The following is a 43,142-nucleotide window of genomic DNA, read 5'->3' on the forward strand; positions in this document are numbered from 1 at the left end:
CCCAGGCCGGAAAGACGCTTCAACGTGTCAACCGATGCCGACACACGCGGCTCGTGGGTAGGCTCGGAAAATACCGCTATTCGCATGCGCCTTCCTCCCCGAAAGGTCGTTTGTTGGTCTTCTGCCGTCCGGCGCGGGACGACCCGCGGCACGGCCAGCAACGGCAAGGCGCGAAAGCCGGCCGATACGCGGTCGTTGGCGTCGACCGTCCGGCCCGGACCTTCGAAAGGTCCGCCACCCTCTCGCCGGCGCCGCACCCGGCTGCGACGCGACACCACACCCGGAGGCCGGTTCCGCATCGCCCGCGTCGCACGCCGCGCCTTTCGACGCGGATCGCAGGACGAGAGATGGCCTTGTATTGGTATACAGAATTACGAATACCAGCAAGGAGATTCCGTGGTTTCCCGTCGAGGAAATCGCCTGACGATAGGTCAATCCTACAGCACAGCTTCTACCGCGTCGCGCAAACGACACGTTGCACTGCAATATAAGCAAGACAAGACAGCTTCCGGCTTTTGGTACATATGAAGAGCCCCCGGCTTCTGGTGCCGGAACAAGTGTTTAAACGGAGGAATCCATGTACAGCAGGCGGGAACGCGCGACGAAGATCGTGGCGACCCTCGGCCCGGCCTCGTCGAGCGCGGAGAAGATCAAGGCCCTGTACGAGGCCGGTGTGGACGTGTTCCGGCTGAACTTCAGCCACGGAACCCAGGCCGATCACGGCCGCGTGCTCGGCATCGTCCGCGATCTCGAGCGCGAGGTGAAGCGGCCGATCGGCGTGCTCGCCGACCTGCAGGGGCCCAAGCTCCGCGTCGGCCGGTTCCAGGACAACGCCATCACCCTCGTCGCCGGCACCTCGATCCGCTTCGACACCGACCCGACGCCGGGCGACGACAAGCGGGTGCCGATCCCGCATCCGGAAATCATCGAGGCGCTGCATGTCGGCTCCACCGTGCTGCTCGACGACGGCAAGGTGCGGGTGAAGGTGGTGCACAAGGGTGCCGGCTTCATCGAGGCCGAGGTGATCGCCGGCAGCCGGCTCTCCAACAATAAGGGCTTCAACGTCCCCGACGTGCTGCTGCCGGTGTCGCCGCTGACCGAGAAGGACCGTGCCGACCTGTTCTTCGCCCTCGACCTCGGCGTCGAATGGATCGCGCTGTCCTTCGTGCAGCGGCCGGAGGACGTGATCGAGGCGCGCGAACTGATCCAGGACCGCGCCCGCATCAACCTCAAGCTGGAGAAGCCGGCGGCGATCGAGCACCTCACCCGCCTCACCGAGCTCTCGGACAGCATCATGGTGGCGCGCGGCGACCTCGGCGTCGAGCTGTCGCTGCCGGAGATTCCGGCACTGCAGAAGAGCATCATCCGCGAATCCCGCCGCTTCGGCCGCCCGGTGATCGTCGCCACCCAGATGCTGGAATCGATGATCAACGCCCCGGTGCCGACCCGCGCCGAGGTCTCCGACGTCGCCACCGCGGTCTATGACGGCGCCGACGCGGTAATGCTCTCGGCCGAAAGCGCCGCCGGCCAGTACCCGGTCGAGGCGGTGGCGATGATGGACCAGATCATCAAGCACGTCGAACGCGACCCCGGCTATCGCAAGATCATCGATTCGCAGCGGCCGGAGGAAGGCACCAGCGTCGCCGACGCGGTGACGCAGGCCGCCTACAACGCCGCCAACGCGGTCGATGCCGCCGCCATCGTCACCTACACGCTGTCGGGCACCACCACGCTGCACGCCGCCCGCGAGCGCCCGCGCATCCCGGTGCTCGGCATCGCCTCCAAGCTCTCCACCGCCCGCCAGCTGGTGCTGAGCTACGGCGTGCATGTGGTCCATGCGCCGGAGGAGATCCACACCTTCGCCGAGATGGCCACCAAGGCGACGCAGATCGCCATCGACTATGGCTTCGCCGGCGAGGGCGATCGCATCGCCATCACCGCCGGCGTGCCGTTCGCCACGCCGGGCACCACCAACGTGCTGCGCCTCGTCACCATCGACAAGGGCATGGTGGACCGCAAGCCGGGCAGTCCGCAGCCGGCCCCGCGCCCGCGCGCCAAGGGGCTGGAGACCGGCGGCGCCGCCGGCGCGGCGTCCGCGGCGACCCGCAAGAGCGCCGAGCTCAAGCCGGGACCGCGCAAGCCGGCCGCCGGTCGTCCGGCGGCTCGGTAGGCCGGGCGGACATGTCGCCGGCCCCGTGATTGGCAAGGCCCGCCGCTGCAAAGCGGCGGGCCTTTTCATCTGAGGCGGCAGGCGCGCTCAGGCCGCCGCGGCGAGGACGGTCGCTTCGACGGCCTCGCCACGCATCTCGGCCCGCGCGGCGAGGCGGGCGCGGATCGCCGACGGCAGCTGGCGCGCGGACTTCACCCGCGGCCGGTCGATCTCGCCGAGCGCCGCCGGCCGCATGCCGTAAAGCGCCTCGTATTCCGCATAATTGTCGAAGCGGCGGCGGCTGACATTGTCGACGAAGGTTTCCGCCGGCGCGCCCTCGGCGCGAATGAGCGCGTGGTCTTCCAGCTCGATGTGGAAATAGGTGAAGCGCGCCTCGGGCGTCTCGATACGGACGATCGTCGTGCCATTGACCAGCGCGCTGGACTGCACCAGCAGGCCATCGAGCATCAGCGCATGGTCGGGAGAGACGTAGAGGTCGCGGGCGGGCACGTTTTCATCCAGCGCGCCGGCGGCGATGCGGATGGGATAGGAGGTCAGCGGATCGGCAAACATGGCCATGACGCTTTGCCGGCCGATCCATCGCACCGGCCGCGTCTCGCCGGAGGCGGTGAGCACGAGGTCACCGATGGCGAGGGACTCGACCGGCCGCTCGCCGCCCGGCGTCGCGATCCGCGTGCCTTCGAGGAAGCAGACGACGAAGGCAGCCGTGGTGTTGACTTCGACCGGGCTGAGCGGGTTGGGACCGGTGGCAAAATAATAATAGATACCGAACCTTACGGCGACCCAGCCGTCCGCAGCCGTGCCGACCAGCTGATAATAATTGTCGGTGGAGCTGTAGACGCCGTTATTGTAGCGCATGACGGCGACAGTGCTGCCGATGGTGTAGCTGCCATCCGCCACCACATAGGTCGCGCCGCCCGGCGACGATCCGCCATCGGGGGTGAAGACCCCCGCACTGTAAGTGCCGCCGAATAGCCGGCTTTCAAATCCCGCCACGTTTCCCCCTGTGCCGCCCGGCACCTGACAAATGGAGGAGGCTCACAGGCGAGGCTCAGCTCCGTCAGGAAGGATAGCGGAGGTAAAATCGTCGCTCATGTCCTCTAGATAGAGGATGCGGCGGAGCCGGACGGCAGCGTCACCCGCCCCGCTTCAGCCACAGGCTCATCAGCTCGGCGCGGCTGCGCACGCCGAACTTGCGGAAGATGCGGGTGACATGCTGGTGCGTCGTCGACGGGGCGGTATCGATCTGGCGGGCGATCCCCTTTTCCGACGCCTTGGTGAGCAGCAATTGCAGCACCCGGCGTTCGGTCGGCGTCAGCGGCGAGGACGCCAGCAGCAAGCCGCTGCCCAGCATCAGATGGCGGTGGAACCATTTGATGCCGCGCAACGCATAGGCGAGCTGGGCGATCTCGGCGTCGGTGAAGCTCTGCGCGGAATAGAAGCCGAAATGCGATTCGCAGTCCCGGTTGAGCGGGAAGGCGACGAAGACGGCATCCTGCGTGCCCACCGAGCCGTAATGACGATGGAAGAACGGCGTGTCGAACCATGCCGGCGGCAGTCCCCGGCGGAGGGAATAGGTTCTGAAACTGCCGACCTCCTTGAGCGGCAACAGGAAGGAGGGGTCGATCTCCCGCCGGTCCCAGACCTTCAGGATTTCCTTGAAATGCCCCTCGTCCGGATGCGGCGCGACCGGCCGCAGCGCCTGCACCGCCCCGACGCGCCAGCCCTGCAACGGATCGTCGCCCACGCCGGCATCGACACGGATCGCCCCGGCCCAGGTGGCGTTCCACGCCTGCGCCATCCCGGCGAGGGCCGCCAGCAGATGCGACGTCGCCTGCATCCACTGGCCGGCCTCGACATCCGACAGCTCGTCCCACAGGCGATGAATGCTTTCCTGATCTTCGGGACTCATGGCACCTGGCAGCGGACGCGGGAAAGACGGCCATATTCATCGGGATACCGCCCGACCGCAATCGCTGGCCGCGCCGATTTTCCCGCCCGCAACGCGACGCTCCGCCGCTTATCGGAGGCGTCGGCGCAACAGGCGCCGGCCTGATCCCTGCAAGGCGCGCAGCGTCTGATCCCCGCCGCGCGCCGCGGGTACCTCAGTGCTCGCCGCCCGTCGGCGCGGCGATGCCATCGAGCACCGCCCGCTCCTGCGCCGGAAGCGCCAGGGCGGCGGCCGCGAGATTCTCCCGCAGATGCGTCACCGAGGAGGTGCCGGGGATCAGCAGGATGTTCGGCGCCCGGTGCAGCAGCCACGCCAGCGCCACCTGCATCGGCGTGGCGTCGAGCCGGGCCGCGACCTCCGACAGCGCCGAGGATTGCAGCGGCGAGAAGCCGCCGAGCGGGAAGAACGGCACATAGGCAATGCCCACCGCCGCCAACTCGTCGATCAGCTGGTCGTCGGCGCGATGCGCGAGATTGTAGTAGTTCTGCACGCAGACCACCGGCGCAATGGTCCGCGCCTGCGCGATCTGCCGCGCGGTGACGTTGCTGAGGCCGAGATGCCGGATCAGCCCCTGCTGCTGCAGCGCGGCCAGCGCCGAAAAGGACTCCTCGATCGACGCCTCGGCCGGCGCGTGCAGGCCGCCGACGCGCAGATTGACCACGTCCAGCGCCTCGACGCCGAGATTGCGCAGATTGTCGTGCACGCCCTGCACGAGATCGGCCGGCTTGAGCGCCGGTATCCACGACGCGTCGCCGCCGCGCACCGCGCCGAGCTTGGTGACGAGGGTGAGGTCGCCCGGATAGGGATGCAGCGCCTCGCGGATGAGCTGGTTGGTGACGTGCGGGCCATAGAAATCGCTGGTGTCGATATGGTTCACGCCTTGCGCCACCGCCTCGCGCAGCACGGCCAGCGCCGCGGCGCGGTCCTTCGGCGGACCGAAGACGCCGGGGCCGGCGAGTTGCATCGCCCCATAGCCCATGCGGTTCACCCGGCGGTCACCGAGAAGATAGGTGGATATGATGTCGGTCCCGGTCATGACGGTCTCTCCCGATTGCGGTCCCGATGATATGGACCTGCCGGCCTCATCCGATAATCTGCCGCAATCGACACAACCCGTACGACTGAGCGTACAATGGCCCGCGACCTCGACGACCTCTCGATCTTCGTTGCCGTGGTGCGCGCCGGCGGCTTCCGCGACGCGGCTCGAGCCGGAAGCGCCTCGGCGTCGAGCCTGAGCGATGCCATGCGACGGCTGGAGACGCGGCTCGGCGTCCGCCTGCTTCACCGCAACACCCGCAGCGTCACCCCGACCGAGGCCGGACGACGGCTGTTCGACCGGCTGGCACCGGCGCTGATCGAGGTCGAGGCCTCGCTCGACGAGGTAAACGCCTTTCGCGACCGCCCGGCCGGAACGCTGAAGCTCAATGTGCCGGCCAATGTCGCGCGCGGCGTGCTGCCGTCCATCGTCACGCCCTTCCTCAAGGCCTATCCCGACATCAGGCTGGAAGTGACGGTCGAGGACGGCTTCATCGACGTGGTGGCGCGCGGGTTCGATGCCGGCATCCGCTACGATGAGCGGCTGGCGCAGGACATGATCGCGCTGCCGATCGGTCCGCGCGTGCAGCGGATGATCACCGCCGCCGCGCCAGCCTATCTCAATGCGCGCGGGCGGCCATCCCATCCACTCGACCTGCTCGCCCATGCCTGCCTGCGCGGAAGGTTTGCCGGCGGCGCGGCGCCGCACTGGGAGTTCGAGCGCGACGGGGAGACGGTGCAACTCGACCCGCCCGGCCCGCTATCGGCCCAGCCGGGCCTCGCCATTGAGCTGGTCGTCGATGCCGCCGTGGCCGGGCTCGGCATCGTCTATCTGTTCGAGGACTGGCTGGCCCCGCATCTGGCGAGCGGGGCGCTGGAGCCGATCCTGCAGCCATGGTCGCCGAGCTTTCCCGGTCCATTCCTGTATTATCCCGGCCGGCGACATCTGCCGGCGCCGCTGCGGGCCTTCGTCGACTTCGTCCGGAAGGCCGGCACGTGGGACTGAACCCTCACCCTCGCAGGCCCGGTGCCTCCTGGCCGGTGCGGGCGACATATTCGGTGTAGCCGCCGCCATATTGATGCACGCCGTCCGGCGTCAGCTCCAGCACACGGTTCGACAGCGCCGCCAGGAAGTGGCGGTCATGCGAGACGAACAGCATCGTGCCCTCATAGGAGGCGAGCGCGGCGATCAGCATCTCCTTGGTGGCGATGTCGAGATGGTTGGTCGGCTCGTCGAGCACCAGGAAGTTCGGCGGGTCGTAGAGCATCTTCGCCATGACGAGCCGCGCCTTCTCGCCGCCCGACAGCACCCGGCACTTCTTCTCGACGTCGTCGCCGGAAAAGCCGAAGCAGCCGGCGAGCGAGCGCAATGAGCCTTGCGCCGCCTGCGGGAAGGCATCCTCCAGCGCCTCGAACACCGTGCGCTCGCCCTCCAGCAGTTCCATGGCGTGCTGGGCGAAATAGCCGAGCTTGACGCTGCCGCCGACATTCACCGTGCCGGCATCGGGCTCGGCGGTGCCGGTGATCAGCTTGAGCAGCGTCGACTTGCCGGCGCCGTTCACCCCCATCACGCACCAGCGTTCGCGGCGGCGGATGGAAAAATCGAGCCCCTCATAGATGCTCTTCGAGCCGTAGCTCTTATGGACGCTCTTGAGGCTGGCGACGTCCTCACCCGAGCGCGGCGCCGGGGCGAACTCGAACGCCACCGTCTGGCGCCGGCGCGGCGGCTCGACGCGCTCGATCTTGTCGAGCTTCTTCACCCGGCTCTGCACCTGCGCCGCATGCGAGGCGCGCGCCTTGAAGCGCTCGATGAAGGCGATCTCCTTGGCCAGCATCGCCTGCTGGCGCTCGAACTGCGCCTGCTGCTGCTTGTCGGCCAAGGCCCGCTGCTGGGCGTAGAACTCGTAGTCGCCGGAATAGGAGGTGAGCGAGCCGGCGTCGATCTCGACGATCTTGTTGACGATCCGGTTCATGAAGGCCCGGTCGTGCGAGGTCATCATCAGGGCGCCGTCATAGCCCTTGAGGAAGCTCTCCAGCCAGATCAGGCTCTCGATGTCGAGATGGTTCGACGGCTCGTCGAGCAGCATCACATCCGGGCGCATCAACAGGATGCGGGCGAGCGCGACGCGCATCTTCCAGCCGCCCGACAGCGCGCCGACGTCGCCGGCGATCATCTCCTGCGAGAAGCCGAGCCCGGCCAGCACCTCGGCGGCGCGGCCCTCCAGCGAATAGCCGTCGAGATCCTGGAAGCGGGCCTGCACCTCGCCATAGCGCTCGATGATGGCGTCCATCTCGTCCATGCGATCGGGATCGCCCATGGCGGCTTCGAGCGCGGCGAGCTCGGCGGCAATCACGCTCACCGGCCCGGCGCCGTCCATCACCTCGGCGAGCACCGAGCGGCCGGAGGCCTCGCCGACATCCTGGCTGAAATAGCCGATGGTGATGCCGCGATCGACGGAGACCTGACCTTCGTCGGGCGCCTCTTCGCCGGTGATCAGCCGGAACAGCGTGGTCTTGCCGGCGCCGTTGGGGCCGACAAGGCCGATCTTCTCGCCCTTGAGCAGGGTGGCCGAAGCCTCGATGAAGACGATCTGCCGGCCGTTCTGCTTGCCGATGGCGTCGAGGCGTATCATGGAAATCCGCGCGTGATGAATGTTTGGCGCGGGTTTAAGCCATCATGTACGGCGGTGGAAGGGCCGGCGGGGCGCCGCGCCGCGTTTACTGGCCGGCGCCGGGCGCCGGATAGGCGGGAGCGCCCGGCAGCACCTGGCGGACCGCGCCGCCGGAGGCGCTGCCGGCGGACGGCATCGGCGCCGGCGCATAGCCCTGCGACGGTGCCGCGCTGCCGGCGGCGGAAGGCAGCGGCGGCTGGGTGCCGGAAGACGGGCTCGCCGCGCCGCCCTGCGCCGGGCGCGCCGGTACCGGACCCGAACGGGCCGACGTATCCGGGCTCGGCACCACCGGATAGCCGGCCGCCGGGGTGTAGCCGTCGGTGGTGGGATCGGCATAGCCGGGCTCGACCACCGGCTCGGGCGACTCCACCCGGCTGCCATAGCGGCGAGGTGCCGGACGCGCCGGCGCCGCCGCCGGCTCCGGTCCCATCCAGCCGTCCAATACCGTGCCGTCGCCCTTCACGCCCGAAGGATAGGCGAGCGGGCCGCCTATGCGGCCTATGCCTTCCGGCTCGCCCATCGGCCGGCCATAGGGCTGCCAGCCGCGCGGCAGGAAATAGCCGTTGATCGAATAGCGATACATCACACGCAGCAGGTCCTGCTCGGTGGCGCCCTTCTGGCACAGCCGCAACCGTACCGACAGCACGCCGCGATCACGCGCGATGAAACGATAGACCGGCGTCCGCGACTGGATGCGCTGCCAGGCATACATGCAGATCTCACCCGCGCCGCCGCGGCCCATCGCGTAGTTGAACGGGCCGTACCGGTTCTGCACGAAATAGTTGGAGGTGTGCATCGCCACGCCGGGCAGCCGCTCCTCCATCTCCGTCTCCAGCGCCTCCTCGTTGAGGAAGTCGTCGCTGCGGGAATAGCTGCCGGCGCGCACATGCTCGACCGGGCCGAAGAAGGTGACGTAGAAGGCGTTCTGGCCGCGCGCGGAGGAATTCGTCTCCAGGGCGATTTCCTGCACGATGGCGTTGGAATACGCCGTCTGCAGCACGGCGAGCACCCGCGGCGCCGCCCCGGGCTCGGGCAGCACCAGCGCCTGGCTGGTATCGACCTCGACGGTCTGTCCCGCCACGCGCACGCCGCGCTCGAAATAGGACGGATAAGGTGACGCGCAGGCTCCCAGCAGAAGCGCGAGGGAGGCAGCCATCGCCCCGAGGGCAGCGCGGTTCATGGTCCGTCCGTTCATGAGGCCTTCATGGGCTGGAGACGCCGTCCACGCGACCGCTTACGGGCGCATCCCAGGAACACCACGCTGGAAGCCGCCGAATCACCTGATACGCTGACTTTAACTCGTGAGGGGATTCGGTGGAATCGACCAGCGGGTTCCCGAGGCAAGCGGATAGACTTCCTCAACTTCTGAACGTTAAGACAGCATGTCCATCGCCCTGCGGCACGGGGTTTCAGCGAGGCACGAGAGACGATGCGTAGGGCCTTGATCGCCGTCCTCTGGATGCTCGCGTCAGTGGTGATCGTATTTCTGATCACCTTGCCGATCAGCCTGCAGGCGCATCTGATCGCCGGTTCGATCGTGGTTCTCGCCATGATCCTTTTGAAGACCTTCGGCCCGCCCACCGGGGTGTTCCGCGTGATCGCGCTGGCGCTCGGCACCGCCATCGTGCTGCGCTACGTCTATTGGCGCACCACCTCGACGCTGCCGCCGATCAACCAGATCGAGGACTTCATTCCCGGCTTCATGCTCTACATCGCCGAGATGTACAGCGTGTTCATGCTGTTCCTCAGCCTGTTCGTGGTCTCCTCGCCGGTGCCGCCGCGCCCGACGCCGCCGCTTCCCGCCAACGTGCCCACAGTCGACGTCTTCATCCCGACCTATAATGAGGACATGGCGCTGCTCGCCAACACCGTGGCGGCGGCCAAGGGGATGGACTACCCGGCGGACAAGCTGACGGTCTGGCTGCTCGACGACGGCGGCACCGACCAGAAGTGCAACCAGGACAACGCCGCCAAGGCGCTGGAGGCACAGCAGCGCCGGCGCGAGCTGAGCGCGCTCTGCGAGGGCCTCGGCGCCCGTTACCTCACCCGCGCGCGCAACGAGCACGCCAAGGCCGGCAACATGAATAACGGCCTCGAACACTCCACCGGCGACCTCGTCGTGGTGTTCGATGCCGACCACGCCCCCGCCCGGACCTTCCTGAAGGAGACGGTGGGCCACTTCGCCCAGGACGAGAACCTGTTCCTCGTCCAGACCCCACACTTCTTCATTAATCCCGACCCGCTCGAGCGCAACCTCGACACCTTCGACGTGATGCCCTCCGAGAACGAGATGTTCTACGGCATCATCCAGCGCGGCCTCGACAAATGGGACGCCTCGTTCTTCTGCGGCTCGGCGGCGGTGCTGCGCCGCGCGGCGCTGAAGGAGACCAACGGTTTCTCCGGCGTCACCATCACCGAGGATTGCGAGACCGCGCTCGGGCTGCACTCGCGCGGCTGGCGCTCGATCTATGTCGAGAAGCCGCTGATCGCCGGCCTGCAGCCGGAAAGCTTCGCCAGCTTCATCGGCCAGCGCTCGCGCTGGGCGCAGGGGATGATGCAGATCCTCATCTTCCACGTACCGTTCTTCAAGCGCGGCCTCAGCCTGCCGCAGCGGCTCTGCTACATGTCGAGCATGCTGTTCTGGCTGTTCCCCTACCCACGGCTGATGTTCCTCGTTTCGCCGCTGTTCTACCTGTTCTTCTCGCTGGAGGTATTCAACGCCTCCGGCGCCGAGTTCCTCGCCTATACCTCCACCTACATGCTCGTGAACCTCTTGATGCAGAACTACCTCTATGGCCGCTACCGCTGGCCGTGGATCTCCGAGCTCTACGAATACATCCAGTCGATCTACCTGCTGCCGGCCATCCTCTCGGTGATCGCCAACCCGCGCAAGCCGACCTTCAACGTCACCTCGAAGGGCGAGAACATCCATGAGGGCCATGTCTCGGAGATCGGCCGGCCGTTCTTCATCATCTTCGCGGTGCTGGTGGCGGCCCTCATCGTCTCGATCTACCGGGCGCTGACCGAGCCGTTCAACGCCGACGTCATCATCGTGGTCGGCGGCTGGAACGTGCTCAACCTCTTGATCGCCGGCTGCGCGCTCGGCGTGGTGTCGGAGCGGCGCAACCGCCGCCGCACCCACCGCGTCAACCTGCAGCGCCGCTGCGAGATCATCATCGACGCCATCACCTATGCGGCGATGGTGGAGGACGGCTCCACCGGCGGCGCCCGCATCCGCCTCGCCGAGGGGGTGAAGGGGCCGGACTTCGAGCGCGGGCAGCAGGCGCAGCTGCGCTTCACGCCGCATGCCGATATCGGCCCGGACGTGCTGCCGCTCTCCATCCGCAACATCGAGCACGACAAGGACGGCGTGGTGTTCGGCTGCCAGTTCGAGCCGCAGACGCCGACGCATTACCGCCTCGTCGCCGACCTGATCTTCGCCAATGCCGACGAATGGCGGAAATTCCAGGAATCGCGCCGGAAAAATCCCGGCGTGCTGCTCGGCACGCTGCGCTTCATCCGGCAGGCGCTCTACCATACCGGCCGCGGCCTCTCCTATCTCGTGCACCTGCAAAGGCTCTGGCGGGAACGCCGCCGGAACCCGCTCTTCGCCGCCGCCAAGCGGGAGTCGTGACCATGCGTCCCCGCCGTTCCCTCCGCGTCGTGGCCGGGGCGCCGATCCTCACCACTCTGCTCGGCACCGCGCTGCTCGGCATGCTGGCCGCTGGTCCGGCCGCCGCCCAGCCATCGCCCGGCAGCGGCGCCGGACAGGGCACCGGCCTGTTCCAGATGACGCCGCCGCTCGGCGGCGCCGGGCGCGCGCCAGGCGCCGCCTCGCCGCCGGTTTCCGTGCCGATGATCGCACCGGGTGCGGGCGCGCCCGGCACCCCCTCCGCCGTGGCCCAGCCCCGGCCCCCGGCCGCCGCGCAGGCGCCTTTCTCGCCCACTCCCGCCGCGCCGGCGCCCGCTCCGCAAGCTCCTGCCGCCCAGCCTCCGGCGCCGGCCGTCGGCGGCGCCCCGCCGGCAGCCGCCCCGTTCCAGATGATTCCCGGCCAGCCGGCCGCCCCCGCCGCGACGGCGGCGGCGCGCCAGCCCGCGGCGCCGCTGCGGCCGGACCGCTACATCATCCCGCAGCAGCGGATGGTGTTCGCCGGCGAGGTCGCCTCCCGCGCCTTCGTGATCTACGCCACGCAGGAGGAGGCGGCGCGCCAGGCCACCTTCCTGCTGAGCTATCTCAACGCCGTGGTGGTGATGCCGGAGAGCTCGCGCATCCGCGTCACCATCAACGGCCAGGCCGTCGTCGAAACGCCGATCTCCTCCTCGCAGGAACCATCGCGGATCGCCGCGCCGATACCGCGCGGCACGCTGCGCGCCGGCGCCAACCTCATCCGCATCGAGGTGACGCAGCGCCACCGTACCGACTGCGCGGTCACCGCCAGCTACGAGCTGTGGACCGAGATCAACAATGAGGGCACCGGCATCGCCTATGCCGGCGGACGGCCGAAGATCCTCGGCGGCCTCGACGATCTCGCCGCCATCGGCTTCGACGCACGGGGCACCACCAATATCCGCATCATCACCCCCGGCTCGGTCGAGAGCAGTTCGCCGCGGGTGCTGCGCGCCGTCCAGGGCCTCGCCCTGCGCGGCCTGTTCCCCAATCCGGCGGTGACCATCGCCGACGGTGCCGCCGGCCCGGCCCCTGCCGGCACGCTCAACCTGGTGATCGGCGCGGCGGCCGAGCTGCCGCGGCTGATGGCCAACCCGATGGCGGAGGCGCGCCAGCGCCCGGTCGCCAACCTGGTCGAGGACAGCCGGCTGGGCGCGCCGACGCTGGTGCTCTCCGGCCCGACGGCCGCCGATGTCGACCGCGCCATCGACCGGCTCAACGACTTCGTGCTCAACCAGAGCGATGCCATCCAGACCGCGACCAGCTTCGCGCCCAATGCGCCGCTGTTCAACGGCGCCCGCACGCTACGGCTCGCCGAGCTCGGCGTGACGACGCAGGAATTCTCCGGCCGGCGCCTGCGCGTCGAGTTCCAGATCGCCCTGCCGGCGGATTTCTTCGCCGAGTTCTACGGCAACGCCACCCTGCTGCTCGACGTCGCCTTCACCGCCGCGGTGCGGCCGGGCAGCCATGTCGACGTCTATGTGAACCAGCAGATCGCCTCCAACCTGCCGATCACCACCCGCGGCGGCGGGCTGATGCAGCATCAGCCCATGCAGGTCCCGCTGCGCAATTTCCGGCCCGGCATCAACCATCTGTGGCTGGAAGTGGTGCTCGATACCGAATCCGATGCCCGCTGCCTGCCCGGCGCGACGCTGCCGGGCGACAGCCGATTCGTGCTGTTCGATTCCACCGAGTTCTCGATGGCGAATTTCGCGCGCATCGGCACCGTGCCCAATCTCGCCGCCTTCACCGCCGATGGCTTCCCCTACGGCCTCGGCGGCACCCCGACGGCCGTGGTGCTGGCCCGGCAGAATGCGGCGACGCTGGGGACTGCGGCGACGCTGCTGGCCCGGCTGGCGCGCTCGCATGGCCGGCCGCTGCCGCTCGACGTCTCCCCGGCCGCGGCGACGCTCGGCGAGCGCAACGCCCTGTTCATCGGCGACATCGACCACATTCCGGCAAGCGTGCTCGACCAGGTCGGCATCTCCGAATCCACCCGCTCCAACTGGGTGGTCTCGGCCGGCGACGACGCCGCTGCCGGCACGGAAAACGCCGACAATTACGACGGCGTGCTGGAGCGCTTTCGCGCCCGCCAGAACGCCAGCGCCGGCAGCGCCGCGACGGCGGCCGGCGCCACCGACGATGCCAACACGCCCCAGGTCTATGAACGCTGGCGCCATGCGGTGCAGAACACCGGCGCACTGCGCGCCCTCGCCGACAGCTTCGAGGGATGGCTGAAGCGCACCTTCTCCATCAGCTTCGAATCGCTGCGGATCAACCAGGGACAGCGCGCGCTCTACGAGCCGCCGCCGCGCACCTCGGTGCTGATGGCGCAGGGCAACAGCCCCAACGAGGCGGCGGTGTGGACCCTGGTGACCGGCCGCACCTCCGAGACGCTGGCGGGCGGCATGACGCGGCTGGTCGCCGACAGCGCCTGGAACCACATCGGCGGCCAAGCGGTCGCCCTGCAATCCGCCTCCGGCGAGGTCGAGCGGCACGAGGTGAACAGCCACCGCTTCATCGTCACCACGCCGCTCAGCATCGCCAATATCCGCATGATCAGCGCCAACTGGCTGTCGACCAACATCGTGCCCTACGCGCTGATGCTGATGATCGTGTCGCTGGTGCTCGGCATCACCACCTTCCTGATGCTGCGCCGGCTGGGGCGGCCTTCATGAGGCGGGCGCTCCTCGCCCGCCTCGGGGCCAGCCTCATTGCCTTCGCCACCCTTCTCGCCCTCGGGGCCGGCGGCGCCACGCCGCTGAAGGCGCAGACCATGGCCAATACGGTGCCGATCGAGGCGTGGAACGCCTATATGCAACACTTCGTCGCCGAGAACGGGCGGGTGGTCGACACCGCCAATGGCGACATCAGCCACAGCGAGGGCCAGGGCTACGGCATGCTGCTGGCCTTCCTCGCCGGCGACCGCAGCAATTTCGAGCGCATCTGGAGCTTCACCCGCACCGAGCTGATGATCCGCGACGACGGGCTGGCGGCCTGGCGCTGGGACCCCAACGCCACCCCGCATGTCACCGACGTCAATGCCGCCAGCGACGGCGATATATTAATCGCCTACGCCCTCGCCCGCGCCGGCATCAGCTGGAGCAACCCGGCCTATACCGACGCCGCCCGCAAGATCGCCCGCGCGCTCGGCGCCAAGCTGGTGGTGAAGTCGGGCGACCGGCTGGTGCTGCTGCCGGGTGTCCAGGGCTTCTCGGTCGAGGACCGCAAGGACGGGCCGATCCTCAATCTATCCTATTGGATCTTTGAGGCTTTCCCTTTGTTCGTCCAGCTGGCGCCGGAAACCGACTGGGCCAGGCTCGGTGTCAGCGGCCTCGAACTCCTCTCCATCGCCCGGCTCGGGCCGGCGCAGCTGCCGCCGGATTGGATCGCCGCCCCGGCGCGCGGGCCGGTAACCGTCGCCGATGGCTTCCCACCCGTGTTTGGTTACAATTCGTTAAGGATATTTCTTTACCTGTTGAGGGCAGGAATCGAGGATTCGCAGATACTGGAGAGCTTCCGGCGCAGCTGGCTGGCCGAAAATGGCGGAGTTCCCGCCATCGTCGACATCCCTACCGGCCGGGTGGTGAACCAGTTGACCGAGCCGGGCTATCGCATGCTGGGCGCCCTGCTCGCCTGCGCACTGGACCGAACCGCGATTCCACAGGACCTTCGGCGGTTCGAGCCAACGCTCTACTACCCGTCGACCCTGTTTCTGCTGAGTTGGGCCGTGCTGGTGGAGAAATATCCGCGATGTCTCTGAAGCGAGCGGCTCTGCTGTTGCTCTTGGGGGGGGCCGTGATCCCCGCCATCGCCCAGCAGATCGAGCTCCCGGTCGGCAACGCCCCGGCCGCCGACAGGACGCCGCCGGCCGACGGCGCCGCTCGCCCCAGCATCGACGAGAGCGCACTGCGCTATTTCGCCTCCCAGGGCGACACCCGCCGCCTCGAAGCCGAGATCGCCCGCCTGCGCGCGCTTTATCCCGACTGGTCGCCGCCTGCCGACCTGTTCGGTCCGCAGTCCGATCCCGATCTCGAGCGCATGTGGAAGCTCTATGCCGAGGGCAAGCTCTCCGACGTGCGCAGCGCCATCGCCGCCCGCCAGGCCAGCGATCCCTCCTGGCAGCCGCCGGCCGAGCTCCTCGCCCGCCTCGACGAGAGCGAGAACCGCCGCCGGCTGATCAACGCCTCCGACGCCCAGCAATGGAGCACGGTGCTGCGCATGGCGACGGAGACGCCGGGCCTGCTCACCTGCTCCAATGTCGACATTCTCTGGCGGGTCGGCGAGGCGTTCGCCAAGACCAACCAGATGCAGCGGTCGCTCGACGCCTACACCTACCTGCTGACCAACTGCAACGACGCTGCCGAGCGCCTCGCCACCATCCAGAAGGCGCTGCCGCTGCTCGACGACGAGCAGGTGAAGCAGCTGCTGGCGCTGGAACGCAAGGACGCCCAGGGCCAGCCGGAATTCACCTCGATCCGCGACGAGCTGATCCGCCGGCGCGTCGGACGCGCGGCGGAAAACCCGGAATTCGTCGCCTCCAGCGACGACATCGCCCGCCTGGAAACCCTCGCCCGCGCCGGCAATACGCCGGGCGACCCGCTGCTGCTCGGCTGGTACCTGTTCCGCCACGACGAAGCCTCGCGCGCGCTCGACTGGTTCAAGCTGGCGCTCGACCGCCAGGGCGGCGCCAAGGCGGCGGAGGGCTATGTGCTGGCGCTGAACTCGCTCGGACGGGCGCTGGAGGGCGAGCCGATCGCCTTCCAATGGCGCGACGCCGCGCCGGAGAACGGAAAGGCCTATCTCGACGTCGTCATCAGCCTGCTCACCGCCGCGCCGCCACCGGTGCTCTCCGAAACGGTGCTGACCCGCTTCAGCCCGGTGGTGATGCGCGACAAATACGTGCCCGGCGCGCAGGCGCTCGGCTGGTACGCCTACAATACCGGGCAGCTGGTGGTGGCGCAGGCCTGGTTCCAGACCGCGCTGTCCTGGGATCCCAATGACGAGCCCTCTTCCTACGGCCTCGCCCTCACCTATTGGCGGCTGAACGACGCCGCGCGGCTCAACGCGCTGGTGCAGAGCTGGCGCGGCCGCTCCGAGCGCATCGTCGCGCTGGTCGATGCGAATCTCCGCGCCCAGCTCGAAGCCCGCAATCTGCAGGGCCAGATCAACCGCACCACCAATCCGCTGGTCGCTGCTGCGCTGCGCGTCACCCCGCCGCCGGCCAATGCCGGGGCGCCGGGCACCGGCCTCGCCTACACCGCCGGGCAGCCGCCGACCGGCTTCCAGCCGGTCCCGACGCAGCAATTCCAGCCGGTCCCGGCGCAGCTTGCCCCGGCGCAGACGGCGCAGGCCGCCCCTGTCCGGCGCGCCTATGCGCAACCGGCCACCTATCGGCAACCCGCCCCGGCCGCGGCGAACCGGCCCCGCTCCGCCTCCGGCGACACCGCCCGTGGCAGCGGCGGCGGTGCCGCCGCGCTCTCCCGCGGCTGGCGGCTGATGGAGCTCAACCGGCCGATCGAGGCGGTCACCGCCTTCGACGAGGCGATCCGCACCGGCAGCGGCCGGATCGCCGAAGAGGCCGCTTACGGCAAGTCGCTGGCCTATATGCGCAAGGGCATGACCAACCAGGCGCAGGTGGCCGCCATCGAGGCGCCGCAGTCGCCGCGCCGCGCCATGCAGCTGACCGCCGACCTGCTCGCCCAGCGCGCTTACGAGTTCTACAAGGACCAGCGCTATGTCGAGGCGATCATTTCGCTCGACGAGCGCGCCCGCATCTCGCCGGAACAGCAGGACCTGATGATGATGCGCGGCTGGAGCTACTTCAACATCCGCGACTACCAGTCCGCCGAGCGCATCTTCCGGGCGCTGGCGGCGCAGGGCAACACCGACGCCATGAACGGCGTCTCCGAAATCGAGTTCGCCCGCCGGCTGTACAAGCGGGAGTAGCCGCTCCGGCACGGCCCGAAACCCGAAAGGCGTGCCTCCGGCAGGAGCGCGCCTTTTTCTTTTGCAAACACGGAGCGAGGAATGGCGGAAGAGAGTGGGAGTCGAACCCACCAAGGACCGGCGAGCGGCCCCTTCTGGTTTTGAAGACCAGCTACCTCACCGGAGATAACTCTCTTCCCCATTGGCCTCCCGGGCGGAGGCCGAAACATCTGCCCCGCCGCCACCCTGGACGGCAAGAAGCGCGGCGGGCGGCTCGTCGACGGCACCGAACAGATCGAGCCGGTGCCGGTTGATCCGGCGCAGATCGCCGCGCCGGAGCGTCACCCCGTGGCGGTCGAAGAACTCCAGGATCTGGATCGCCACCTTGCGGCCGACCGCATGCTCGCCATGCTCGATGCGGTCGCGAAAGGCGGCGGCGCTGAACTCCCCGTCCGAGGCCAAGGTTCTGGCATGGCCGACCATAACCGATACCACCGGGCGGAGGAAGAAGTGGTCATGCGCCACCTCGTCGACTTTCCCCAGCCGCGACAGCAGCTTGAACAGCCGGCGGATATCGGCCTCCGGCTCGCCGAGCCGGCCGGCAATGTCGCGCACCCGCGGCGGCCGGAAGCGCTCGGGACCGGCGAGCATCGGCGCGATCGCCTCCCACAACAGTTCGTCGCCACGGGTGAGCCGCACCTCATGGCCGGCGAGCCGGGCCCAGCCGCCCTCGACCGCCAGCATGCCCTCCGCCGCGAGACGGGCGAGCGCGACCAGAAAGGCCGGCTTGGGCAGCCGTACGCCGAGCTCCATACGCAGCTTCTCGACGCCGATGCCGGCAAGGTCGGGATTGGCGGCGTGGTAGGCGGCGAGCGCTGTCCCGATCTCTTCGCCCAGCGCCGTCCAGCGCGCGGCGGAGAGGGCGAGCGTCGTGCCCCCGACGGCGAGCGTCGCCAGCTTCAGCTCGGCCGCCAGCGCCGCCGGGGCATCGGCGGCGAGCGCGCGGTCGCGGGCGAAGGCATCGAGATCGAGATAATAAGGCGGCAACTCGACGAGACGAGCGAGCGCGGTGGCGGGATCGGCCACGCCACCGGCCGCGAGCAGGGCGAGCCGTTCCGGCGTGCGCCGCTTGCGGGCGGGCGCGCGCAGATCGATGAAGCGGCCGCCGCCGATGGTGCGCTGGGCCGAGGTGTCGCGCAGCACAAAGCGGTCGCGCACCGCCGCCGCAATGGGGCGCTCCAGCACCAGTTGCACCAGCCCATACGAGCCCGGTGCCAGCGCCTCGGTCTCGAGCGGCACCACGCGGGCGCCGACCTCCACCGCGCCGTGATGCAGCCGCGCCGGAAACCAGGTGCCGAGCGGCTTCGGCTCCGAGCCGAGGACGCGGAGCGAGGCATCCATGCGGTCGGTCGGCGAGAGCAGCGAGGGATCAAGCACCACGTCGCCGCGCGCAATTGCCTGTGCGGTGATGCTGTCACCAGCGAGGTTGAGCGCGCAGCGGTCGCCGGTGACGCCGCGCGCGGCCGGGCGGTTCTGCGCATGGATGGAGCGCACCCGTGCCGGCAGGCCGGTGGGACTTACCGTGACCCGATCCCCCACCGCTACCACGCCGGACACCACGGTACCCGTCACCACGGTGCCGGCGCCGGACAGCGCGAAGGAGCGATCGACCGACAGGCGGAAGCGCGCGCCAAAGTCCGCGTGCTGTCTCTCCGCCGAAAAGCTCGCCGCCGCCGCGACGAGGGCGGCGCGCAGTTCGGCGATGCCCTCGCCGGTCTGGGCCGAGACCGCCAGCACCGGCGCGCCATCGAGCGCAGTGCCCTTGAGCACCTCGGCGATCTCGACCGACACCGCCGCGCGGCGGGCATCGTCGGCGAGGTCGGCCTTGGTCAGCGCCACCAGCCCGCGGGAGACGCCGAGCAGATCGAGGATGGCGAGATGCTCGCGGGTCTGCAGCATCACCCCGTCATCGGCGGCAACCACCAGCAGCGCGAAATCGATGCCGCTGGCCCCGGCCAGCATGGTGTGGATGAAGCGCTCATGGCCGGGCACGTCGATGAAGCCGAGAATGCCGGCCTCGCTCGGCAGATAGGCGAAGCCGAGATCGATGGAGATGCCGCGCGCCTTCTCCTCCTTCAGCCGGTCGGTATCGACGCCGGTGAGCGCGCCGATCAGCGCGGTCTTGCCATGGTCGATATGGCCGGCGGTGCCGATGATCATGCCGGCAACGGGGCGAGCGGCAGCCCGGCGAGGCTGTCGAGCAGGCCGCGGGGGTCTTCAAGGCAGCGCAGGTCGAGCAGCAGCGCGCCCTCGGCAATGCGGCCGACCACCGGCCGCTCCAGCCGGCGCAGCGCGCTCGCCAGCGCCGCCAGCGCCCGGCCGGAACCGTCGACGGGGCGCAGGGCGAGGCCGGCGCTCGGCAATGTCTCCTGCGGCAGCGCGCCGGAGCCGATCTGGCTGGCGCAGTCCACCACCGCCACGGCATAGCCGTCCCCCAGCAGGGCGGCGACCGGCATGGCCAGCGCCTCGGCCAGCGTGCGGATCTCCTCCATCGGGCGCGCCAGCAGGCGCAGCGTCGGCAGGCGGTCCTTCAGCGTGTCGGGATCGCGGTAGAGCTTGAGCGTCGCTTCCAGCGCCGCGAGGCGGATCTTGTCGACCCGCAGCGCCCGCTTCATCGGGTTGCGGTTGAGCGCGGCGATCAGATCGGCACGGCCGACGATGAAGCCGGTCTGCGGCCCGCCGAGCAGCTTGTCGCCGGAGAAGGTGACGATGTCGGCGCCTTCCGCCACGCAGTCGCGCACCGTGGGCTCGCGGCCGATGCCGAGGCGGGCGAGATCGGCCAGGGTGCCGGAGCCGAGATCGTTCACCAGCGGCACGCCATGGGCGCGGGCGATGGCGGACAGCTCGCGCGCGCCGACTTCCTTGGTGAAGCCCTCGATGCGGTAATTCGAGGTGTGCACCTTGAGGATCAGCCCGGTATCGGCGTCGAGGGCACCGAGATAGTCTTTGGCATGGGTGCGGTTGGTGGTGCCGACCTCGACGAGGCGGACGCCGGCGCGGGCCATGATGTCCGGCATGCGGAAGGCGCCGCCGATCTCGATCAGTTCGCCGCGCGATACGATGGCGCCCTTGCCCGCCCCGAGCGTGTTCAGCACCAGCAGCACCGCGGCGGCGTTGTTGTTGACGACGGTGGCGTCCTCCGCGCCGGTCAGCTCGATGAGCATGTCGCGGACATGGTCGTCGCGCTCGCCGCGCGTGCCGGTGCCGAGATCGTATTCGAGCGCCACTGCCGAGCGCATGGCGGCGCTCGCCGCCTCCACCGCCGCCTCCGCCAGCACGGCGCGGCCGAGATTGGTGTGCAGCACCGTGCCGGTGAGATTGAACACCGGGCGCAGCGAGGCGCGGGAGCCGAGCTCCAGCTGCTCGGCCGCCGCCAGCGCCACATGGTCGGGTGTGGGCATCGCGGCGAGCTGGCCGGCGAGCACGCAGGCACGCACCTCCTCGATCGCGGCGCGGATCGCGACAGTGAGCGGGGCGCGGCCGAAGCGCTCGGCGGCTTCGAGCGCGGCCTCTGATTTCAGCACCTGGTCGACCGAGGGCAGATCGCGCAGGGACGGGCGGGCTTCCGCATCCATGAGGGCCTCCGTCAGTAGCCGATCAGGAACGGGTTGTAGGCGGCGCGGCGATAGGGCCCCTCGCGCATCATCATGTCGAGCGGCAGCGAGCCGATATCGTCGGCCAGCGCCTCCATCGACGGGTCCTTGTGCTGGTGCAGCACCTTCACATAGGTGCGGCACTCGTCGCAGGTCTCGGCCTTCACCGTGCCGGGACCGCCCTCGACCTCCTGATAGCCGATGCCCTTGGTGGAGCCGCAGGACACGCATTTGATGCGCACATAGTTCCACAGCGTGCCGCACAGCTCGCAGGCGCAGAAGCGGTTGCCATGGGCGGTCGGCCATTCGACGACCAGCGAAGCGACCGGCGGGCCGCCGCAGGCCGGGCATATCGCGGTCTCGCCGACCGGCTTCAGCGCCTTGGCATCGAGGGTGGCGGCGAGCCGGGCCGCGAGCACCTCCAGCCCGGCGGCGAGAAAGGCGTGCTCGGCAAGCGCCTCCATGGGAATGGCATGGGCGAGCACATTGCCGGCGATCTCGGCGCGCGCGCCGGCATCGGCCTGCCGCAGACGGGACAGCGCCGCGGCGGCCGGCTCCGGCATCGGCCGCCTGGCCACCGCGTCGAACAGCGCGTCAAGTGTCGGCATGAAGGCGGGATCGTCGGCCAGCGTCGAACGGTCGAGCGGCGGCATGCCGAACTCGCTCGCCCGCGCCACCTGCTCGGCCGGGATCGGCGCCGGTGCCGGCGCCAGCGCCACCGTCTCGGCCTGGGCATCGACGATGCCGGCGACGAAATCGAGATAGGGCCTGGCCGGGCTCACCGCCGCATAGGCCCGCAGCCGCCGGGCGCGAACGGGAAACAGAGAGGACGGATCGGGAACCACCGCGAAGGGCGGCGTCGAGACGGCGCCGATGACGGTGGGATCGGGCTGGATATCGGTGGACATATTGCTCCTCACGAACCGCACGGGCCACGTGGACAGGCTGGACCCGGACCAGGACCGGGCGACGCAAACCGGACGCATCGATCACACTGCGTGGAACACGCACATATAACGCATGCACCCGCGAAACAGCTTCACGGGGTTTCCAAAACGCCCGCCGGCGCCAGAGAACCTCGCCTCCGGCGCCGGCGGGCCGTTTCGATCAGGCGCCGGCGGCTCGGTGTGCCGCCGGCCGCTCAATTCACTCCGCCGGCGTGCCGGTACCGCTTTTGGCCGGCTTGTGGACCAGCTCGCGCAGCCATTTGCGGTGATGCCGCCACGCCCAGCCGCCGGTGACGTTGCCGCGCGTCATGGCGCTGAAGGTGCCCTTCACCCAGATCGCCGCATAGACATGGACGATCCACACGCAGATGGCGAAGATCGCCGTCGCCGAATGCACGAGGATGGCGATGCGCTTCTGCTCGATAGTGGTGAAGGGGTAGAAATACTGGTCCCACATCACGATGCCGGAGGTGATCAGCACCAGGATGAGGGCCGACATCGACCAGAACACGAATTTCTGGCCGGCATTGTACTTGCCGACTTCCGGCATCTTCTCTTCGCGCCCGGCCAGCAGGTCGCTCGAATGCGCCAGCCATTCCGCATCGACACGCTTCGGCAGGTTGGCGCGCCAGAACCGCACGAACAAGAGGGCGAAGGAGCAGAACAGCACCACGCCGATCCAGGGATGCAGGATGCGCGTCATCTGGCCGCCGCCGAACAGGCCGGTCAGGAAGAACAGTTTCGGCGTGAACAAGGCGAGACCGGACAGCGCCAACAGCACCAGGCTTACGGCGGTGATCCAGTGATTGATGCGCGCACCGACGGTGTAGCGGTCGACCGTCACCGGGTGACCGGGATGCACCGCATCGCCCGACTGGACGTCGTCGGCAGGCTCCGGAACCGGAGCCTTCGGGTCGTGAACCGTCATGACCGCCTCCCCTCCAGCGGCGCCGGGCCAGCCGGTGGCGGAACAGTGGCACCGCCGGCAAGCCTCTCGGCGTTCTCCTCATCTTCCTCGGTCACCTTGTTGGGGCCGGCGACGAGGTAATGAAGTACGCCGGCCGCCGCCGCGACACCCATCAGGGCCATGCCCATATATTTGGTGATGCCCTTCCAGGTTTCCACGATCGGCGAGATGCGCGGATTGTCCGGCAGGCCGGCATAGATCGACGGCTGGTCGGCGTGGTGCAGCACATACATCACATGGGTGCCGCCCACGCCCTGCGGGTCGTAGAGCCCGGCATTCTCGAAGCCGCGGGACTTCAGGTCCTTGATGCGGAAATCTGCCCAGCCCTTCATCTCCTCCTTGGTGCCGAAGACGATGGCCTGGGTCGGGCACGCCTTCTGGCAGGCCGGGCCCTGGCCGACCGCGACGCGATCCGAGCACAGCGTGCACTTATAGGCGGTGTGGTCGACCTTGGAGATGCGCGGGATGTTGAACGGGCACCCCTTGATGCAGTAGCCGCAGCCGATGCAGTTCTCGTGCTGGAAATCGACGATGCCGTTCGAATACTGCACGATGGCGCCGGGCGACGGGCAGGCCTTGAGGCAGCCCGGATCCTCGCAATGCATGCAGCCATCCTTGCGGATGAGCCATTCGAGATTCTCGGTCTCGGGGTTCACCCACTCGGTGAAGCGCATCAGCGTGAAGGTGTTCTCGGTCAGGTCCATGGGGTTGTCGTAGACCCCGTGGTTGATGCCGATCTCCTCGGTCAGATGGTTCCACTCGAGGCACGCGGCCTGGCAGGCCTTGCAGCCGATGCACTTGGTCACGTCGATCAGCTTGGCGACCTCGGTGAGCCGCGTCGCCGGCGGCTCGATGGTGGAGGCCGAACGCCGGATCAGGTCCTTCTCGCCGAAGCGCGGCGCGGCCGCGGCCGGGTCGACGGACGGGTTGGGAATTGGTGGGAACATCGCGCCGCCTCCCTACGCCACCGGCCCGGTCGAGGGCTCGATGTTGACCATGAACGCCTTGAATTCCGGCGTCTCGATATTGGCGTCACCGACGAACGGGGTGAGCACATTCGCCGGGAAGCCCTTACGGGCGGCGCCGACGAAGCCCCAGTGGATAGGCACGCCGACCACATGCACCGTCTTGCCGTCGATGGTCATCGGCTTGATGCGCTTGGTGACCACCGCGATGGCGAGAAGCTCGCCGCGCTTCGACCACACCCGCACCCAGCCGCCCTTGACGATGCCCTTCTCCTTGGCGAGTTCCTCCGAGATCTCCACGAACTGCTGCGGTTGCAGCACCGAGTTCACATGGTTGTTCTTGGTCCAGTAGTGGAAATGCTCGGTGAGGCGGTAGGTGGTGCCGGCATAGGGGAAGTTGGGATCGCCGATATCGGCGAACTGCTTCCAGTCGTCGGCGAAGACGCGCGCCACCGGATTGCCGCGCACCTTGGGCGCGATCACGTTGGCGACCGGGCTCTCGAACGGCTCGTAATGCACCGGGAACGGCCCATCGCGCATCATCTTGCGCACGAACAGGCGCGATGACCCCTCCGGATTCATGATGAACGGGCCGACTTCACGCGGCTTGGCGGTGGGCGCGATGTCCGGCACGTCGTAGCCGGTCCATTTCGCACCGTCCCACTCGATCAGCTTGCGCGAAGGATCCCATGGCTTGCCGTCGAGGTCGCAGGAGGCGCGGTTGTAGAGGATGCGCCGGTTAGCCGGCCAGGCGAACGACCATTTCAGATAGGCTCCGGTCTCGTCCGGGTCGGAATTGTCGCGGCGCGCCATCATGTTGCCCACCTCGGTCCAGCAGCCGGAATAGATCCAGCAGCCGCCGGCGGTGGTGCCGTCGTCGCGATAGAGGCCGAAGCCGGAAAGCTGCTTGCCGGCCTCGAGGATCTTCTTGCTCGGATCATTGGGATCGAACACGTCGACCAACGCCGAACCGTTCATCTCCCTGGCGAGTTCCTCCGGCGACGGCTCGCCCGGATCCTTGTAGGCCCAGTTCAGGTTGAGGATCGGATCGGGAAAGGCGCCGCCCTCCTTGCGGTACAGCTCCTTCAGCCGCAGATGGATCTGCGCCATGATCCAGGTGTCGTGCTTGGCCTCGCCGGGAGGCGAGCCGCCCGGCCAGTGCCATTGCAGCCAGCGACCTGAATTCACCAGCGATCCCTCATCCTCCGCGAAGCAGGTCGACGGCAACTGGATCACCTCGGTCTTGATCGAGGCGGGATCCGCCTTGTTGTAGATGCCATGGTCTTCCCAGAAGCGCGCCGTCTCGGTCTGGAGCGGGTCCATGACGACCAGCAGCTTGAGCTTGGCGAGCGCCTCGGCGAGCTTTGCCTTGTTGGGGAAGGCCTGCAGCGGGTTGAACCCCTGGCAGAAATAGACGTTCATCTTGCCCTGCTTCATCAGCTCGAAGGCACGCAGAACGTCGTATCCCGATACGTCGAGCTTCGGCAGGTAGTCATAGGCCCAGTCATTCTGCGCCGTAGCAGCGTCGCCCCACATGGACTTCATGAAGCTGACGAAGAACTTCTTGTAGTTCTGCCAATAGCTCATCTGGTTCGGCCGCAGCGGCTTGAAGCCGCGGGTCGACATATAGGTGGCGAAATCCACTTCCTTGTCGGCGGGGATGTTGAGATAGCCGGGGATGAGGTTACTCATCAGCCCGATATCGGTCAGTCCCTGGATGTTGGAGTGGCCGCGCAACGCATTCATGCCGCCGCCGCGCACCCCGATATTGCCGAGGATGAGCTGCAGCATCGCCATGCCGCGGATGTTCTGCGACCCCTTGGAATGCTGGGTCCAGCCGAGCGCATACATCGACGTCATGGTCTTGGTCGGCGAGGAGCACTCGCCGATCATCTGCGCGATGTGCAGGAACTTGTCCTTCGGGGTGCCGCAGATGCGCTCGACCATCTCCGGCGTGTAAATGGCGACGTGCTGCTTCAGCAGGTTCCACACGCAGCGCGGATGCTGCAGCGTGTCGTCCACCAGCGCATAGCCGTCCGGGCCGATCTCGTATTCCCAGCTATCGCGGTTGTAATCGCGCTTTTCCTCGTCATAGCCGGTAAATAGGCCGTCCTGATAGGCGAAGCCTTCCTTCACGATGAAGGCGGCATTGGTGAATGCCTTGGTATAGGCCCACTGCACCTTGTCGTTGCTGATGCACCAGTTGATCAGGCCCATCAGAAAGGCGATATCCGAACCCTGACGGATCGGCGCGTAAAAATCCGCCACCGAAGCCGAGCGGTTGTAGCGCGGGTCGATCACGATCAATTTGGCGCCACGGTTGGCTTTCGCCTCAGTGACCCATTTGAAGCCGCACGGATGGGCCTCGGCAGCATTGCCGCCCATGATGACGACAAGATCGGTATTCCGGATGTCGGTCCAGGAATTCGTCATAGCGCCACGGCCAAATGTTGGGGCGAGACTCGCCACCGTCGGGCCGTGTCAGACGCGTGCCTGGTTGTCGAATGCCAGCATCCCGGTCGAGCGCACCACCTTGTAGGTGGCGAACGCAGTTTCGTTGGTCGTCGCCGACGCCGCCAGGAAGCCGGTGGTCAGCCACCGGTTGACGGTAACGCCGTCCTTGTTCTTGGCGATGAAGTTGGCGTCGCGATCGTCCTTCATGGCGCGGGCGATCTTGTCGAGCGCCACGTCCCAGGAAATCGGCTCGAACGTGTCCGAGCCGGGCTTCCTCACCATCGGCTGGGTGAGGCGCGTCTCGGACTTCACGATGTTCAGCAGCGCGGCGCCCTTCGGACACAGCGTGCCGCGATTGGTCGGGTGGTCGGCGTCGCCCTCGATATGGACGATGTCGGCCTTCTCGCCCTTCCGAAGGTCGCCCTTCGCAAAGATGATGATGCCGCAGGCGACCGAGCAATAGGTACAGGTATTGCGGGCCTCGACCGTGTTGACCAGGTGGAACGGCTTGACGTGGGCAGCCACCGCCGCCTCCGCCTCGCCGAAGCCGAAGGCCCCGAGCGTGGTACCCGCTAGTCCCGCACCCGACGTGCGCAAAAATGCGCGACGCGAGAGCTCCATATTCATGTGCTGTTCTCCCGGCTTGGCAGTGCCGCGACCATCCCCGCGTCTGAAGCGATAGGGTCGTTCGATCAGCCAACGCTATTTTTTACCTACTCCAATGTCAAATCACCTAAAGTCGAGTGCACGGGAAAAAAGACTGCGTTTACAGGTGCTTCCGTCGTGCGATTTCGCAATCGCACTGCTGCGGCGCACAATCCGGCCGCTCGCCGCGGGCGGGTCATTGACGCGGAAGCCCGACTGTCGGCAGGATTGTGGCGTGCTCGATAGTTCGGCTCCCGCGTGTCGGGGCTCCGCCTCACCTCTGCTGCCGGCCCTGTTGCTTGCCCTTGCGTCATTTTCCATTGATGCGAGCGCGCAGTTGCGGGCCGAGCCTGCCTTTGCGCCCGGCGCAGCGGCACCGCCGCTGGCGCTCGCCTCGCTGGATCACGGCCCGCAGAGTCTTGCCGCACTGCACGGCCGGCCGGTCATCGTTCACTTCTTTGCGACATGGTGCGAGCCGTGCCGCGAGGAGATGGCGGGGCTGCGCCGGCTTGCCGGGCGCCTTGCCGAAATGCCGCCGAAAAACCGGCCGGCGATTCTCGCCATCGATGTCGGCGAGCCGGCCACCCGCATCCGTCGCTTCCTCGCACAGGAAGTCGCCGGCGGGCCGCTGCCGTTCCCGATCCTGATCGACGAGGACCGCGCCGCCATGAAGGCGTGGAAGGTCGCCTTCCTGCCGACCAGCCATGTGCTCGGCGCCGATCACACGCTGCGCTTTTCCGCCACCGGCCCGGTCGACTGGGACGACGCACGCGTTCCGGCCGCCCTCGACGGCCTGCTCGCCGCGGCGACGCCAACCGCGGCCTTCACCCTGCCCGCCTTGCCTGACAACTCCGGGAGCCCACAACAATGACAAACCGTCGCGACCTGTTGAAAGCCGGCGCCGCCTTCGCCGCCGCCGCCGCTCTTCCCCAATCGGCCTTCGCGCAAGCGGGCGCCAATCCGGCCGCCGCCTCGGCTGCCGCGACCTTCGCGCCGAAGCCGGGCAGCTGGCGCAACTTCGAGGCGGTGACGACGCTCGCCATCGCGCCGATCGAGGGCAAGTCCGGCCCGGCCCAGGCCTGGGTGCCGCTGCCCTCCTATACCGCCGCCGACTGGTTCAAGCCCGGCGAGAGCACCTGGAAGACCAACGCGAAGACCGCCGAGGTGGTGAAGGACCCGCATTACGGCACCCTGCTGCTGCATCTCACCTGGGCCGAGGGCGTCGCCGACCCGCAGGTGGAGATCACCTCGAAATTCGCCACCCGCGACCGCGCCACCGACTTCTCGAAACCCGGCACGGCCGCGCCGCTATCGCCGGAGGAACGCGCGCTGTTCCTCAAGGCGACCGACCTGATCCCCACCGACGGCCTGGTGAAGGCGACCTCGGACAAGATCGTCGCCGGCAAGACCACCGACATCGACAAGGCGCGCGCCATCTATGAATGGGTGGTGGACAACACCTACCGAAACGCCGCGACTCGCGGCTGCGGCACCGGCGACATCGCCTCGCTGCTGGCGAGCGGCAATCTCGGCGGCAAATGCGCCGACCTCAACGCGCTGTTCGTCGGGCTTTCCCGCGCCGCCGGCATCCCGGCGCGCGACCTCTACGGCATCCGCGTCGCCCCCTCGGCCTTCGGCTATAAGAGCCTCGGCGCCAACTCCCCGGTCATCTCCAAGGCCCAGCATTGCCGCGCCGAGGTGTGGCTGGACGGCTTCGGCTGGGTCGGCGTCGATCCCGCCGACGTGCGCAAGGTGGTGCTGGAAGAGCCGCCGGGGAAGAACGCTCTCGACGATGCCAAGGTGGTCGCCGCGCGCAAGGCTCTGTTTGGCGCCTGGGAAGGCAACTGGCTCGCCTATAATGACGGCCACGACATCGCGCTGCCGGGCTCGAACGGACCCAAGCTCGGCTTCCTGATGTATCCGCAGGCGGAAGTCGCCAGCCTGCGCCAGGACTGCCTCGACCCGGACGCGTTCAAATACACCATCAAGGCGAGCGAGATCTCGGCCTGATCGGCATCGTCTTGTCGCCACCCCGGCCGGAGACGAAGGGCGAGGTTCGGAATCGCTGCGGGCCTCGCGCGATTCCGGATCGGCCTACCCCGTCCGGGATGACGTCTGGCGGGGACGGGCACAAAAACTCCCTCTCCCCGCCGGGGAGAGGGGCGGTGTGAGAGGGGCGATCAAGCGCCCTTCCCCCTCCCCCGCCTCTGCGCGGCGACCTCTCACCGTCGGGGAGAGGTCGAGAATGGAACATCTGACCATGCTCGATACGCCGAATGATACCGCCCCGTTCCGCCTCACCAGCCTTGCCCATGGCGGCGGCTGCGGCTGCAAGCTCGCTCCCTCGGTGCTGCGCGAACTTTTGTCCGAGCAGGCGCCGGGCGGGCCGTTCGAGCGGCTGCTGGTCGGCACCGAGACCGGCGACGACGCCGCCGTCTACCGGCTCGACGACGACACCTGCCTGATCGCCACCACCGACTTCTTCATGCCGATGGTGGACGATCCCTATGAGTTCGGCCGCATCGCCGCCACCAACGCCATTTCCGACGTCTACGCCATGGGCGGCAAGCCGCTGCTGGCGCTCGCCATCCTCGGCATGCCGCTCGGCAAGCTGCCGACCCCGATGGTGCGCGACATATTGCGCGGCGGCCAGGCGATCGCCGCCGAGGCCGGCATACCGGTCGCCGGTGGCCATTCCATCGACAGCCCGGAACCGATCTACGGTCTCGCGGTGATCGGCACCGCACGGCCGGAAAACATCCGCCGCAACAGCACCGCGCAGGCCGGCGACGTGCTGATCCTCACCAAGGCGCTCGGCGTCGGGCTCTATTCGGCGGCGTTCAAGAAGCAGGCGCTCTCGCAGGCCGGCTATGCCGAGATGGTCGCTTCGATGACCCGGCTCAACCGCATCGGCGCCGAACTCGGCAAGCGGACACAGGTGCATGCGGTCACCGACGTCACCGGCTTCGGCATTCTCGGCCACGGGCTGGAGGTGGCGCGGGGCTCCGGCCTGACGCTCCGCCTCGACGCCGCCGCGCTGCCGGTGCTCAAGGAGGCCGAGGCACTGGCGCAGCAGGGCTTCGTCACCGGCGCCTCGCACCGCAACTGGGCGAGCTATGGCGACGGCGTCACCCTGCCCGGGGATTTCCCCGACTGGCGCCGGCATGTGCTCACCGACCCGCAGACCTCCGGCGGCCTGTTGGTGGCAGTGGCGCCGGAAGCGGCCGAGGCCCTCCTCGCCGAAATCCGTGCCGCCGGCTACCCGGCAGCGGCGGTAGTCGGCCGGCTGGAAGCGGGCGCGCCGGGCATCGTGGTCGGCTGACACCGTGCCGCCTTCACCGCGGTATGGTTGGCCTCCGCCCAGGCGACGAGGGCACCGAGCGGCACCATCAGCGAGCGGCCGAGCGTGGTCAGCTCGTAATCGACGCGCGGCGGCACGGTGGCGAACACCGTGCGCGAGATCAGCCCGTCCGCCTCCAGCGAGCGCAGCGTCTGGGTGAGCATGCGCTGCGAGATGTCGGGAATGGCCCGGCGCAGCTCCGAGAAGCGGCGAATGCCCGGCTCCAGCTCCATCAGCACCAGCACGCTCCAGCGATCGCCGATGCGATCGAGCAGCGAGCGCGTGGGACAGGCGTCCCCCAGACCGATCCATTCCGGCTTCATCGTCCGCTCCTTCTGACCGCCGCAGCGGCGGCTTGGTTACGCGGCGCATACCGAGGCACGCCAAGATGCCTTCTTGCGCCTTAGACACATATTGGCATGTTAGTCTCATTCCGTAACCAAGGACAGCCCCTCCGGCGTCCACGCAGGGACTTCGCATCATGATCGTCATCACCGCCGCCAGCGGCAAACTCGGCACCACGCTCGCCGACGCCTTCAAGGCCAAGGGTCTCGCCGGGCAGGTCCGCCTCGCCGTGCGCTCGCCGGACAAGCTCGCCGCCCGCAAGGCCGAGGGTTTCGAGGTGGTCGCCGCCGATTACGATGATCCGGCGAGCCTGAGGGACGCCTTCGCCGGCGCCGAGATCGCGGTGATCATCTCCGGGGCGGGCACCAACGACATCCGCACCGCGCAGCACCACAACGCCATCGAGGCGGCCAAGGCGGCCGGGGTGACGCGCATCGTCTATACCAGCGCCACCAACCCGGTGAGCACCAGCCGCTTCGACTGGGCACAGGCGCATGAGGCGACCGAGGCGGAGCTGAAGGCCTCCGGCATCGCCTACACGATCCTGCGCGACAACAGCTATTTCGCCAATAACGACCCGCTGTTCGCCAACGCCAAGGCGAGCGGCGTGCTGCCCTTCACCGGCATCGACGCCAAGGTCGCCTATGTCTCGCATGAGGACGTGGCGGATTCGATCGTCGGGGCGGTGACCGGCTCCGGCCATGCGAACAAGATCTATGAAATCGCCGGCGGCGAGGCCTGGAGCGCGGTCGAACTCGCCGCCCTGCTCTCCGAGCTGACGGGCAAGGAGATCAAGGCGCTCGATGTGCCGGTCGCCGCCTTCGAGGAGCAGTTCCGTTCCATGGGCCTGCCGGAATGGGTGGCGACCGGGGTGGGCAGCTTCTATGCCGCGCTAGGAGCCGGCGAATATGCCGCCACTTCCGGCGATGTCGAGCGTCTCGCCGGCCGGCCCTCGACCAGTGCCCGCGCCTATCTCAAGGCGTTCGCCTGAGGGGTTGGACTCCCACGCAATTTGCGCCCTTTCCCGATTCGAGTGCCTCCCTCTCCCCGTCGGGGAGAGGGGTGGAAAGGGAAACCTCACGCCCGATCCCCCTTGCCGACAGGCCCGGTTCGGGCTCGACTGCGGTGCCCCAACCGGAGCCCGCCATGAGCTTCGCCTTCCTTCACGCCTCCGCCGACACGACGCCGATCGAGATCCCCGCGATCGGCCTCACTTTGCGCGTGCCGCTGCCGCCCGCCATGAGCGGCGGCACCGTCACCGCCATCGAGACCATCAACGCGCCGGGCTACGGCCCGCCGCTGCACCGGCATCGCGAGACCGAGATATTCCGCGTGCTGGAAGGCCGCTATCTCTACGAATGCGACGGTCGCCGCTTCGAGGCGGTGCCCGGCGACGTGGTGACCATCCCCGGCGGCAGCGCCCATGGCTTCGTCAATATCGGCGACAGCCCGGCGCGGCAGTTCATCCTGATCCTGCCCGGCCTCGACGCGGTGGCCTTCTTCACCGGCCTTGCCGCGGTGATGCGCGAGGGCGTGCCGGACCGGGCGCGGCTCGCCGCCTTCGGCGAAAAATGGGGCGTCGAGTTCCTCGGCCCGCCGCTCGTTCCGGATCGGCCCAGCCCTGATCGGCTCAGCCCCTGATCCGCTCGGCGAGGAAATCGACGAAAGCGCGGATGCGGGCGTCGAGATGGGCGTGCCCGACATAGACCGCGCTCATCTGCTCGATATCGCCGGCATTGTAGTCCTCCAGCACCGGCACCAGCGTCCCCGCCTCGATGTCGGCACGGATGTGGAAGGCGCCGATGCGGGCGAGACCCAGCCCCTCCAGCGCCAGCCGGCGCAGCGTGGTCCCGCTATTTCCCTCGAAATTGCCGCCGACCGGACGGGTGAACGCGGCCCCGGTCACCGGATCGCGGAACGGCCAGTCATCGAGGCTGCGACGGAAATTGAAGCGCAAGCAGTTGTGGCGGTCGAGATCGTCCGGCGTCGCCGGCACGCCGTGACGATCGAGATAGGCCGGGGCGGCGACGATCATCCGCCGGCTTTCCGACAGCCGCCGCGCCTTGAGCGACGAATCGCGCAGCGGCCCGATGCGGATGGCGAGATCGGTGCGCTCGCCCAACAGGTCGATCACGCTGTCGGTCAGCGACAGGTCGAGCGAGACCCGCGGATGGCGTGCCAGGAACTGCGGCACCAGCGGCACCAGATAGTGCTCGCCGAACGCCACCGAGGCGGAAACGCGCAGCCGCCCGCGCGGCTCGGCGGCGGCCCCGCCCGCCACCTGCCGCTCGGCTTCCTCGATCTCGGCGAGGATGGCGCGGGCGCGCGCCACATAGGCCTCGCCCTCGGCGGTGAGCACCAGCGCCCGGGTGGAGCGCAGCAGCAGCCGCACCCCCAGCCGCGCCTCGATGCGGGCGGCGATCTTGCTGACCGCCGAGGGCGACAGCCGCAGCGCCCGGCCGGCGGCGGAGAAGCTGCCGCGATCGGCCACCTCCACCAGCACCTGCATCTCGCCGGCGCGATTATCCATGGCTCGCTCCCACTGATGAAACAGTTTCACAGATGATGATCATCATCTTGGAATAAACAACAGGGAATAGGGATCCCATAGTTCCGGCAACGTCACCACCCCTTTGCGCGCCGCTTCGACGGATGCGCCCGGAGCCGCACCATGCCCATTGCCCTCTTTGCCCTCACCGTGGCGGCCTATGCCATCGGCACCACGGAATTCGTCATCGTCGGCCTGCTGCCGACCGTCGCCGCCGACCTGAACATCGACCTGCCGCTCGCCGGCCTCATCGTCAGCGTCTACGCGCTCGGCGTCACCTTTGGCGCGCCGGTGCTGACCGCGCTGACCGGCCGCGCGCCGCGCAAGCCGCTGCTGCTCGGCCTGATGGCGCTGTTCATCGCCGGCAATGCCGGGGCGGCGCTGAGCCCGGACTATGCCAGCCTGCTGGTCGCGCGGGTGATCTCGGCCTTTGCCCATGGCGTGTTCTTCTCGGTCGGTGCCACCATCGCCGCCGACCTCGTCGCCCCCAACCGCCGCGCCTCGGCCATCGCCATGATGTTCATGGGGTTGACGGTGGCCATCGTCACCGGCGTGCCGCTCGGCACCTTCATCGGGCAGCATTTCGGCTGGCGCGCCACCTTCGCCGGCGTCGCGGTGCTCGGGGCGGTGGCCTTGCTCGCCATCGCCGTCCTGCTGCCCTCCCGGCTGTCACGGCCGGAACCGGCGCGCCTGTCCGACCAGCTCAAGGTCCTGTCGAGCGGCCGCCTGCTCATCGTCTTCGCCATGACCGCGCTCGGCTATGGCGGCACCTTCGTCGCCTTCACCTATCTGGCGGCGATCCTCGAGAGCGTCACCGGCTTTTCGGCTGGTTCGGTCAGCCTGATCCTGGTGCTGTACGGCGCCGCCATCGCCGCCGGCAACCTGATCGGCGGGCGCATCGCCGACCGCGATCCGGTGAAGGCGCTGACCGGGCTGTTCGCGGCGCAGGCGCTGGTGCTGGCGCTGTTCGGCCTCACCATGTCGGCGCCGGTCCTGGCGCTGGCGACCCTGGTGGCGCTGGGCTTCCTGTCCTTCGCCAACGTGCCGGGCCTGCAGATCTATGTCGTCGAACTCGCCCGCCTGCACCGGCCCGGCGCGGTCGACGTCGCCTCGGCGCTGAACATCGCCGCCTTCAACCTCGGCATCGCCATCGGCGCCTGGATCGGCGGACGCGTGGTCGCCTCGCCCTTCGGCCTGGAGGCGACGCCCTTCGTCGGTGCCGTGCTGGTGGCAATCGCCCTCGGCCTTACCATATGGAGTGGTGTGCTCGATCGGCGCGCCGCCGCTCCGGTCGCTGCGCAGGCGGCGTGACCCGACCGGGCTGAAACGCCTCGATCGGGCCATGCTCTGACCGGATCAACCGGCTCCGCAGTTTCTCTGATTTGCATCATGAATAAAAAATGGTGTTTACAAGAGAAAGGGGAGAGCCGGTGGGGTCGGTGGCCCCGACGGAGGTGAACAGAAATTGCGCGTTACCCGGGAAAAGGTCGCCGAACATCGGCGCACGATCCTCGAAACCGCCTCGCGGCTGTTTCGAGAGCGCGGCTTCGGCGATGTCGGGGTTGCCGAGATCATGCAGGCGAGCGGGCTGACCCACGGCGCCTTCTACGGCCATTTCCGCTCCAAGGCGCACCTGGCCGAGGAAGCCTGCCGCGATGCCTTCGTGAAGAGCCGCGCCAAGTGGAACGAAGTTCCCACCCTGTGGTCGATCATCGAACGCTATGTCTCGATCCGCCATCGTGACGAACCCTCCAAGGGTTGCCCGATGTCGGCCTTCGGCGCCGAGATCGCCCGGCAGCCGGAACATGTGCAGACCCAATATGCCGACGGGCTGCGCCATCAGCTGGGGTGCATCGCCGAACTGCTGCCCCCCGGCGGCACGGCGGAGGAACGCCATGCCGATTCGATCACGCTGATGGCTTCCATGGTCGGGGCGATCACCCTGGCGCGCGGCCTGTCCTCGACCGACCCGGCGCTTTCCGAGGAAATCCTCGCCTCGGTGCGGGATTCGCTGCGTCGGCACGTCATCGAGGAACACGGGGCGGGAGCGTCCTGCCGTCGAACGGAAGAGGCCGCCGAATAGGCGGCCTCCGAGCACCGATTCCGTCAGCACCGCCTGCGGTGTATCCCGTCAGCGGAACATGGCCGGCAGCCAGAGCGACAGCGCCGGCACATAGGTGACCAGCATCAGCACCGCCACGCTCGCCCCGAAGAACGGCCAGATGGTGCGCATCGCCTCGCGTATCGAAATGCCGCCGACCGCGCAGCCGACGAACAGCACCGTTCCGACCGGCGGCGTGTTCAGCCCGATGCCGGCATTCAGGATCATGACCACCCCGAAATGCACCGGATCGATGCCGAAGGCCTTCACCACCGGCAGCAGCACCGGCGTGCAGATGATGATCATCGGCGCCATGTCCATGAAGGTACCGAGGAACAGCAGCACTACATTGATCAGCAGCAGCACCATGATCGGGTCTTCGGAGATCGATCGGATCAGCGTGATCGTCGATTGCTGCACCTGCAGATAGGCCATCAGCCAGCCGAACGAGGAGGCCGCGCCGATCACCAGCAGCACCATGGCAGTAGTGCGCACCGCCCCGAGCGTCGCCTCGACGAAGCCGGCCCAATCCAACTCACGATAGACCAGCACCGCCACCGCGAGCGCATAGAGCACGGCGATGCACGAACTCTCCGTCGCGGTGAACACGCCCGAACGCACGCCGCCGAAGATGATGCCGATCAGCAGCAAGCCGGGCACCGAGGACAGGAAGAAGAAGCCGAGCCGAGCAAAACCGGGAAACGGCTCGGAGGGATAGCCGCGCTTCACCGCCACCCACCAGGCGGTGACCATCAGCGCCACCGCCAGCAGCAGGCCCGGCACCACGCCGGCGGTGAACAGGTCCGCCACCGAGACATTGCCGCCCGCCGCGATGGAATACAGGATCATGTTGTGCGAGGGCGGGATCATCAGCGCGATGATCGCCGCGTTCACCGTGACATTGACGGCGTAGTCGCGATCATAGCCGCGCTTGGCCATTTGCGGGATCATCAGCCCGCCGACCGCCGACGCATCCGCCACCGCCGAGCCGGAAATGCCGCCGAACAGCGTCGAAGCCACGATGTTCACCTGCCCCAGCCCGCCGCGCAGATGGCCGACCAGGCCGGCGGCAAAGCGGATGAGCCGCACGGCAATGCCACCGCGCACCATCAGGTCGCCGGCGAAGATGAAGAACGGGATCGCCATCATCGCGAAGACATTGATGCCGGAATTCAGCTGCTGGAACACCACGATGGGCGGCAGCCCAATATAGAGCACCGTGGCCAGCGACGCGATGCCGAGGCAGAAGGCGATGGGGGTGCCGATCGCCATCAGCGCGACGAAGCTGCCGAACAGGACGAAATGCGCCATCACACCACCTCCGGGGTCGCGGTATCGGCGACGATCTCGACGCCAAGAAGCGTATCGACGAGGCGCTCAGCGGCGAACAGCGCGATGAGGATTCCGCCCAGCACCAGCGGGAAGAAGTCCACCCCGCCCGGCCAGCCCAGCACCGGGATGGTCGCCGTCCAGGTGCCGATGGCGAGCTTGGCGCCGTACCAGGCCATGGCGACGCCGAAGCCGGCCACCAGAGTGAGGCTCACCAGATCCATCGCCTTCTGCGCCCAGGGCGGCGAGACATGGTGGACCAGGTCGAGCCCGAGATGCACGCTGTCGCGCACCCCGACGGCGGCGCCGAGCAGGATGAACCAGCTCATGAACTGCAGCGACAGCGGCTCCGCCCAATTGGGCGTGTCGTTCAGCATGTAGCGGCCGAACACCTGCCAGCCGACCACGGCGGTCATGATCACCAGCAGGGTACCGGCGATCCACAGCGACACCCGGGACAGCAGCCCCAGTATCCGGCGGGCGATGAGAAGAGACGGCATGGTGCCTCCGGTCTCCGGTCCGCCGGTCGGCGCTCCGGTCCGCTCCGCGCCATTGGCGGGAGCGGACCAACCGGCCTCGACCGGAGTGAGCGGCGCGTTCATTGGACGGCCTGGATGCGGGTGACCAGATCCTTCATCTTCGGATCGGTGACGAAGCTGTCATAGACCGGCTTCATCGCGTCGATGAAGGGCGTCTTGTCGACGGTGAGAACCTTCACCCCGGCGTTGCGGACCTTCTCCTCCGACGCCTTCTCGCGCGCCAGCCACAATTCGCGCATCTTGCCGACCGACTCCTTGGCGGCCTGGCGGAGCAGCTTCTGGTCGTCGGGCGAGAGCTTGTCCCAGCTCACCTTGGAGATCACCAGCGCCTCGGGGGCCAGCGAGTGCTCGGTGAGCGTGTAATTCTTCGCCACCTCGAAATGCCGCGAGGATTCATAGGACGGCCAGTTGTTCTCGGCGCCATCCACCACGCCAGTCTCCAGCGAGGAATAGACCTCGCCGAACGGCATCGGCGTCGCATTGGCGCCGAACGCCTTCATCATCGCGATCCACAGGTCCGACTGCTGGACGCGGATCTTCATGCCCTTGAGGTCGGCCACCGACTTGATCGGCTTCTTGGTGGTGTAGAAGCTGCGGGCACCGGAATCGTAGAAGGCGAGGCCGACCAGGCCGTGCGGCTCGAAGGCGGCCAGGATCTCGTCGCCGATCGGCCCATCCACCACCTTGTGCATGTGGTCGACGGAGCGGAACAGGAACGGCAGGCCGAGCACCTGCGTCTGCGGCACCAGATTGTTGAACGGTGCGGTGTTCACCCGGTTCATGTCGATGACGCCGAAGCGGGTCTGCTCGATGGTGTCCTTCTCGCTGCCGAGCGCAGCATTGTTGAACACCTGGATGTCGAGCCGGCCGTTGCTGCGCTGCTTGACCAATTCACCCATATATTTCACCGCCTCGACGGTGGGGTAACCGTCGGGATGGATGTCGGCGGAGCGCAGCACCGTCTGGGCACTGGCGCCAAGCGGCGTCAGCGTGACGGGGGCGAGCGCAAGGGCGCCGGCGACGCAGAACATGCGTGCGAAGTTCATTGGCATTGTCCTCTCCTAGGATCACATGCGGCATTTTCTGCCATCATTGGTGTTGTCGCCGCCGCGCGGCGTAACCGTCACGCGGCGGCGGATCGCTCCGCCGGACGCGTCTTGACGCGGATGCCGAAGCCGCCGACACCGGGGAACTCGATGCGGGCCTCGTCGCCGACGCGGACGTCGTGCACGCCGGTGGTCATGCCGGTAAGCACGATGTCGCCGGCCTTCAGCCGCCGGCCGCGGCCGGCAAGCTGGGCGATAAGGAAGGCGACGGATTCATAGGGGCCTCCGGCCACGCGCGCCGCGCTGCCCTCCCCCACCAGTTCGCCGCCGATCAAAGTGCGGGAGATCAGTCGCTCCCAGTCACCGGCGGCTTGCGGCGGGATCGCCGGGCCGATGATGGCCCCGGCATTGTTGCCATGATCGGAAACCACGGCACCGGGGCCAAGATCGTTGATGCTGGCGAGCGGGCTCGAGGCAATTTCCGAGCCGGCATGCAGCGTCGCAAAGCCGGGAATGTCCATCGCCGTCACCGGCCCTTCCGGCGCGTCGACCGTGAGCCGCACCACGAATTCCGCCTCGATCGCGGCGAACCCGTCCTGATAGACGAACACCTCGACACTGCCGCCGTCCTCGACCTCTTGCACCGCATCGGCAAAAACCGGCCCGACAAGGCGCGGCGCGTCATAGCGGTCCCGGAACGCCGGGGGGATGCCCGCCACCTTCCAGCCGGCAAGGCGGCGCGTGGTCAGCCGCAAGGTCTCCTCCTGCACCGCGTAGGCCGCGGACAAGCTGTCCGGCAGCACACCCGGAAACGCAGCCAAGGCGCGTGCCTCGCGCCGCGCCGCGACAAATTCCTCTGCCGTGCTGGGCATTTGAGTCTCCCCGAAATGCTTTCTTCGTTTTTGGTATGGTAGATACTGCCTGTAGTATGGTAGAACGTCAAGCAGCAATCGAAACCGCAGCGGGAGTAGCGCAAAGTGAATGTGGAGGCCGGCGAGATTGCGGAGAGCAGCGCGCGTCGCATCGAGCGCGAGATCCGCAAGGCCATCATCACGCTGAACATCTCGCCCGGCTCGCCGCTGTCCGAGCAGGAGATCGCCGAACGCTATGCGGTGTCCCGCCAGCCGGTGCGCGAGGCCTTCATCGCGCTGGCCCGGGCCGGTCTGGTCGAAATCCTGCCGCGCCGCGGCACGTTCGTGGTCAAGATCTCGCTCGACCGCATGCTGGAGGCGCGCTTCATCCGCGAGACGATTGAAGCCGGCGTGGTCCGCCGCGCCTGCGAGCGCTTCGATGCCCGCGTGCGCACCCGCATCGACTTCTATCTCGACGCCCAGCAGGTCGCCGCCGAGGCCGGCCAGCATTACGAGTTCCAGCGCGCGGACGAGCGCTTTCACGCCGCCCTCGCCGAAGGCGCCGGCTGCCCGACCGCCTGGTCGGTGATCGACGACATCAAGGCGCATATGGACCGGGTGTGCCACCTGACCCTGCCCTCGGCGACGGCGCTGCCGCGGCTGGTCGAGCAGCATCGCGCCATCCTCGCCGGCATCGACGCCCGCGACCCCGACCGCGCCGAGGCCGAGTTGAAGGCACATTTGTCGGAAATCCTCAAAGCATTGCCGCAGGTGCGCGCCGCCCATTCCGACCTGTTCATCTGACCCACCCGACAGGGCCGGCCAACGGCCCGACATGCCAGGGAGAGAGCCCATGGATATCCGCCACGCCATCCACCCGGATCAGGCCGAAGCGCTGGACACTGCCGGCCTGCGCCGGCATTTTCTGATCGACACCGTGTTCGAGGTCGGCGCCGTCCGCGCCACCTATTCGCATTATGATCGCATGATGGTGCTCGGCATCGCCCCGGCCGCCGGCGCGCTCACCCTGGACGCGGCGCTGGCGAAGGTTGCAGGTGCCGACTATTTTCTTGAGCGGCGCGAGCTTGGCGGCATCAATGTCGGCACGGGTCCGCTGAAGGTGACCGCCGATGGCGAGGTCTTCGTCGTGGAGACGCAGGAGGCACTCTATCTCGGCATGGGCGCACGGGAGGTGAGCTTCGAGAACCTCGATCCCGCCCGGCCGGCGCGCTTCTACGCCAATTCCGCGCCGGCGCATCGTCACCACCCGAGCCGCGTCGTGCGCCAGGCCGAGGCTTCGCCGCAGCCGCTCGGCGCGTTGGAGACCTCCAATCAGCGCACCATTTTCAAATATCTGCACCCCGGCGTGCTGCCGACCTGCCAGATCGTCATGGGGCTGACACGCCTCGAAGGTGGCAGCGTGTGGAACACCATGCCGGCGCACACCCATGACCGGCGCATGGAATCCTATTTCTATTTCGAGGTGCCGAAGGATAGCCTCATACTTCACCTGATGGGCCGGCCGGAGGAGACGCGCCACCTGGTGGTGCGCAACGAGCAGGCGGTGCTGTCGCCGCCATGGTCGATCCATTCCGGCGCCGGCACCGGCTCCTATGCCTTCATCTGGGCGATGGCCGGCGACAACCAGTCCTTTGCCGACATGGACTTCGTGCCGATGGGAGATCTGAAGTGAGCCAGACGGCGGGAAACCTTACCGGCCTGTTCGACCTCAGCGGCAAGATCGCGCTGGTGACCGGCGCCCGCACCGGTATCGGCCGCGCCCTCGCCGAGACGCTGGCGGAGGCCGGTGCCGACATTGTCGGCCTCGGCTCGCGCGCCATGCCGGAAACCCGCCGCGCCGTGGAGACAAGGGGGGCGCGCTTCCACGAGATCGTCCGCGACCTGGAGGCCGGCGGCGATTTCGCCGCGATGCTGGCCGGAATCACTGAGGATTTCGGCGCGCCGGACATTCTCGTCAACAATGCCGGCATCATCCGCCGCGCCGACCTCATCGATTTCACCGAGGCCGACTGGGATGCGGTGATGGCGATCAATCTCAAGAGCGTGTTCTTTCTCTCCCAATCGGTGGCGCGCGACTGGATCGCCCGCGGCATCCGGGGCCGCATCGTCAACATCGCCTCGCTGCTCTCCTTCCAGGGCGGCATCCGCGTGCCCTCCTACACCGCCAGCAAGCACGGCGTCGTCGGCCTCACCCGGCTGATGGCCAACGAGCTGGCGAGCAAGGGCATCACCGTGAACGCGATCGCTCCCGGCTATATCGAGACCGACAACACCGAAGCGCTACGCGCCGATCCGGTACGTAGCCGGCAAATTCTCGAACGTATCCCAGCCGGCCGCTGGGGTGTGCCGGATGATCTGAAGACCGCCATGCTGTTCCTCGCCGCCCCGGCGTCCTCCTATGTGACGGGGGCGGTGGTGCCGGTCGATGGCGGCTGGCTCGCGCGCTGAGGCCTGTCATGGATGCGGAAAACCCGGCGCAGCTATTGATCGACAGCCGCTGTGAGATCGGCGAATCCCCTCTGTGGGATGCCGGTCGGCAAGCACTGTTCTGGGTCGATATTCCTGCCGGTACGGTATTCCGGCTGGACCTTGCCAGCGGCGCGATCCGCACGTGGGACTTTGCGGCGCCGGTCGGCAGTCTCGGCCTCGCCCGCTCCGGCCATCTGGTGGTGGCGGTCGGCGGCGAGGTGCGCCTGCTGGATATCGAGACCGGCGAGCACAGGCATCTGGCCGTGGTTGAACCGCGGTTCCCGGAGTTCCGGCTGAATGACGGCAAGATTGGCCCGGACGGCGCCTTCTGGGTCGGGTCCATGCACGATGTGGCGCCGGATCAGCAGCGGCCGGCGGCCTGCCTCTATCGCGTGACCGCTAACGGCCGCGTCGAGCGGAAGCTCGAAGGCTTCAAGGTTTCCAACGGGTTGGCCTGGACGGCGGACGGGCGCACCATGTTCCACACCGATTCACGTGGTCCCTGGATCGACCGTTGGGATTTCGACCCCTCGAACGGTGCGCTTTCCGCCCGGCACCGGCTGCGCGAACTATCCGAGGCCGAGGGCCGGCCGGATGGCGGTGCCTGCGACACCGACGGATTGTATTGGAGTTGCGGCGTCTCGGCCGGCTGCCTCAATGGCTTTGATGCCGAGGGTCGGCTGGCGCGCAAGATCCCACTGCCGGTGCCCGCACCTACCATGCCCTGCTTCGGCGGCGCAGGACTAAGCACGCTCTACCTCACCAGCCTGCGCAAGGGGGTGCCCCCGCAGAAGCTGGCCGACGCGCCAACCTCCGGCGGCGTGCTGGCGCTGGAGATCGGCGTTGCCGGGGTGCCAGTGTCTCTGTTCGAGGACGCACCATGACCGAGCCGAAGGATACCCGCCCGCTATTGTTGACCGGTGCCTCCGGTGCGCTCGGCCGCGTACTGGCGGCGAGGCTGGCACGACCCGATCGCCCGCTGGTGCTAAGCGACATCATAGAGCCGGCTTATGATCTGCCGCCGCATAGCCGTTTTCAGGTTGCCGATCTCGCCGATCGCGAGGCCATTGCCCGGCTTGGCACCGACTTCGCCGCGATCCTGCATTTCGGCGCCGCCTCGACCGAACGGGATTTCGACGCCATTCTCGGGCCGAACATCCTCGGTACGCATCACATATTCGACCTCGCCCGCGCCAGCCGGGCGCGGGTGATCTTCGCGTCCTCGAACCACGCCATCGGCTTTCACCGCCGCGGCGTGATGCTGGACGAGGACTGCGACCTGCGCCCGGACGGCTATTACGGACTGAGCAAGGCCTATGGCGAGTTGCTGGCCCGGCTCTATTGGGACAAGCACGGGCTGGAAAGCCTGTCGATCCGCATCGGCAGTTGCATCGAGCAACCGACCGATCTGCGTCATTTATCGACGTGGCTAAGCTTTGGGGATCTGGTTGGGCAGATTGAGACTGGTTTGAGTTGTGTTGGGCTTGGGTGCCGGATTT

At 68.0% G+C, this 43,142-nt stretch carries 35 protein-coding genes and 1 tRNA gene; 18 read left to right on the top strand and 18 right to left on the bottom strand.

Annotated features, from left to right (window positions below):
- Nucleotides 1-577 precede the first annotated feature (577 nt).
- Nucleotides 578-2,170 carry a pyruvate kinase gene (gene pyk / locus KHC24_RS15880; protein ID WP_213364304.1) on the top strand — a complete coding sequence of 531 codons (1,593 nt, stop codon included), beginning with the start codon at nucleotides 578-580 and terminating at the stop codon, nucleotides 2,168-2,170.
- 87 nt (nucleotides 2,171-2,257) lie between these two features.
- Here pyk and KHC24_RS15885 read toward each other — a convergent pair whose 3' ends face one another.
- The 3 genes from KHC24_RS15885 to KHC24_RS15895 form a co-directional block, all read right to left on the bottom strand.
- Nucleotides 2,258-3,166, bottom strand: a complete 909-nt coding sequence (locus KHC24_RS15885) for a Hint domain-containing protein (protein ID WP_213364305.1) — start codon at nucleotides 3,164-3,166, stop codon at nucleotides 2,258-2,260.
- A 139-nt stretch (nucleotides 3,167-3,305) separates the two neighbouring features.
- A complete protein-coding gene (locus KHC24_RS15890; RefSeq protein ID WP_213364306.1) occupies nucleotides 3,306-4,082 on the bottom strand; it encodes a helix-turn-helix transcriptional regulator in 777 nt (258 codons plus the stop codon).
- A 193-nt stretch (nucleotides 4,083-4,275) separates the two neighbouring features.
- On the bottom strand, nucleotides 4,276-5,157 hold the full coding sequence (locus KHC24_RS15895) for an aldo/keto reductase family oxidoreductase (RefSeq protein ID WP_213364307.1): 882 nt from the start codon (nucleotides 5,155-5,157) through the stop codon (nucleotides 4,276-4,278).
- A 96-nt stretch (nucleotides 5,158-5,253) separates the two neighbouring features.
- Here KHC24_RS15895 and KHC24_RS15900 point away from each other — a divergent pair, with 96 nt between their 5' ends.
- Nucleotides 5,254-6,162, top strand: a complete 909-nt coding sequence (locus KHC24_RS15900) for a LysR family transcriptional regulator (protein WP_213364308.1) — start codon at nucleotides 5,254-5,256, stop codon at nucleotides 6,160-6,162.
- A gap of 4 nt (nucleotides 6,163-6,166) precedes the next feature.
- Here KHC24_RS15900 and KHC24_RS15905 read toward each other — a convergent pair whose 3' ends face one another.
- The gene (locus KHC24_RS15905; protein WP_213364309.1) at nucleotides 6,167-7,789 is read right to left on the bottom strand and encodes an ABC-F family ATP-binding cassette domain-containing protein; all 1,623 of its coding nucleotides are present in this window, start codon (nucleotides 7,787-7,789) and stop codon (nucleotides 6,167-6,169) included.
- An 85-nt stretch (nucleotides 7,790-7,874) separates the two neighbouring features.
- Nucleotides 7,875-9,008: a cellulose biosynthesis protein BcsN gene (gene bcsN / locus KHC24_RS15910; protein WP_213364310.1), complete on the bottom strand. Its 1,134-nt coding sequence runs from the start codon at nucleotides 9,006-9,008 to the stop codon at nucleotides 7,875-7,877.
- A gap of 249 nt (nucleotides 9,009-9,257) precedes the next feature.
- Between bcsN and bcsA the strand changes: the two genes are divergently transcribed.
- The 4 genes from bcsA to KHC24_RS15930 are packed head-to-tail and all read left to right on the top strand — an operon-like array spanning nucleotide 9,258 to nucleotide 17,444.
- Nucleotides 9,258-11,462: a UDP-forming cellulose synthase catalytic subunit gene (bcsA, locus tag KHC24_RS15915; protein ID WP_213364311.1), complete on the top strand. Its 2,205-nt coding sequence runs from the start codon at nucleotides 9,258-9,260 to the stop codon at nucleotides 11,460-11,462.
- Nucleotides 11,463-11,464: 2 nt separating this feature from the next.
- Nucleotides 11,465-14,173, top strand: a complete 2,709-nt coding sequence (locus KHC24_RS15920) for a cellulose biosynthesis cyclic di-GMP-binding regulatory protein BcsB (protein ID WP_213364312.1) — start codon at nucleotides 11,465-11,467, stop codon at nucleotides 14,171-14,173.
- On the top strand, nucleotides 14,170-15,258 hold the full coding sequence (locus tag KHC24_RS15925; RefSeq protein WP_213364313.1) for a family 8 glycosyl hydrolase: 1,089 nt from the start codon (nucleotides 14,170-14,172) through the stop codon (nucleotides 15,256-15,258). Before KHC24_RS15920 ends, KHC24_RS15925 begins: the two co-directional genes overlap by 4 nt.
- Before the next feature lie 35 nt (nucleotides 15,259-15,293).
- Nucleotides 15,294-17,444 (top strand): tetratricopeptide repeat protein, encoded by a 2,151-nt coding sequence (locus KHC24_RS15930; protein WP_271180693.1) that lies wholly within the window; start codon nucleotides 15,294-15,296, stop codon nucleotides 17,442-17,444.
- Between the two features lie 82 nt (nucleotides 17,445-17,526).
- On the opposite strand, the gene KHC24_RS15935 is transcribed toward KHC24_RS15930, so the two are convergent.
- From KHC24_RS15935 to fdnG, 7 genes are all read right to left on the bottom strand, one after another.
- Nucleotides 17,527-17,622: transfer RNA gene (locus KHC24_RS15935), tRNA-Sec, on the bottom strand.
- Complete coding sequence (selB, locus tag KHC24_RS15940; protein WP_213364315.1) at nucleotides 17,601-19,643, bottom strand: selenocysteine-specific translation elongation factor; 2,043 nt, start codon at nucleotides 19,641-19,643, stop codon at nucleotides 17,601-17,603. Before selB ends, KHC24_RS15935 begins: the two co-directional genes overlap by 22 nt.
- On the bottom strand, nucleotides 19,640-21,058 hold the full coding sequence (gene selA / locus KHC24_RS15945) for an L-seryl-tRNA(Sec) selenium transferase (RefSeq protein ID WP_213364316.1): 1,419 nt from the start codon (nucleotides 21,056-21,058) through the stop codon (nucleotides 19,640-19,642). The genes selB and selA overlap by 4 nt, the downstream gene beginning before the upstream one ends.
- Before the next feature lie 11 nt (nucleotides 21,059-21,069).
- Nucleotides 21,070-21,984, bottom strand: coding sequence for a formate dehydrogenase accessory protein FdhE (gene fdhE / locus KHC24_RS15950; RefSeq protein ID WP_213364317.1), 915 nt, complete (start codon nucleotides 21,982-21,984; stop codon nucleotides 21,070-21,072).
- Nucleotides 21,985-22,222: 238 nt separating this feature from the next.
- The gene (locus KHC24_RS15955) at nucleotides 22,223-22,951 is read right to left on the bottom strand and encodes a formate dehydrogenase subunit gamma (protein WP_213364318.1); all 729 of its coding nucleotides are present in this window, start codon (nucleotides 22,949-22,951) and stop codon (nucleotides 22,223-22,225) included.
- Complete coding sequence (gene fdxH / locus KHC24_RS15960) at nucleotides 22,948-23,937, bottom strand: formate dehydrogenase subunit beta (protein ID WP_213364319.1); 990 nt, start codon at nucleotides 23,935-23,937, stop codon at nucleotides 22,948-22,950. Before fdxH ends, KHC24_RS15955 begins: the two co-directional genes overlap by 4 nt.
- 12 nt (nucleotides 23,938-23,949) lie before the next feature.
- Nucleotides 23,950-27,036, bottom strand: coding sequence for a formate dehydrogenase-N subunit alpha (fdnG, locus tag KHC24_RS15965; RefSeq protein ID WP_213364320.1), 3,087 nt, complete (start codon nucleotides 27,034-27,036; stop codon nucleotides 23,950-23,952).
- 355 nt (nucleotides 27,037-27,391) lie between these two features.
- Between fdnG and KHC24_RS15970 the strand changes: the two genes are divergently transcribed.
- From KHC24_RS15970 to selD, 3 genes are all read left to right on the top strand, one after another.
- Entirely contained in the window at nucleotides 27,392-27,925 is a 534-nt protein-coding gene (locus tag KHC24_RS15970) for a TlpA family protein disulfide reductase (protein WP_246547032.1), read from the top strand.
- Nucleotides 27,922-29,064 (top strand): transglutaminase-like domain-containing protein, encoded by a 1,143-nt coding sequence (locus KHC24_RS15975; RefSeq protein WP_213364322.1) that lies wholly within the window; start codon nucleotides 27,922-27,924, stop codon nucleotides 29,062-29,064. The genes KHC24_RS15970 and KHC24_RS15975 overlap by 4 nt, the downstream gene beginning before the upstream one ends.
- Before the next feature lie 250 nt (nucleotides 29,065-29,314).
- On the top strand, nucleotides 29,315-30,376 hold the full coding sequence (gene selD / locus KHC24_RS15980; RefSeq protein ID WP_213364338.1) for a selenide, water dikinase SelD: 1,062 nt from the start codon (nucleotides 29,315-29,317) through the stop codon (nucleotides 30,374-30,376).
- Here selD and KHC24_RS15985 read toward each other — a convergent pair.
- Nucleotides 30,313-30,717, bottom strand: a complete 405-nt coding sequence (locus KHC24_RS15985) for a winged helix-turn-helix transcriptional regulator (RefSeq protein WP_213364323.1) — start codon at nucleotides 30,715-30,717, stop codon at nucleotides 30,313-30,315. The genes selD and KHC24_RS15985 overlap by 64 nt on opposite strands.
- Nucleotides 30,718-30,875: 158 nt before the next feature.
- Here KHC24_RS15985 and KHC24_RS15990 point away from each other — a divergent pair, with 158 nt between their 5' ends.
- Complete coding sequence (locus tag KHC24_RS15990; RefSeq protein ID WP_213364324.1) at nucleotides 30,876-31,730, top strand: SDR family oxidoreductase; 855 nt, start codon at nucleotides 30,876-30,878, stop codon at nucleotides 31,728-31,730.
- Between the two features lie 155 nt (nucleotides 31,731-31,885).
- A complete protein-coding gene (locus KHC24_RS15995) occupies nucleotides 31,886-32,380 on the top strand; it encodes a cupin domain-containing protein (protein ID WP_213364325.1) in 495 nt (164 codons plus the stop codon).
- On the opposite strand, the gene KHC24_RS16000 is transcribed toward KHC24_RS15995, so the two are convergent.
- Nucleotides 32,370-33,269: a LysR family transcriptional regulator gene (locus KHC24_RS16000; protein ID WP_213364326.1), complete on the bottom strand. Its 900-nt coding sequence runs from the start codon at nucleotides 33,267-33,269 to the stop codon at nucleotides 32,370-32,372. The two genes, KHC24_RS15995 and KHC24_RS16000, sit on opposite strands and share 11 nt — an antisense overlap.
- Nucleotides 33,270-33,410: 141 nt before the next feature.
- Between KHC24_RS16000 and KHC24_RS16005 the strand changes: the two genes are divergently transcribed.
- A complete protein-coding gene (locus KHC24_RS16005) occupies nucleotides 33,411-34,598 on the top strand; it encodes an MFS transporter (RefSeq protein WP_213364327.1) in 1,188 nt (395 codons plus the stop codon).
- A gap of 154 nt (nucleotides 34,599-34,752) precedes the next feature.
- Nucleotides 34,753-35,370 carry a TetR/AcrR family transcriptional regulator gene (locus KHC24_RS16010; protein WP_213364328.1) on the top strand — a complete coding sequence of 206 codons (618 nt, stop codon included), beginning with the start codon at nucleotides 34,753-34,755 and terminating at the stop codon, nucleotides 35,368-35,370.
- Nucleotides 35,371-35,418: 48 nt separating this feature from the next.
- Here KHC24_RS16010 and KHC24_RS16015 read toward each other — a convergent pair whose 3' ends face one another.
- From KHC24_RS16015 to KHC24_RS16030, 4 genes are all read right to left on the bottom strand, one after another.
- Nucleotides 35,419-36,699, bottom strand: a complete 1,281-nt coding sequence (locus tag KHC24_RS16015) for a TRAP transporter large permease (RefSeq protein WP_213364329.1) — start codon at nucleotides 36,697-36,699, stop codon at nucleotides 35,419-35,421.
- Nucleotides 36,699-37,217: a TRAP transporter small permease gene (locus KHC24_RS16020; RefSeq protein ID WP_213364330.1), complete on the bottom strand. Its 519-nt coding sequence runs from the start codon at nucleotides 37,215-37,217 to the stop codon at nucleotides 36,699-36,701. Before KHC24_RS16020 ends, KHC24_RS16015 begins: the two co-directional genes overlap by 1 nt.
- 98 nt (nucleotides 37,218-37,315) lie before the next feature.
- Nucleotides 37,316-38,302, bottom strand: coding sequence for a TRAP transporter substrate-binding protein (locus KHC24_RS16025; protein ID WP_213364331.1), 987 nt, complete (start codon nucleotides 38,300-38,302; stop codon nucleotides 37,316-37,318).
- A 77-nt stretch (nucleotides 38,303-38,379) separates the two neighbouring features.
- A complete protein-coding gene (locus KHC24_RS16030; RefSeq protein ID WP_213364332.1) occupies nucleotides 38,380-39,174 on the bottom strand; it encodes a 2-keto-4-pentenoate hydratase in 795 nt (264 codons plus the stop codon).
- A gap of 105 nt (nucleotides 39,175-39,279) precedes the next feature.
- On the opposite strand from KHC24_RS16030, the gene KHC24_RS16035 reads away from it, so the two are divergent.
- From KHC24_RS16035 to KHC24_RS16055, 5 genes are all read left to right on the top strand, one after another.
- The gene (locus KHC24_RS16035) at nucleotides 39,280-39,957 is read left to right on the top strand and encodes a GntR family transcriptional regulator (RefSeq protein ID WP_213364333.1); all 678 of its coding nucleotides are present in this window, start codon (nucleotides 39,280-39,282) and stop codon (nucleotides 39,955-39,957) included.
- Between the two features lie 49 nt (nucleotides 39,958-40,006).
- Nucleotides 40,007-40,846 carry a 5-dehydro-4-deoxy-D-glucuronate isomerase gene (gene kduI, locus KHC24_RS16040; RefSeq protein ID WP_213364334.1) on the top strand — a complete coding sequence of 280 codons (840 nt, stop codon included), beginning with the start codon at nucleotides 40,007-40,009 and terminating at the stop codon, nucleotides 40,844-40,846.
- Nucleotides 40,843-41,622 carry a 2-dehydro-3-deoxy-D-gluconate 5-dehydrogenase KduD gene (gene kduD, locus KHC24_RS16045; RefSeq protein ID WP_271180695.1) on the top strand — a complete coding sequence of 260 codons (780 nt, stop codon included), beginning with the start codon at nucleotides 40,843-40,845 and terminating at the stop codon, nucleotides 41,620-41,622. The genes kduI and kduD overlap by 4 nt, the downstream gene beginning before the upstream one ends.
- 8 nt (nucleotides 41,623-41,630) lie before the next feature.
- On the top strand, nucleotides 41,631-42,527 hold the full coding sequence (locus KHC24_RS16050) for an SMP-30/gluconolactonase/LRE family protein (RefSeq protein WP_213364336.1): 897 nt from the start codon (nucleotides 41,631-41,633) through the stop codon (nucleotides 42,525-42,527).
- A partial coding sequence (locus KHC24_RS16055) for an NAD-dependent epimerase/dehydratase family protein (protein WP_213364337.1) occupies nucleotides 42,524-43,142 on the top strand: 619 nt, incomplete at its 3' end. The genes KHC24_RS16050 and KHC24_RS16055, both read left to right, overlap by 4 nt.

Origin of the sequence: Ancylobacter defluvii, from assembly GCF_018390605.1 — a bacterium.
GTDB classification, from domain to species: domain Bacteria; phylum Pseudomonadota; class Alphaproteobacteria; order Rhizobiales; family Xanthobacteraceae; genus Ancylobacter; species Ancylobacter defluvii.

Coding starts and splice junctions, on each gene's coding strand:
- pyk (WP_213364304.1), top strand. CDS start 578: ATGTACAGCAGGCGGGAACGCGCGACGAAGATCGTGGCGACCCTCGGC.
- KHC24_RS15890 (WP_213364306.1), bottom strand. CDS start 4,082: ATGAGTCCCGAAGATCAGGAAAGCATTCATCGCCTGTGGGACGAGCTG.
- KHC24_RS15895 (WP_213364307.1), bottom strand. CDS start 5,157: ATGACCGGGACCGACATCATATCCACCTATCTTCTCGGTGACCGCCGG.
- KHC24_RS15900 (WP_213364308.1), top strand. CDS start 5,254: ATGGCCCGCGACCTCGACGACCTCTCGATCTTCGTTGCCGTGGTGCGC.
- KHC24_RS15905 (WP_213364309.1), bottom strand. CDS start 7,789: ATGATACGCCTCGACGCCATCGGCAAGCAGAACGGCCGGCAGATCGTC.
- bcsN (WP_213364310.1), bottom strand. CDS start 9,008: ATGAACCGCGCTGCCCTCGGGGCGATGGCTGCCTCCCTCGCGCTTCTG.
- bcsA (WP_213364311.1), top strand. CDS start 9,258: ATGCGTAGGGCCTTGATCGCCGTCCTCTGGATGCTCGCGTCAGTGGTG.
- KHC24_RS15920 (WP_213364312.1), top strand. CDS start 11,465: ATGCGTCCCCGCCGTTCCCTCCGCGTCGTGGCCGGGGCGCCGATCCTC.
- KHC24_RS15925 (WP_213364313.1), top strand. CDS start 14,170: ATGAGGCGGGCGCTCCTCGCCCGCCTCGGGGCCAGCCTCATTGCCTTC.
- selB (WP_213364315.1), bottom strand. CDS start 19,643: ATGATCATCGGCACCGCCGGCCATATCGACCATGGCAAGACCGCGCTG.
- selA (WP_213364316.1), bottom strand. CDS start 21,058: ATGGATGCGGAAGCCCGCCCGTCCCTGCGCGATCTGCCCTCGGTCGAC.
- fdhE (WP_213364317.1), bottom strand. CDS start 21,984: ATGTCCACCGATATCCAGCCCGATCCCACCGTCATCGGCGCCGTCTCG.
- KHC24_RS15955 (WP_213364318.1), bottom strand. CDS start 22,951: ATGACGGTTCACGACCCGAAGGCTCCGGTTCCGGAGCCTGCCGACGAC.
- fdxH (WP_213364319.1), bottom strand. CDS start 23,937: ATGTTCCCACCAATTCCCAACCCGTCCGTCGACCCGGCCGCGGCCGCG.
- KHC24_RS15975 (WP_213364322.1), top strand. CDS start 27,922: ATGACAAACCGTCGCGACCTGTTGAAAGCCGGCGCCGCCTTCGCCGCC.
- selD (WP_213364338.1), top strand. CDS start 29,315: ATGCTCGATACGCCGAATGATACCGCCCCGTTCCGCCTCACCAGCCTT.
- KHC24_RS15985 (WP_213364323.1), bottom strand. CDS start 30,717: ATGAAGCCGGAATGGATCGGTCTGGGGGACGCCTGTCCCACGCGCTCG.
- KHC24_RS15990 (WP_213364324.1), top strand. CDS start 30,876: ATGATCGTCATCACCGCCGCCAGCGGCAAACTCGGCACCACGCTCGCC.
- KHC24_RS15995 (WP_213364325.1), top strand. CDS start 31,886: ATGAGCTTCGCCTTCCTTCACGCCTCCGCCGACACGACGCCGATCGAG.
- KHC24_RS16000 (WP_213364326.1), bottom strand. CDS start 33,269: ATGGATAATCGCGCCGGCGAGATGCAGGTGCTGGTGGAGGTGGCCGAT.
- KHC24_RS16005 (WP_213364327.1), top strand. CDS start 33,411: ATGCCCATTGCCCTCTTTGCCCTCACCGTGGCGGCCTATGCCATCGGC.
- KHC24_RS16015 (WP_213364329.1), bottom strand. CDS start 36,699: ATGGCGCATTTCGTCCTGTTCGGCAGCTTCGTCGCGCTGATGGCGATC.
- KHC24_RS16020 (WP_213364330.1), bottom strand. CDS start 37,217: ATGCCGTCTCTTCTCATCGCCCGCCGGATACTGGGGCTGCTGTCCCGG.
- KHC24_RS16025 (WP_213364331.1), bottom strand. CDS start 38,302: ATGAACTTCGCACGCATGTTCTGCGTCGCCGGCGCCCTTGCGCTCGCC.
- KHC24_RS16030 (WP_213364332.1), bottom strand. CDS start 39,174: ATGCCCAGCACGGCAGAGGAATTTGTCGCGGCGCGGCGCGAGGCACGC.
- kduI (WP_213364334.1), top strand. CDS start 40,007: ATGGATATCCGCCACGCCATCCACCCGGATCAGGCCGAAGCGCTGGAC.
- KHC24_RS16050 (WP_213364336.1), top strand. CDS start 41,631: ATGGATGCGGAAAACCCGGCGCAGCTATTGATCGACAGCCGCTGTGAG.